This window comes from Enterocloster sp. HCN-30185 (genome assembly GCF_037890305.1).
In the GTDB taxonomy this organism is placed as follows: Bacteria; Bacillota; Clostridia; order Lachnospirales; family Lachnospiraceae; genus Enterocloster.
Window position 1 is genome coordinate 112,248 of record NZ_JBBKBT010000003.1, and the last position, 57,671, is coordinate 169,918.

The window sequence follows — 57,671 nt, forward strand, 5'->3', positions numbered from 1 at the left end:
ATATTGTTATTAGCTACGGCGCTCTTTCTTTTTATCAAAGGAGGACTACCATATGATAAAACGTAAATTAAAAGCTGTTCTATTGGCAGCTGCTCTTTCCATATCGTCAGCTATTACTGCCTTTGCAGCGAACACTACAACGATGGAAAATTGCGGTGCTTATCTGTTTGAATGGCGTCCGGTAGACTGTGGTGATGGACATTCTTTCGCGATAATCGTAGGAGATAATACAATCGTTGAGAGAAATGTTATTTTACGAAGGGGGTATGACTATGCATACACCTTTAATCCAATGAAATATCCCCGTCCCTGGGGACAGGTTCCGGATCTGGTAAATATCGACGGCGTATGGGGAATCCCGGAAAACTGGTCTTCTCTTCCCGAAGGAGCACAGCCTGTCACACGCATTACCCTCGTAACGAATAACAAAAACCTTAATACCAATGAACGCTATGTAGATGTAGTCCATCTTCCGGGAAATGTGGATTCTTCCACCCTTCCAGCAGAAGTTCGTAAATATCTGATCAATGTAGATGGAACCGATGCAGGAGCCTATAATGGAACTATTACCGGTGGCTGGTTTATCGATGAAACAGGAAAGAAAAAATACCGTAAGCCAGACGGTACCTTTATTACCAATACATGGCTGAATGCAGATGATGAAACCTATTACATGGATGAAAACGGTTATATGCTGACAGACACGATTACGCCGGACGGAAAGTATGTAAATGTAAATGGCGAAAAAACTAACTACATTCCCGGATGGTATCAGGATGCAGGCGGGTGGCACTATATCATGAAAAATGGCCGCTATGCAGGGGCTACATGGATTCAGGACACGGATGGTAAATGGTATTACATCAATATCGGAACCTACATGGAAACGGATGATGTTACTCCTGACGGCTACTATGTAGATGCCAACGGCGTTTGGGATGGAAATGCAAGCACTGTAAATAATAAAGTAAATCTTGGACCGGGCGTGACAGACGGCTGGGAGCCTGTTGATACAGGCTGGAAATTCAAGCAGGAGGACGGAACCTACCTTACCAATTCATGGAAGCAGGATCCGGACAGCAAGTGGTATTACTTAAATGAGGATGGCTGGATGTTAAAGGACACTACAACTCCAGACGGCTACTATGTAGATGCCAACGGTATCTGGAATGGCTCTGCATCTTCGGAAGAACCTGTACAGTAAATCTTATTACAGCAGTTAATATAAAACAGGGTAAAGTTCTATTTCTTTTATAACAGAAATAGTCTTTACCCTGTTTTTTATATGCCGTTATTTACTGTCAATTGGCTGCATTTTCATCCCAGACACCATCTGCGTCTACATAGAATCCATCCGGTGTAGTTGTATCCTTCAGCATCCATCCGTCTTCATTGAGGTAGTACCACTTTCCGTCCTGCCCCTGCTTCCAGCTGTTAGTAAGATAAGTGCCATCTGCCTGTTTGTATTTCCAACCAATATCGACAGGTTCCCATCCAATTGCAACACCGGGGCCAAGATTTACTGTTTCCTGCGTTTTAGTGGAAACATTTGCGTCCCAGACACCGTTCTCATCTACATGATAGCCATCTGGCGTATCATCATTTACTGCCATCAGAGCCGCCATGTTGAAGTAATAATATTTTCCATCGGTATCCTGATACCATGTGTTAGCCATATAGTACCCATTCTTCTGGATGTAGCGCCATCCCTCCGTATCCTGAAACCAGCCGGGCATATAGGATACGCGCTTGCCCTCAGCAGTTACATAATATCCATCTGGTGTAATGGTATCCTTCAGCATGACTCCGTTTTCATCCATGTAATACTGATCCTCATCCAAAGTGAGCCATCCGGTTATGTAGGTTCCGTCTGGTTTTAAATACTTCTGGGAACCATCTGCTTCTGTCTGCCATCCGGGAGTAACGGTGCCATTGTAGGCGCCGGCATCAGAGGTATCTACATTGATCAGATACTTGCGGACTTCTGGCGGGAGAGAAGAGGGGTCAACATTTCCCGGAAGATGAACCACATTTACATAGCGTTTATCTGTATCAAGGTTTTTATTATTGGTTTTAAGGACAATCTGGAGTACGGGCTGAGTTCCCTCCGGCAGAGTTCCCCAATTTTCAGGGATCGCCCAGACTCCGTCGACGTTTACCAGATCCGGTACCGTTCCCCAGGGCCTTGTATAGGTCATGGGATCGAACGTATAGGCATAATCATAGCCTCTGTTTAAGATTACATCGCTCTCTGTTAAGGTATTTCCACCCACCAGAATCGCAAAGTAATTCCCGTTTCCGCAGTCAATGGGACGCCATTCAAAGAGATACGCGCCGCAGTTTTCCATAGAAGTGCTGGAAAGGGATGTATTTACAGCAGCAAAAGCCGGAAGAGAAGGGGACGTAGCTATCACAGCGGCTAGCCCAAAGCATAATAAACGTTTTCTAATCATGAAAAGCCTCCTTTTGGTATAGTTATGAAGGGTATATTGAAATATAAAAAGAAGCGTTACAGCCAACATATTTCTATATCAGCTATAACGCTCCCCCTTATATTAGATTAGTCGATATGAGAAAGAACTTTAAATTAGTCCTCTACATATACACCAACAATGTGGCTTACGCCGTCCTTTTCAGACTTGGTTGTTACATAAACGTAATCGTTGCCATCCTTGCTCTTGCTGTTGCCATCGATAACCTTACCAGATGTATTTACAAGGATATACTCTTTTTCAATAACATCTGTTTCTGTTGGAAGCTGTGTATAATCGAAGGTATATGCCTCAGACAGATCCTCGAACTTCTTATCGCTGCCATTTCCAAGATTGATATTGTCATTTGCCTCATGATCACCTGCAAGAGAATCTACTTTAGCATTACCAACGACCTCTAAGAATTCCTTAGCATCTTCTAACTTAGCATAAGAAGTATATTCATCATGATCAGCAGTTTGAGCATATGTCTTCTTTTCGATAACAATGTACTTATCATCGGAATCAGCTCTTAACAGCATACCGGACTGATACAGCTTATCATCCTCTTCTCCGGTCTTTCCAGCACCCTTGCTGCCGCCGGACTTCTCGAAGTAGAAGTTATGATTCTCGCCATCAATCTCAACAGTTGTCTTGTTGGTTCTCATAGCACCGTCTTCTCCATCGCCGAAGTAGAAGCACTTATAGCCTTCCGGCTCATAGAACTCAACTGCATTCTTGAGGAAGTCATCTTCATTATCAAAGTTGTAGGCGTCATCATCGTCAGCATATACGCTCAGACTCTGTGTATCTTCATCTTCTTTGATGAACTTCAGGCCACTCAGCATACGTCCATCGTTACGGAAAGCATACTTCTTACCTTTGATGGTCTTGAATTCGCCAGCGTACAGATTGCCGCTGCCATCTGCATAATACCATGCATCTTCATCATCATCATACTTGCCGGAATTCAGCATCTCAGCAGGAACAACCTTGAACCAGCCCTTGCTTACACGAGCACCATCCTCAACGCTGTTGAAGTATTTCCATGCCTCAGTGTACTTAGCGTAGTTTCCATCACCAGCCTGTGCATTGCTGAAGGATGCAACCTTGCCATCATCAATTGCAGCCTTAGATGCAGTATCTTCATCGTCCTTATCCAGAGACCATTCAGCTACCATTGCACCATGTTCATCAAATGCATATTTCTTTCCGTTGATAGTCTTATCTTTAGTTCTGTCACCGGGATCGGCAGCAACCTTCTTACCATTAGATTTGAAGTAGAACCAACGGGTCTGATCCTCATCATCGTTGAATGCAGCAGCAACATACTTATAGCTGTCCTCTGTTGCCTCATCGTATGTGATATCCAGCTGTAACCAGCCAGTAGTCATTGCACCATCGTCCTCGCTACCGAAGTAGTAATCGCCATCCTTAAAGCCATCACCATCTACATTGTCAACGCGCTCTGCATTGTCCTCGTCAACCCAGCCGTACAGCATCTTGCCTTCGTCATCGAAAGCATACTTCTTGCCATTGATGGTCTTTAAGGAAACCTTATCGTTGTCACCATTGGTTAAAGCCTTGCCGTTTGCCTGGAAGTAATACCAGTAGTGCTCTGGCTCGTCATCCTCGCCAGCATCCTCATTCTCAATAGCAACCCACTGATTGGAAGCCATTACACCGTTGATATCTACGTAGTAGTAGTTATCGCCATCCTCGATGAGCTGATCGATTGCCATCTCACCGTCGCTGTCTAAGTAATACCAGTTGTTTCCGGATTTCTTCCAGGAATCGGTTGCTCTCTCGCCGTCACGGTTGTAGTATACCCATGTTCCGTCTTCCTCTGCCCAGCCAGTAGCTGCGAAAGAAGTCATGGAAGCGCCGATAGCGAGAAGTGCTGCTGTTGAAAGTACAGCAACTAACTTTGTCTGCTTCTTCATAATGAATGCACTCTCCTTTTTGTTTTTGAAATACTTTTTGAAATTCCTTAATTGCATTACGAGTAGATTATACTTCCGATAAGGAAAATTATCGAAGAGTGGATTTTTTACCATAAATAGTATATACTAATTATATAATTACTAATTGTTTAATTAGCAAAAAGGAGTGGGTAAAATGTTTGTAGGACGATCAAAGGAACTGAAAAAGCTACAGAAGCTTTATGAAAGCGATTCATTTGAATTTGCGGTATTTTATGGCAGACGGCGGGTAGGAAAAACCACGCTGATTAACGAATTTATCAAGGACAAGAAAGCAGTCTACTACATGTCTGTGGAAGGCACCAGAAAGGAAAATCTGGCTGGACTTTCAAGGGCACTTTTGTCAGACCGACATGGGGCTGCACCTCAGTTTCCCGATTTTGAAAGCTTATTGGGATATATTGACCAGCTGGCTGTGACCGGGGAGAGAATGATTATAGCCATTGATGAATTCCCATATCTGGCAGCTTCCTATCCGGCGATTTCTTCCATGCTTCAAAGCCATATTGATCTGCACTGGAAAAACAGCCATCTTTTTTTGATCCTCTGCGGCTCATCCATGAGCTTTATGGAGGAGCAGGTATTAGGCTATAAAAGCCCTCTTTACGGCCGCAGAACCGCTCAGTTTAAGCTACACCCGTTTACATTTTTTGAAGCCCGTAAAATGCTTACCGGATTTTCACCAGAGGAGCAGGCGGTTCTTTATGGTATGACAGGAGGAATCCCGGAGTATCTTTCAAGAATTTCACAGACCCAGACCATGGATGAAAATATTCTGGAGTTATTTTTTGATGAAAGCGGAAGATTATTTGAGGAACCTGTAAATCTGCTAAAGCAGGAGCTGCGTGAGCCTGCTTCCTATCATTCAATCATTTCCGCGATTGCCGGAGGCGCCAGCCGTATCAATGAAATTGCGACGAAAACGGGGATGGAAACCAGCGGCTGCAGCAATCAGATTACTTCATTGACAGCTCTGGGCATTATCCGAAGGGAAACGCCCATTACGGAGGGAGCTTCCAGCAGAAAGACCATTTACCGCCTGGAGGACAGTATGTTTCTGTTCTGGTACCGTTTTGTGCGTCCAAATATGAGCGGAATTATCCAAAATGCGGGAGAAACGATTTATGAGCATATGGTGAAGCCAAATATGAGCGATTATATGGGAAGAGTATTTGAAGATATATGCCGGCAATATTTATATCATCCCCAGATTTACGCCACGCTGCCTTTTCTGCCGGGAAATATCGGAAAATGGTGGGGAACAGATCCTGTGAAAAAGCGGCAAGAGGAAATTGATCTCATGGCCATTCAGGAGGATCAGGCTCTTTTGGGCGAGTGTAAATGGAGGAATGCGCCTGTTAATCGGGAGATTCTAGAACAGCTGCTGGATAGAGGACGCTTATTCCATTATGATAAAATCAGGTATTTTCTGTTTTCAAAAACAGGATTTACGGAGGATGTTTTGGAATATAAAGAAACAGATCCATCGCTGTATCTGGTGTCTTTTGGGGATATCTGTGATCTGGAATAGATTAAAGTGATTTTGAAAGGATTTAGAACAAAAATATTGTTTTAATCTGTTTTTGGATTGTAATAATATATGGATTCTGGAGAAGGAGGGTATGTTTCATGAAATTATTAAGGGTTTGTGCATCCAACTAAAAAACTGCTGTGACGAATTTACAATTGATCTTGTGGCTAAGTCTAAGAAAACAAGTGAAGATAAGGAATATGAGCTGCAGGAGGTTTCAGAGAATCTATATGTGTTTAATACAGCTGCATTTGTTGGAAAAAATTCTTCCGGTAAAACGTCTGCAATAGAACTGCTGGAGTGCTGTTATTCAATCCTCAGCGAATTTTGTCTGGAAGATAAGCATTATAATTATGATAATGTGAAATTGGAAATTGTATTCTATCAGAACGATTATATTTTCAAATATAATACTATCTTGAAAACTGATCCAAACCTGGGAAGTAAAGCGAATTTCACAGAACAGCATATTTACAGAAAAAAATACTATAAGTCTAAGGTTAAGGAAATTTATACGGATGATGGATTTGAAGAACTTATTGATTTAGGTGAACTTCCGGAAGATACATCTATTGTATTTTTTGTTTTGAAAAGGAAACTCCCCGCGCTGTTTATTTTAATTGTGAGGGTGAAGGAATAGACACTTATCGTCTGATATTCAGGGTAATGAATACTTATAAAATATCAAAAAATGTTCTGACAAAAGTTATTAAGATTTTTGACGATAACATCAAGAGTTTGGAGATGGTCGATGAAAAACATTATAAGATTGCATTTCAGGATGATGTAAAGGAGCTTTCTGATTCTGAATTGATTTATATGCTTTCCAGTGGCACAACAAAAGGAGTTCTTCTCTATATTCATTTAGACAATATGTATGAAAGCTATAACATCCGACCGGAGCTTTTAAAGAGCCGCCAGTTTTATAATAATGCTTTTGATACTTCTGTAAATTATGAAGACCTCATGGCATTGAAAAAGGAGCTGATGAGATGAAGTATCTGGTTATATGTGAAAGCCCAAATGAACTTGATAATACAAAATTATAATTGTATAAAAATCGGGTGAAAATTCCTGCTTTAACAACGGAATTTTACCCGATTTCTACTACATTTTTTAAAAATTATTCAGCTGATGAAGCAGTAACCGGCTGTCCATTCCAGATACCATTTCCATCCACATAATATCCATCCGGAGTGGTAGTATCTTTTAACATCCATCCATCTTCATTCAAATAATACCATTTTCCATCCGGATCCTGCTTCCAGGAGTTGGTAAGGTAGGTACCATCTTCCTGCTTAAACTTCCAGCCAGTGTCAATCGGTTCCCAGCCGTCAGCAACACCAGGGCCAAGGCTTGTAGTATCTTTTACAGTACTTGGATTGCCATCCCATACGCCATTTGCGTCTACATAGTAACCATCTGGTGTAATGTCATCGGTTTCCATGTAGGTTCCGATGTTGATATAGTACCATTTTCCGTCGGTATCCTGAATCCAGGTGGCGCCTGCATAATATCCGTTTTTCATAATATAATGCCAGCCGCCTGCATCCTGATACCAGCCTGGGATGTAGTTGGTCTTTTCGCCATTTGCATTTACATACTTTCCGTCCGGTGTAATCGTATCGGTCAGCATATAGCCGTTTTCATCCATGTAATATGTCTCATCATCTGCATTCAGCCATGTATTGGTAATAAAGGTACCGTCTGGCTTCCGGTATTTTTTCTTTCCTGTTTCATCAATAAACCATCCACCGGTAATGGTTCCCTCATATGCCCCGGCATCTGAACCGTCTACATTGATCAGATATTTGCGTACTTCAGCAGGAAGAGAGGAGGAATCCACATCACCCGGAAGATGGACTACATCCACATAGCGTTCATTCGTATCAAGGTTTTTATTATTCGTTACGAGAGTGATACGTGTGACCGGCTGTGCTCCTTCAGGAAGGGATGACCAGTTTTCGGGAATACCCCATACACCGTTAATATTTACCAGATCCGGAACCTGTCCCCAGGGACGGGAATATGTCATTGGATTAAAGGTATAGGCATAGTCATACCCTCTTCTGAGAATTACATCGCTTTCATTGATGGTGTTTCCTCCTACTAAGATAGCAAAGGAATGACCGTCTCCGCAGTCTACCGGACGCCACTCAAAGAGATAGGCTCCGCTGTTTTCCATAGTTGTTGAAGTAGCTGCAAACGCAGTAAATACAGTTGAAACGGAAAGTGCTGCCGCTAACAGAATAGCTTTCAGTTTTCGTTTGATCATTCGGTTATCCCTCCTTCTGGAATATAAAAGAAGAGCGCCGTGACTAATAAACATCAGCCACAACGCTCTCCCCCTTAATTTTTAATTGTCAGCTTCTGATCTAAGATCAGTCCTCAACGTAGTATCCAAGGATAGAACCACCCTTAGCAACTACGAAGTTGTAATCATTGCCGTCCTTGTTCTTGGACTTGCTGTCGATTACCTTACCGGAGGTATTTACTAAGAAGAAGTCTGCTACCTTAGTACCTACCTTGCCGTCTGCCTTTCTGGTAAATACAGCCAGCTCCTGGATATCCTCAAGCTTCTTGTTTACGCCAAGAGCATCAAGGTTAGCCTGGCTAACAGTTGTATCTACATCGTAATCAGCATGAGCTGTGAGTGCTGCAACAACTTCAGCTGCATCATCTAACTTATCGTAACCAACCTTATCGTTAGCTACATCATCGATGTGCTGAACAACCTGGTACTTCTCATCAGAACCAGCTCTTACAAGCTTACCATTCTGGTAGTACTTGTCATCCTTCTCGCCAGTCACACCAGCACCCTTGTTGCCGCCGGACTTCTCGAAGTAGAAGTTGTAGTTATCTCCATCGATAGCTACGCTGGTCTTGTTGGTTCTCATAGCACCGTCATCGCCATCACCGAAGTAGTAGCAATCGTAATCATTAGCCTCATACCACAGAGCGCTCTCATCGAAACGATCCTCATCATCAAATGGATGGTTATCATCATCATCAGCTTTTACAGACAGACCGGTAACTCTATTCTGAGCATCCTTATTGATCTTGATGAACTTCAGGCCGTTAACCATACGACCGTCATCACGGAATGCATACTTCTTGCCCTTGATGGTCTTGAACTCGCCTGCGTACAGGTTGCCGCTTCCATCTGCATAGTACCATGCATCCTCATCATCATTGTACTTGTCGTAGTTCAGGTACTCAGCTGCTACTACCTTGAACCAGCCCTTGCTTACGCGGGCGCCATCTTCAACGCTGCTGAAGTATCTCCACTCCTTAGCGTACTTAGCTGCTACACTATTGGTAGAAGATGTGCTGTTGCCATCCTTTACGCCATCGTTAGAAGCCTTCTCAACATCCAGAGACCACTCTGCTGTCATAGCACCGTTAACGTCGAACTCATACTTCTTGCCGTTGATGGTCTTGCTCTTCTGAACATCTCCATCTTTAGCCTTTACTTTCTTACCATTAGACTGGAAGTAGAACCAACGTGTCTGATCCTCGTCCTCATTGAATACAGGAGCGATTTCGTAGTCATTGGTTGCCTCGTCATATGTAATATCCATCTGCAGCCAGCCAACAGTCATAGCACCATCGTCCTCGCCGCCGAAGTAGTAATCGCCTTCCTTGAAGCCGTCACCATCTGTATTGTCAATGCGCTCTGCGTTGTCTTCTGCAACCCATCCGTACAGCATCTTGCCTTCCTCGTCGAAAGCGTACTTCTTGCCGTTGATGGTCTTCAGAGCGATGTTTGTGTTATCGCCATTGGTAAGAGCCTTACCATTAGCCTGGAAGTAATACCAGTAGTGCTCTGGCTCGTTGTCGTCGCCAGCATCCTCATTCTCAATAGCAACCCACTGATTGGAAGCCATAACGCCGTTGATATCTACATAGTAGTAGTTATCGCCGTCCTCGATGAGCTGATCAATTGCCATCTCACCGTCGCTGTCCAGGTAATACCAGTTGTTTCCGGACTTCTTCCAGGAATCGGTTGCTCTCTCGCCGTCACGGTTGTAGTATACCCATGTTCCGTCTTCCTCTGCCCAGCCTGTAGCTGCGAAAGAAGTCATGGAAGCGCCGATAGCGAGAAGTGCTGCTGTTGAAAGTACAGCAACTAACTTTGTCTGCTTCTTCATAATGAATGCACTCTCCTTTTTGTTTTTGAAATACTTTTTGAAATTCCTTAATTGCATTACGAGTAGATTATACTTCCGATAAGGAAAATTATCAATACTTTTTTTGCATTTTTTGCAAAAACTGCTTATTTTTAGGAATATTGATATTTCCCGGATGAATAACCAGCTCCATCACATGACATAGTATATTATAAATTCCGAAAAAAAGCCATAACTTTTACCTGTGCATTTTCTTACGTAATTATTACAAAAGTATTGAATAAGTGTATTATTGTATTTATCTGTGTACATGGATGTAAATTTAATGAAAAGAAAACGGTTTCCGTTGCTCTTGCGTCTTAAATAGCCGGATGCTATAATCAAAACAGGAGTGCGTGGGAAAGGACGGAATGAATTTACAAAACACATATACGGCTAATACAATTCTTTCGGCGGGTCCTGACGCCCAGAAAACAGATCATGTATGCAAGGCAGTTCTAAAGTCGCGGTGGGTTCTGGCAAATATACTGAAAGGTGTTATCCCTGAATACGCGGATACACCGATCCATGAAATTGCCGAAGCCTATATCGAACCAGATCAGATAGAACTTTATCTGCCGGTAAATGGTTTCCCGGAACAGATCCAGGGACTCGATAAGGAAGATACTGCTTATTTACAAACCACGGTATATTATGATGTCCGGCTGCGGGCGCTGCTGCCAAACCGTACGAAAACTCAGGTGTATTTGTATATTGATGTGGAAGCCCAGAATGCTGCGCGTGAAAGCCGTCTTGGATATCCGCTTGAAAAATGGGCCATTTATTATATGTCCCGTATGATTTCAAATCAACTTCAAACGGTTTCAAGAGATACGAATTATAATGTGATTCAAAAGGTCTACAGCATATGGATCTGTATGGGAGATGATATCCCTAAAAATATGCAGCAGTCTATTACAGGGTTTACCATAGCCAAAAAGGATATTTATAGGAAAATAGATATCCCTAAGAAAAACTATGATCTGATGAGCGCTGTTTTCATACGGCTGGGGCATGGCGAAACAGAGGAACATCTGCTTGGAATGCTGCAGACCATTTTCACAGATAATGCACCGCCGGAGGAGCGGCTGAAAAAGCTTGAAACCGGTAAATACAAAACCTACTACGATCTCATTTCTGATGGGACTTTGACCTTAAAACAGGCAGCTGAAAAGTGCAGTCTATCCCCGGATGAATTTCAGAAGAAGCTGATTGAGTTAAAAATCACAGAAGCATGATACATTGACACGTATATTTGGAGAGGTTTTAAAACAGGTCCGGCGCATGCGGCAGGATGTATTTTCTGCTGCGTCTGCCGGGCTTTTTTACTGCATTTTTTAATTGACAGAATTTGACAACGGATATACTATATCATTATGAAACGTTAGTTTTCAGACGATTATCAGAAAGGAGAAGAGTTATGAAACGTTTTACAAAAACAATGGCTGCTTTGGGGTTGGCAGCAGTGATGGGAACCGGATCTGCTTTTATAAGTCTGGCAGATGTAACAACTTCTGTAAATCCGGTGGCTACTTCCAGAAAATCAGGATGGGTGGACGTACAGAATCGCTGGTATTATTTTGATGCAAACGGAAATCCCGTGAAAAACCAGTGGATTCAGGACGGAAATAACCGCTACTGGATGCAGGAAGACGGAGAGATGGCAAAACAGAAATGGATCTATACCGAAGGACAGTGGTACTGGGTGAATGCCCAGGGAGCTCAGGCCAGCAACATCTGGGTAGAGAGCGGAGAGTCCTGGTACTATATGGGCGGAGACGGACGGATGATGACCAACACCTGGCTGGATTATGCAGGAAAATGGTATTATCTCACAGAAACCGGCGCTGCTGCCAGAGGATGGAAAGAACTGGGAGGAAAATGGTATTTCTTTAATGATTCCGACTGCAGTATGGCAAAGGATACCATGGTCGGCCAGTACCGTGTAGATGTAAACGGTGTATATATTCCTTAGTATAAAAAAGAACCGCAGGATCCATTTTCACAGATCTGCGGTTCTTATTATATCCGTTGATACAGAAATGATATCTCAGGACGTTATCAGCGAAAAGCCTGATTACTTCAGAGTAACCTTTGCTCCCTCTGCCTCTAACTTTGTTTTGATATCCTCTGCCTCTTCCTTGGAAGCGCCCTGCTTTAATACCTTTGGTGCGCCGTCAACTACGTCCTTAGCTTCCTTCAGGCCAAGACCGGTAGCTTCACGAACAACCTTGATAACCTTAACCTTGTTAGGACCAACCTCAGTCAGCTCTACGTCGAACTCAGTCTTCTCCTCAGCTGCTGCTGCGCCAGCACCTGCTGCTGCAACTACAACGCCTGCTGCTGCAGATACGCCAAACTCTTCCTCACATGCCTTTACTAACTCGTTCAGTTCTAATACGGATAATTCCTTGATAGCTTCGATAAACTCAGCGGTTGTTAACTTTGCCATTTTAATTTCCTCCTGTTTATTATTTACTTTCGATAATATGGTCTTTCATCTTATGCGGCCCATGCCGGTCTAAGCGGCTGCGGGCGGCCAAATTTTGCATTGAAGCTTATGCTTCTGCTGCGCCACCGTTCTTTTCTGCGATCTGGTTGAGAACGCGTGCCAGATTGGTGATTGGGGACTGGATGCTTCCAAGCAGCTTGCCAAGAAGTACCTCTCTGGATGGGATTGTAGCGATCACCTGAGTACCAGCCTGATCGTAGTAGGTTCCTTCTACTACGGAGCCCTTCAGTTCCAGATTTGGAGCTGTCTTTGCGAACTCAGCAAGGATTCTTGCAGGTGCAGTAGCATCATCTTTGGATACTGCAAGAGCAGTAGGTCCTTCCAGATGTGGATCCAGAGCTGCGAACTCTGTTCCTTCTGCGGCACGCTTGATCAGGGTATTCTTGTATACCTTGTAAGACACGCCAGCTTCTCTTAACTGCTTACGCAGTCTTGTATCCTGCTCAACTGTCAGGCCGCGGTAGTCAACAACAACTGCGCCGCATGCGCCGTCCAGCATAGCCTTGATCTCGTCAACGATTGGCTGCTTTAATTCAACTTTTGCCATGAATGGTTTACCTCCTTATAGTATTTGTGCATTGAAAACCATAGCATGGGAACGGATATAAAAAACCTCCCTGCCGCATGGACAGAGAGGACGCAAAATCTCGATCAGAGTTTTGTATGTTCCTCGGCAGGCGTTAAACTTACACCTTACGGTACCTGCTGTCTTCGGGCATTCAACACTTGTACTAAGATAGCACATTTATTTTAAAATGTCAACTTATTTTTCAAGAAAATATAAAACAGCGGACCCGCAAAAATGCGCTGTCCGCTGTGATTCTATATTCTGGACTCCAAATTAGTTGGAAAGCTTTGCTACGTTCAGCTTTACGCCAGGACCCATAGTAGAGGTAAGAGCTACGCTCTTTAAGTATGCGCCCTTTACAGTGCTTGGCTTTGCCTTTAAGATAGCGTCCATAAGCGTCTGGAAGTTGTCCGCTAACTGCTCCTCGGTGAAGGAAGCTTTTCCTACTGGCACATGGATAATGTTTGTCTTGTCAAGTCTGTATTCGATCTTACCAGCTTTGATATCGTTGATAGCCTTGGTTACGTCCATGGTTACGGTACCAGCCTTTGGGTTTGGCATTAAGCCCTTGGGTCCAAGTACACGGCCCAGACGACCAACAACGCCCATCATGTCAGGAGTTGCTACTACAACGTCGAAATCCAGCCATCCTTCGTTCTGGATCTTCGGGATCAGCTCCTCAGCTCCTACAAAGTCAGCTCCTGCTGCCTGTGCCTCGTCAGCCTTTGGTCCCTTTGCGAATACCAGAATACGAACGGTCTTACCGGTTCCGTGAGGAAGTACAACAGCACCGCGGATCTGCTGATCAGCGTGACGTCCGTCACATCCTGTTCTGATATGAAGCTCTACAGTCTCGTCAAATTTTGCAGAAGCGTTCTTCTTAACGATAGAGATAGCGTCTGCTACGTCATAAAGTGCAGCGCGGTCTACGTTCTTCATAGCCTCTGCATATCTTTTTCCTGATTTCATTTAAAATAACCTCCTAGTGGTATTGACGGGGAATCTCCCTCCCACGTTCTCTGTTGCAAATACAACGGGTATTCCTATTACTCCTCGATGGTAACGCCCATACTTCTTGCAGTACCGGCTACCATGCTCATAGCTGCTTCCAGGCTTGCTGCGTTTAAGTCTGGCATCTTTGTCTCTGCGATCTTCTGCAGATCAGCCTTCTTTAATACGGCAACCTTGGTCTTGTTAGGAACGCCGGAACCGCTCTTAATGCTGCAGGCCTTCTTGATCAGAACTGCTGCAGGCGGAGTCTTTGTGATGAAGCTGAAGCTTCTGTCAGCGTATACGGTAATAACTACAGGGATGATCATGTCGCCCTGATCTGCTGTTCTAGCATTGAACTCCTTGGTGAACTGTACGATGTTTACACCGTGCTGACCAAGAGCCGGACCAACTGGCGGAGCTGGTGTAGCCTTGCCTGCTGGAATCTGTAATTTGATATATCCTGTTACTTTCTTTGCCATCTTAGGCACCTCCTAAAATCATGTGGTATTGTCGGGAATGTCCCTCCCACCAGCCTTCGCACCCGCAAAAGCTGATCTTTTTGTCTGTTCCACAGATCTGCTTACATCTTCTTGACTTCAGCAAATCCCAGCTCGACCGGTGTCTCGCGGCCGAACATTTCTACATTGATGGTGATGGTCTGTTTACTGTCATTGACAGCCTTAATGGCGCCTACAGTATCCTTCCATGCACCGGAGATAACGGTTATCATATCTCCCACTTCAAAATCGACTAAGACATCTGTCTTTACGAAGCCCAGACTTGCCATCTCTTCTTCTGTCAGAGGAACCGGTTTGGAGCCCGGACCAACAAAGCCTGTAACGCCTCGGGTATTGCGTACTACGTACCATGTGTCATCATTCATGACCATGTTGATCAGTACATAACCCGGGAACATCTTTTTGTCGGCTTTCTTCTCCACGCCGTTTTTCAGCTCTACTACAGGGAGCATGGGCACAGACACTTCAAGGATCTGATCCTGAAGATTTCTGTTTTCAATGGTCTTCTCGATATCGACTTTGACTTTGTTCTCATAACCTGAGTAGGTATGGACTACATACCAATGTGCTTCTGACATACAATCACCCTCGCCTTTGAATTAAAGAATAAAACTTAAACCGAATTTCATAACCATGTCCAGTACGCCGATCAGTACACCGATGAAAATGGACATGATCACCACTGCAACTGTCTGCTTGGCTACGGTTTCCTTATCAGCAAAGACGATCTTTTTGTACTCTTTTTTCAGGCCCTTGAAAAAGCTTGGCTTTTTCTCGTGCTTAGCCGTTTTCTTGTCAGCCCTGGCCGCTTTTTCGGTGGTTTCTACAGCAGTATTCACTGTATTTTCTTCCATAATTTCACGTCCTTTACTGAACAGGATTACTTTGTTTCCTTGTGTAACGTATGTCTCTTGCAGAATCTGCAGTACTTCTTGGTCTCCATGCGGTCCGGATGAGTCTTCTTATCCTTCGTCATGTTGTAGTTACGCTGCTTGCATTCTGTACATGCCAGTGTGATCTTTGTGCGCACGACTTCCACCTCCATTTAATTTATCGTAAATCATTGAGTTGCTTCAGGTCTTAATTTTGAGCATAAAAAAAAGACCTGTCTTCCATTCGCCCGTATAATATAACACAAAAATCCGGCGTTCGTCAAGAGGAAGGACGGTCTTTTTTATGAAGAGTTTTTAACGGCCTGAGCCGATACAGATGACCGCAGGGATAATCCGCTCTGCCCCGGCATTCTTTAAGGCTCTGGAGCAGGCTTCCATGGTGCTTCCGGTGGTGTAGATATCATCCACCAGAAGTACGGTGCGTATTCCGGACGGGAGCCTGCCGCATACAAAGGCCTGTTCCAGATTTTTGAGGCGTGCTCCCGCATCCAGTTCCTTTTGGGGCAGAGTCTTTTTTGTACGTTTCAGAAATTCAGTTCTCATGGGAATCCCGGTCTTTGCTGAAAGGCGGATCCCCAGCTCCTGAGCCTGATTAAATCCCCGCTTTTTCAGGCGGCTTTTATGGACGGGCACAGGGATAATGCAGTCAGGAGAAAGGCGGCAGATCGCCGGGCCAAAGCGCCGGAACATGGCCTCGGAATAAAAATCCAGATATTCCCTGCATCCGTGGTATTTGATCAGGGCCATGGAACGGCTGGCTGTATCATTGTAATTGATCAACGCCATCCCTGAATCAAAGGAATGGGGATGTCTGGTACAGTCAAAGCAGTATTCGGCCTCAGGGTTTACAATCTCTTTGCCGCAGCATTTGCACACAGGACAGCGGACAAAGGCCAGCTTTTCCATACAGTCTGGGCAGATCAGATTTCCTTTCGGCATGACAATTTCAGAGCACACAGGGCACCGGCGGGGGTAGAGAAGATCCAGAAAGCCGGCATACAGACGGGACAGGGGCATTATTGGGGGCATGATTCCTCCTTATAGATTTCTTCGATTCGCGCCTTTAAGCCGGAACAGCGTTCCTGTTCCATTGCATTTGAGGCCATGGTATAAAATGCATCGGGCCGTCCTACCAGACAGACACAGGAACGGGCTCTGGTGACGGCGGTATAGAGGAGATTTCGGGTCATAAGCATCCGAGGGCCAGAATACATGGGGATAATGACAGCCGGATACTCGCTTCCCTGGGATTTGTGGATGGTAATGGCGTAGGCTAATTCCAGCTCCTCCAGCTGCTTAAAGCTGTATTCCACCAGTTTCCCTTCGTCAAATTCCACGGTAAGGAGCTCTGCATACTCGTTGATTTCCCGTATCATCCCCATATCGCCGTTGAAAACGCCGGAGCCCTTGTCAATAGGGATACCGTAACGGTTGCGGACTTCCCACTCCAGCTGATAGTTGTTGCGGATCTGCATGACCTTGTCTCCGGTGCGGTAAATAATCCCTCCGGCCTCTTTTTCCTTTTTCTCCGGCGAAGGGGGATTCAAATGGTTCTGCAGGATCTGGTTCAGCCGTTCTACCCCCAGAGCGCCTTTCCGCATAGGCGTCATGACCTGAATTTCATTTTCCTGTGCCTGGACGTAGCCGGGAAGCTTTTTCTGAATCAGAGTAATGGCGGCACTTATGACAGCATCAGGATTGTCGCGGCGGATGAAAAGAAAATCCCGGCTTCGCTTGGACAGATCTACCGTCTCGCCTTCGTTGATGCGGTGAGCATTTACAATGATATCGCTCTGAGCTGCCTGACGGAAGATACGCGTCAGCTTTACTACATTAAAACAGCCGGAGCCTATGATATCTTTTAAAACATTTCCGGGGCCTACGCTGGGGAGCTGATCCACATCACCTACCAGAATCAGCCGGGTTCCCACGTTGACAGCTCTCAAAAGAGAGTGCATCAGGCTGATATCCACCATAGACATTTCATCAATAATGATCACGTCTGCATCCAGGGGATTCTCTTCATTCCGGTCAAAACGCATACCCGCTGTGGAATTGCCGGAGGATGCGTTATTTCCAGAACCGGTTATCCCGATGGGAACCAGCTCCAGCATGCGGTGAATGGTTCTGGCCTCCCAGCCGGTAGCTTCGGTCATGCGCTTGGCTGCACGGCCGGTAGGCGCTCCCAGAAGGATTTCCATGCCCTCAGCCTCAAAATAACGGATGATCGCGTTGATCGTAGTAGTTTTTCCCGTACCTGGACCGCCGGTGATGACTAAAAGCCCGCTGTTCACTGCCTCGTAAACCGCCTGCTCCTGAAGCTCGTCCAGGTGGATCTTTTCCTGCTTCTGGATTTTCAAAAGGTTGGTTTTAATCTCTGTTTCCGGGATATCGCCCCGGATGTTTAAGTCGTGAAGCATACGGGCAGTATTTAATTCCAGATAGTAATAATGGGAGGAGTAGATCAGCGGATCAGCGATCTGGCCTTCTTCGCAAAAGGGCATTTTTACTACCAGTTTCCGGTCGATCTGCATATCCATCAGGTGCTTGTCCATGGTTTCGGGCGCCACCTTTAAAAGCTCCGACGCCTGTTCAAACAGCCGGCTCTTTGGCAGATAGGTATGACCATTTGCAGACGCCTGCAGGAGCACATACAGGATACCTGCTTTTATCCGGTAATCGGAATCTGTGAAAATTCCCACTTTCCGGGCGATTTCGTCTGCCATTTTAAAGCCAACGCCGGGAATATCGTCCGCCAGACGATAGGGATTTTCCTTGATAATGCTGTACAGCTTCGGGCCATATTCCTGATAAATTTTAGCAGCCAGATTCAGGGTGATGCCGTAGTTTTGAAGAAACATCATGGCCTGACGCATATCCCGCTTTTCCTGAACCTGTTCTCCGATAGCCATAGCCATTTTTTCGCTGATGCCCTTAATCTCTGACAGGCGTTCGGGTTCTTCCTCCATGATCCGGAAGGTATCTGCCTTAAAACGGCGCACGATCCGGGCTGCCAGAGCTGCGCCTACCCCCTTGATGGCTCCGGAACCCAGATAGCGCTCCATAGAAGCGGCATCTTCGGGGTTTTTCAGCTCATAACTTTCAATCTGAAGCTGTTCACCGTAAACAGGGTGCTCTGTCATACGGCCTGTGGCCTGGATCATATCGCCTTCTGCGGCATAGGAAACCGTTCCCACCATCACAACTTCGTCTCCGTCGCTCTGATCGATGACAGTCATAATGGTGTAACCGTTTTCTTCATTCCGAAATTTTATTTTTTCAATAAATCCTGTGATGGTTGCCATAGTAAGGATACCGCCTTTTGCTTCTGTATGGATTCTGCCCTCTGATGGGGACCGGTGATAAAAAGAACCCGGCTGAAATCCGGGTTCTTCTGTGGTTTATAAAGCTTTAATAATCATCCCGCTCTTTGCCGCCGCCGATTCCCATGGAAGCCTCCAGAGCAGAAGTCATACCATGAGCAAATTCGATGAATTTACCGGTTCCGATGGCTACGGCTGTCAAAGGATCCTCAGCGATCACAGTGGTAATGCCTGTCTTTTCTTCAATCAGCGCATCCAGACCGCTTAAAAGGGAGCCGCCGCCTGTCATAACAATACCGCGGTCGAAAATATCCGCTGCCAGCTCCGGCGGAGTACGCTCTAATACATTGTGTACCGCGTCTACAATCTGAAGAGCCGGCTCTCTGAGCGCTTCCAGTGTCTCCTCAGAGGAAACTACAATGGTTTTTGGAAGGCCTGTCACCAGGTTCCGGCCTCTGACCTCCATGGTCAGAACCTCCGGACGGCGGGAGGCCGCACCAATATTGATCTTGATCTCCTCAGCAGTACGCTCACCGATCAGAAGATTGTGTTTCTTTCTCATATAACGAACCAGAGCCTCGTCAAAGTCATCACCGGCAATTTTGATGGAGGTGCTTACAACCGGGCCTCCCAGAGAAATCACAGCGATATCTGCGGTACCGCCTCCGATGTCAACGATCATATTTCCGCAGGCCTTTCCAATGTCAATGCCTGCTCCGATAGCTGCGGCTACGGGTTCCTCAATGATGGCAACCTCACGGGCGCCTGCCTGGTAGGTTGCATCCTCTACTGCCTTTTTCTCTACCTCAGTCGCGCCGCTGGGAATACATACGCTGATGCGGGGCTTCCTTAAGGTACGCTTGCCAACTGCCTTGTTAATGAAATACTTCATCATCTTTTCCGTAATCGTGTAATCGGAAATAACGCCCTGACGCAGAGGACGGACTGCTACAATATTGCCGGGAGTACGTCCGATCATAAGACGGGCTTCCTCGCCGATCGCCATGATCTTATTGGTATCCCGGTCAATGGCAACTACTGACGGCTCTTTTAATACAACGCCCTTACCCTTGATATATACAAGGATACTGGCGGTTCCTAAGTCGATTCCAATGTCATTTGACATCATTGAAAACATATGAATATTTCCTCCTCATTATCTCCAGGTGCAGTGCGGAAGCATTCCGCAGGGCAGGCAAAAACAGCCCGGCTCAGTTTTCATCTGTGCAAAAGGCTGTGGATAGTTACGTTTTAATTGATAGTACCTATTATATACAATATTGTCCAGTTTTCAAAGACTTTTTTTCTTTATTTATTTTATTTATGATTTTTTAATAGTGTGTACATCTTTTAGACATAATTATTGTTTATGATGAACACTGTTCACCGAGAGGTGGACAGGCCTTTGTTTCAAGTGATTACTTGAAATCACAAAGCTTTTTCATACTCATACCGGACGGAGTGATCCGTCCGGCCCCCCTAAAATAACATCCCCCTATTTATGAATGTATCCCGTCCGGCAAGTCCGGACGGGATTTTTATATTGTGCTTCACTGCAGTTTTGCGTTGTAATTTTCCCGTAATAATTTTATAAGGAATTTCATCTTTTTTTTATAGAACGTCCATATTTTTATCACATTTTTAGGGCATACTATAGAAGAATTAGTTACAAGCTTTTTCATACTCATACCCGGACGGAGCGATCCGTCCGGTTCCCCCTTTTTTAACATTTTCTTTTTTATTATACCTACCATTCCATTGCATGACATTTGTCAGGCAGAACCGCCCTCCGGTACGCCAACACCGGAGGGCGGTTTTTTGGTGCACTCCCTATATTTTTCCTTATCGGAAGTATAATCTACTCGTAATGCAATTAAGGAATTTCAAAAAGTATTTCAAAAACAAAAAGGAGAGTGCATTCATTATGAAGAAGCAGACAAAGTTAGTTGCTGTACTTTCAACAGCAGCACTTCTCGCTATCGGCGCTTCCATGACTTCTTTCGCAGCTACTGGCTGGGCAGAGGAAGACGGAACATGGGTATACTACAACCGTGACGGCGAGAGAGCAACCGATTCCTGGAAGAAGTCCGGAAACAACTGGTATTACCTGGACAGCGACGGTGAGATGGCAATCGATCAGCTCATCGAGGACGGCGATAACTACTACTATGTAGATATCAACGGTGTAATGGCTTCCAACCAGTGGGTTGCTATTGAGAATGAGGATGCTGGCGAGGATGACGAGCCAGAGCACTACTGGTATTACTTCCAGGCAAACGGCAAGGCTTTAACCAATGGTGACAACGATAAGGTTTCCTTAAAGACCATCAATGGCAAGAAGTACGCTTTCGATGACGAAGGCAAGATGCTGTACGGCTGGGTTGACGAGGACAGCGCAGAGCGCGTTGACGATACAGACAGTGACGGCTTCAAGGAAGGCGTTTACTACTTCGGCGGCGAAGATGACGGTGCAATGACCACTGGCTGGTTACAGCTGGATATCACATACGATGAAGCAACCAACGATGACTACAAGTACACCGCTGCTGCATTCAACGATGATGAGGATCAGACACGTTGGTTCTACTTCAAATCCAATGGTAAGAAGATCTTCGCTGAGGACGGCGACAGAACCAAGGATAAGACTATCAATGGTAAGAAGTACGCTTTCGACCAGTACGGCGCAATGGTAGCTGAGTGGTCTCTGGATGAGGATGATCTGGGTACCAATCCTAACGCATTCACTTCCAATGTAGCTTCTTCTGCAGAGGTAATTACCGGTAAGGCATTCGATTCCAAGTATACCGAGTCCTGGAAGTACTTCAATAGTGTTGAAGATGGTGCCCGCGTAAGCAAGGGCTGGTTCAAGGTAGTTCCTGCTGAGTACCTGAACGAAGATAAGTACAATGATGACGAGGACTTCTGGTACTATGCAGATGGCAGCGGCAATCTGTACGCAGGCGAGTTCAAGACCATCAAGGGCAAGAAGTATGCATTCCGTGATGACGGCCGTATGCTGAACGGTCTGAAGTTCATCAAGGAAGATGAAGCTAATCAGAGCCTGAGCGTATACGCTGATGATCATGATACCTACAACTTCGATAACGAGGATGACTTCCTTGATCATGCAGCTGAGTTCTACGAGCCAAACGGCTACAAGTGCTTCTACTTCGGTGACGGAGACGACGGCGCTATGAGAACCAACAAGACCAACGTTGAGATTGACGGTGAGAACCACAACTTCTACTTCGAGAAGTCCGGCGGCCACAAGGGTGCTGGTGTAACCGGTGAGGAAGATGACAAGCTGTACCAGTCTGGTATGCTGTTAAAGGCTGATTCCGATGACAAGTACATCGTTGTTGAGAAGACCAGTCACTATGAGGGTGATAAGGTTAAGTATACTACCTACCGCAAGCTGGATGACGCTAAAGAATTTATGAACGCTGACGGCGTACAGGTTAAGGATGAGTTAGACGGCAAGAATGGTAACGACGCTGTAAATATCGGAAATGGCAATACCAAGAAGGCTGAGGATCTGTCTGAGGCTTACTCCATCACATACAAGGATAAGGACGCTAAGGGCGACAAGAAAGAGTACATCCTTGTAAATACCTCTGGTAAGATCGTTGATGGCAAGGGCAAGAACAAGGACGGCAGCGATTACTACTATGTAACCGAGAAGAAGGCTAACGGCGAGAACAGCATTGTTGCTATCTACGTTGAGGACTAATCTTCGGATCAACATTCAGTCAGATTTAATATGACATAAGGGGGAAGCGTTATAGCTGATATAGAGATATGTTAGCTGTAGCGCTTCTTTTTATATTTCAATATACCCTTCAAAATGATACAAAAAGGAGGCTCGTCATGATCAGAAAACGTTTATTATGCTTTGGACTGGCCGCTGTGATGGCTGCGTCCTCTTCTCTTCCGGCTTTTGCTGCCGTAAATACATCCCTTTCCAGTACATCTATGGAAAACTGCGGCGCTTATCTCTTTGAATGGCGTCCCATTGACTGCGGAAATGGAAATTATTTTGCAATTCTTGTAGGCGGAAATACCATTACTGAAAGCAATGTGATCTTAAACAGAGGCTATGATTATGCCTATACCTTTGACCCCATGACCTATGCAAGACCATGGGGTACTGTGCCGGATCTGGTAAATACCGATGGAGTCTGGGCGATTCCTGAAAACTGGGGAAGTCTGCCGGAAGGCACTCAGCCGGTGCTCCAGATCATCCTTAAAACTAATAATAAAAATCTGGATACGGATAAACGCTATATCAATATAGTCCATCTTCCCAACGGCACTGACACCTCTTCTCTCCCGCCGGAGGTACGCAAATACCTCATCAATGTAGATGGTTCCGATGCCGGCGCTTACAATGGTACGGTTACTCCCGGATGGCAGACAGAAGCAGACGGCTCGAAAAAATACTTAAAGCCCGATGGAACCTATATTACAAATGGCTGGCTTACTCTGGAAGATGAGCAGTATTACATGGATGAACGCGGAGTAATGCTTAAGGATACCGTTACGCCGGACGGCCATTATGTAACGCCGGAAGGCAAGCGCGTGTCCTATATGCCAGGTTGGTTCCAGGATACGGACGGCTGGCGCTACATCCAGAAGAACGGCTATTATCTGGCAAACTCCTGGTTCCAGGATACAGACGGAAAATACTATTACTTCAATATGGCGGCCCTGATGGCTGTAAATACAGATACTCCGGACGGATATCATGTAGATGAAAACGGCGTATGGGACGGGAATGCTTCTACGGTTGTAAAAGAAACCGTAAACCTGGGGCCCGGCGTCGCAACCGGCTGGGAGCCTGTCGATATCGGCTGGAAATTCAGGCAGTCTGACGGCTCTTATCTCACCAACAGCTGGAAACAGGATCCGGACGGAAAATGGTATTATCTCAACGAGGACGGCTGGATGTTAAAGGATACTACTACGCCGGACGGCTTCTATGTAGATGAAAACGGTGTATGGCAGCAGGATGCAGCTGCTCCTGAGACAGCTGAATAAAACAAAATCAAATACCGACAAAATAGAAAGGCATGGGCGAATCGTTCTCATGCCTTTTTTCAGGCACATAAGATGACAGTTTTATTTATTTCTGTCTATCTTTGTTAAATTTTCATAAAACAGATGACAAATATACTATTTTTATATATTTTTTGTACTTTATTAACAATTTGACTATTTCATTTTCAATTGTATCTGTGATATTATCATTTTCAAAATTTATTTTAAGGAGGCACAGCATGAAACAGCTGCCATCTAATGTCACAGGGAAAGACGCCATGGCGGAAACGCTGACCGCCTTTCAAATCTTTCTTCAAAACCGTGATATGTCCCCAAATACAATTTCCTCTTACATGTTCGGAGCCAGGGATTTTCTTGAACGGTACGGCGAGATCACCCCGGAACATATCAGCCTTTACAAAGCCTATCTTATCGATCACTACCGTCCGCAGACTGTAAATGCCAGAATACGTGCTCTGAATTCATTTCTCAGATTCCAGCAAAAAGAAAATATGAATACGCGGCTTTTAAAAATTCAACAAAAAAAATATACCGAATATGTGATCAGCCAGGGAGACTATGAGTATCTGAAGCAACGGCTTCTGGAGGATGAACAATTGACCTTTTACTATATCGTGCGTCTGATCGCAGCCACAGGCGTACGGGTCAGCGAACTGGTGGAATTTAACTGCGAAGACGTCGCCCACGGATACCGGAACATCATTTCAAAAGGCAATAAAATAAGGCGTGTATATATTCCGTCAGGACTGCAAATCAGGCTGAAGGACTGGCTTTCCAATGAAGGCCGAAAAAAGGGGCCTCTTTTTTTGAATCACAGCGGATGCCGTATGTCTGTCTCAGGAGTACGCAAACAGTTAAAGGTACTTGGATGCCGCTATGGACTTGACCCAAGAGTTGTATATCCCCATTCACTGCGCCACAGGTTTGCCAAAAATTTTATTGAAAGCGGCGGAGATATTTCTTTTTTATCCGATCTTCTTGGACATGAAAGCATTGAAACTACCCGAATTTATCTGCGGCGGACCAGCACTGAGCAGGCGCGGATTTTCAATCAGGTCGTAAACTGGTAGGAGGCGGGATGTATCATGGGACAACGAAAAAAGCCGAAGGAACCGGAGGAGGAATTTATCCTGTATCTGAAGGAGCATGGGGCATCAGAACACACCGTTGACAGCTGTCTGGCTGCTCTCCGGCTCTTTTTCAGGCTCTATGGAGAAATCAGCGCAGAGAATCTGGATGCATTCAGACGGTATCTGATGGAGCACTATAAAATTTCTACCGTAAACAGCCGGATCTATGGTATAAACCGCTTTCTGGCTTACTGTTCTGAGTGTAAAAACTCTTATGAAACAAGTGGGAAATGGGCACTTCCGGAAAAAAATTTCCGCCTTGGCGTAATCCGCAGCCAGAATCCTCCATTTCTGGATAATATTATTTCAGAAAAGGATTATGAAAAGCTTAGAGACAATCTGAAAAAAGATCGGGATATGAAATGGTATTTTGCAGTGCGGTTCCTGGCCTGTACTGGAGCCAGAGTCAGTGAACTGATCCAGATCAAACGGGAGCATATACAGCTTGGATATATGGATCTGTATACAAAAGGCGGAAAGGTGCGCAGGATTTATTTCCCCGACTATCTCTGTTCAGAAGCTTCCGGGTGGATGGACTCGCAGAACATGGGATCCGGTTTTCTGTTCCGCAACCGAAAAGGCGGAGCCGTTTCTCCCCGCTGGATCAACAGCCAGCTTAAGCTCCGTGCCAGACAGTATGGTATTCCGGAGGAAACAGTATATCCACACTCCTTCCGCCACCGGTTCGCTAAAAATTTCCTGGCCCGCTGCAATGATATTGCTCTGCTTGCGGATCTGATGGGACATGAAAGTATTGAAACCACGCGGATCTATCTGACAAAATCTTCCCAGGAACAGCGTGAGATCATTGATTCTATCGTAACCTGGTAGCTATCCAGCCCCCACACTTACATTTTCTAAAAAATCGGTCTAGGATGGATGAAAAAAGGAGGATTCATTATGAATGCGATTACAAAATCATCATCTGTCCGGGGATTGGAGGTTTTCCTGGAGCACCTTCAGGAGAAAAATATGTCCGATAACACCATCTGCGTTTACCGCTATGCTGTGGAGCAGTTTTACAGGCTCTATCCCCAGCTTACTTCCAGAAATCTACAGCTTTACAAGGTTTATCTGCTTGAGCATTATAAGCCCCAGACTGTAAACTTAAGACTCAGGGCAATAAACTGTTTTATAGAAGATAAAAAGCTCCGGTCTTCTCCTGCCCCCATGATACGGATCCAGCAGAAAACCTGGCTGGATAAGATTATCAGTCAGGCCGATTATGAATATCTGAAACAGAGGCTTTTAGAGGATGAGGAAATGGTCTATTATTTCCTCGTTCGTCTTATGGCGGCTACCGGAGTCAGGGTCAGCGAGCTTGTAACCTTTCAGGTAGGGGATGTACACTGCGGTTTTAAGGATCTGTATTCCAAAGGGGATAAGATGAGGAGGATTTATATTCCTTCAAATCTTCGAAAAGCCTTTTTTAAATGGGATGACTTTACAGCCCGTACAGATGGAGCCCTGTTTTTAAACCGCTTTGGAGCTCCTATTACTCCCTCCGGCATACGCTCGCGGTTGAAAACCTTTGCCGCACGGTATGGATTGGATCCGGAGGTAATGTACCCCCACTCTTTCCGCCACCGGTTCGCCAAAAACTTTATTGAAGCCTGCGGGGATATTTCTCTGCTGGCAGATCTTTTGGGACATGAGAGCATTGAAACTACGCGGATTTATCTGCGCAGAAGCAGCGCGGAGCAATACAGGATCGTAAATAAGGTAGTAGACTGGTGAAAGGAGACATATGGGATGAATGTGAACAATGGAAACTCCCTGCTCCCGGAGGATCGGATCGAGGAATTTAAAAGCATGCTTTCAGAAAATGGAGCGTCGGAAAATACGGTAAGGGTATATGCGGCGTCTGTGCGGGAATTTTATAAAAATCATCAGGAGCTGACCGTAGACGAATTACAGGACTATAAAAGAGAGCTTTTGAAAAAATACCGGCCTACAACAGTAAATACACGGATCTATGGGATCAACCAATATGTGAAGTACCAAAAAAACAGTGGAATTCCGGAGGATTTCCGGCTTCCTCCTGTGCGGTGCCAGCAGAAACCATTTCTCAACAATATAATCTCAAAACGGGATTATGAAAAACTGAAAAAGGGACTTTTGAAGGATCAGGATCTGTTCTGGTACTTTGTAGTGCGGTTTCTGGGCGCTACAGGAGCCAGAGTAAGCGAATTGGTTCAGATCAAGGCAGAACACATTGCCGTAGGCTGTATGGATCTGTACACGAAAGGGGGAAAAATGCGCCGTATTTATTTTCCCAAACAGCTTTGCAGGGAAATGGCTGTGTGGCTAAAACAGAGAGAACTGTCATCCGGATATATATTTACCAGCCGCTGTGGAAAGCCCATTACTCCCAGAGGGATCGGCTTACAGCTTAAAGTGCTTGCAAAACGATACCGGATCCGGCCTGAAACGGTATATCCCCATTCCTTCCGCCATCGGTATGCAAAAAATTTTCTTGAAAAATTCAATGATATTTCCCTGCTGGCAGACCTTATGGGACATGACAGCATCGAAACCACGCGCATCTATCTGACCCGTTCCTCACAGGAACAGCAAAAGGTGATTGACCGGGTAGTAACCTGGTAATATAATACAACCATTAATGGAGGATAATTATATGTATCAATACACCTGGTATCAATGGCTGTTTATTTTCTATCTATACTGTTTTTTAGGGTGGATCTTTGAATCATCCTATGTTTCTCTAAAAGAAAGGCGTCCTGTAAACCGGGGATTTCTGCGGCTGCCTCTGCTCCCTCTGTATGGTACGGGAGCTGTGATGATGCTGTGGGTATCCCTCCCTCTGAGAGAACATCTCCTTTTGGTCTTTCTGGCCGGCATGACCGCTTCTACTGCTCTTGAATATATAACCGGCTGGTGCATGGAACAGCTGTTCCGGGTACGCTACTGGGACTACAGCAGCCAGGCTTTTAATTTACACGGATATATCTGCCTTTCTTCTTCTATTGCCTGGGGGGTTCTTACCCTGCTTCTGACAGAGGTAATCCATAAGCCGGTGGAATTCTGGATCGTAAACACCTCACAAGCTCTGCTTTTGCTCTGGGTTCTGTTTATATCCGTATTTTTCATCCTTGATACCGTACAATCAGTACAGGCTGCCCTCAATCTGGCAAAGGTACTGGATTCCATGACCCATATGCTGGCAGAACTGGAAGATATACAGGTGCAGTTAGCCCTGCTCAAAGCAGAAACAAACCAGAAACTTGCCAATATCCAGGAAGAGGCTTCCCATAAGCTGGCTGCCGCAAAAGCCGAGGCTGCACTTTACAGGACTTCCAAAGAAGAGCAGATCCGCTCTCTTACCAGGAGGATGTCTGAGCTGGCGCATCAGAGACAGCATATGGCCCTCCACATAGATTTATACCAGAGAGGGATCCTGAAACGTAATCCGGGAGCCCGTTCCACACGGTTCGAAACCGCATTTAAAGAACTGCGGGAGATTGCAGAAAAACAGCTTCACAAATAAACGTCGATCAGCCGCCGGACAGTACGCACTGCCCGGCGGCTGATCTTTATACTGCTTTTATATTACATCATCTTATCTACCATAGCCATAACAGCTGCTCCAAGGTCTGCTTCCTTCTGGTCTGCATCCTCTAAGGAGGTTCCCTTTACGCCAAAGTAGAACTTGATCTTCGGCTCTGTACCGGAAGGTCTTACGCAGATCCATGCGCCGTCCTCCAGGTCATAGTACAGTACATTGGAGGCCGGAAGTCCGGTTGGCTTTACCGCTCCTGTCTCCATGTCCCTGATCGTATCCAGCTTGTAGTCTCTTGCTGATACTACCTTGTAACCGCCTACCTCTGCAGGGGTATTATTTCTCAGAGTTTCCATGATGGACTGGATCTTTGCCAGACCTTCGATGCCGGATAAACCGATAGACTTGACAGAATCCTTGTAATAGCCGTATTTCTCATACATGGCTACCATGGCATCCCACAGGGTCATTCCCTTCTGCTTATAGTAGGCAGCTGCCTCGCAGAGAGCGGCCGTAGCGGAAATAGCGTCCTTATCACGGGCATAGGTGCCGATCAGGCAGCCATAGCTCTCTTCCATGCCAAAGAGATAGGTTCCTGTTCCTGTGGTTTCATTTTTAAGGATCTGCTTTCCGATCCACTTAAAGCCTGTAAGCACCTCGATCAGCTCTGCACCGTAGGCTTTGGCTACCGCGTCGATCAGATTGGTGGATACGATGGACTTTACAACCTGTCCGTCTGCCGGGATTTTGCCCTCAGCCTGCTTCTGGCTTAATACATATTCGCACAGCAGGGAACCGGACATATTTCCGGTCAGAGGAATGTATTCGCCGGACTTTGCATCCTTTACATATACGCCCAGGCGGTCGGCATCCGGGTCTGTGGCAAGTACAAGGTCGGCGTCCTTTTCCTTAGCCAGCTTTAAGCCCAGTTCAAAGGCTTCTTTGGCCTCAGGGTTTGGGTAGCTTACAGTAGGGAAATTTCCGTCCGGAAGCTCCTGCTCGGGAACTACATATACGTGAGTAAAGCCGATCTCCTTCATCACTCTTCTGGCAGGAATATTTCCAGTGCCGTGAAGAGGGGTATATACAATGCGGATCTGATCCTGCATCTCATCAATGGCCTTCTGGTTTACAACCTGAGCCTTTACCTGAGCGATGTACTTGTCATCGATCTCTTTTCCGATAACCTCATACTTGCCCGCTGCGATGGCAGAAGCCTCGTCTGTGGTCTTTACGCTGGACAGATCCTCGATGGCAAGAACCTCCTCTGTCACGCCCTTGTCGTGAGGCGGTGTAAACTGTGCGCCGTCCTCCCAGTATACCTTGTAGCCGTTGTACTCCGGCGGATTATGGCTGGCAGTGATGTTGATGCCTGCCACGCAGCCCAGCTCGCGGACAGCAAAGGACAGCTCCGGTGTGGGGCGCAGGGATTCAAACTTGTATGCCTTGATTCCGTTGGCTGCCAGAGTCATAGCCGCCTCCATGGCAAATTCAGGAGACATATTGCGGGAGTCATAGGCAATGGCTACGCCCTTGTCTGCAGCGCCCTGCTTGATAATGTAGTTTGCCAGTCCCTGTGTGGCCCGTCTTACTACATAAATATTCATACGGTTGATTCCTGCTCCGATGATCCCCCTAAGGCCTGCGGTTCCGAACTCCAGATCCATATAAAAACGCTCTTTGATCTCGTTCTCATCGCCTTCAATGGCCTTTAACTCGGCTTTGGTGGCTTCATCAAAATACGGATTGGACAGCCATTCCTGATAGATCTTCATGTAATCTTTCATTTCTATACTCCCTCCTGATTTCCCATGCATCGTAATACCTGCATTTTTATGCTTTTGATTATACTACACCAGGAAAAAAAAGGGAAGTAGATGCCAAGTAAAACTTCCCTTACAGCAGGCGTATCTTCTTTACCATTTCGCAGAATTCATAGTTATTTCTTGTCTTGGAGAAAAGATCCAGGATACGCTCTACGGCTTCATCGGGCTTCAGGGAATTGGTGGCTTTCCGCACTATGTCTACGGCCTCTGCTTCCTGCCGGTTAAGAAGAAGGTCATCCCTCCGGGTACCGGATTTTAAAATGTCAATGGCCGGGAAAATCCGCTTTTCTGACAGGCGGCGGTCTAAAACCAGCTCCATGTTTCCGGTTCCCTTAAATTCCTCATATACTACATCATCCATACGGCTTCCTGTATCTACCAGAGCCGTAGCCAGAATGGTAAGGCTGCCGCCCTCCCGCATATTTCTGGCGGCTCCGAAGAAACGCTTCGGCATATAAAGAGCAGCCGGGTCAAGGCCTCCTGATAAGGTACGGCCGCTGGGAGCTACGGTAAGGTTATAAGCCCTTGCAAGACGGGTAATACTGTCTAAAAGGATAATCACATCTCTCCCGTGTTCTACCAGGCGCTTTGCCCTTTCGATCACCATTTCTGATACACGCTTATGACGGTCCGGCTGCTCGTCAAAGGTGGAATAGATAACCTCTACGTTTGGCCCTACGATCGCCTCTCGGATGTCCGTTACCTCCTCTGGCCGTTCATCAATCAAAAGGATCATCAGGTGCATATCCGGATGATTTACAGTAATTGCTCTGGCGACCTGCTTTAAAAGGGTGGTTTTTCCTGCCTTGGGCGGAGAAACGATCATGCCTCTCTGGCCCTTTCCAATGGGCGATAAAAGATCCAGCACACGCATTGCTACAGAGTTACGCTCTCCCCGTGTTTCCATATGAAGACGCTCATTTGGGAAAATGGGAGTAAGATCTTCAAAATTCGGGCGGCGTTCTGTGGCGCTTAAGGGATATCCGTTCACTGTTTTGATATAAAGAAGGGCGGCGAATTTCTCCGTTACTGCTTTGATCCTTCTGTTTCCTACAATGATATCACCTGTTTTTAAATTGAACCGGCGGATCTGTGAAGGAGCCACATAAACGTCATTTTCTCCCGGAAGGAAATTTTCGCAGCGGATAAAGCCAAAGCCATCCGGCATAACTTCCAGAATACCGTTTGCCTCAATTCCGCTGTCAAGCTCTGCCATATCCTGACCGGCAATGCCGGAAGCGTCACTGCGAGGCTCTGGACGGGATTCGCGGACGTCTGCCCGTGTCTCTCTGGTGTCACGAATGTCTCCTGTTTCCCTGGATTCCCGGCTCTCTCTTGACTCCCTGTTGTCTCTGGATTCCCGGCTCTCCTTTGGCTCCCTGCTTTCTGCTGAATCCCTGGAAGCTTCTCTGGAATTTTGCTGCCCGTATGAAGTCCGGGGCTGTCTGACAAAACGGGTTTGACGTGAGGAGTCACGCTGTGGGCGTCCATCGCGCGGCTTTCCGCTGTCCCGTGACTTTTCGCTGTCCCGCGGCTCACCGTTTTCTTTGCTGCTTTGGGGTTCACGGCTGCTTTGTGCCTCACGGCCTTCACTGGAACCGGAATCCGGCTGCAAAACAGCTTCAGACTGTGCGGCCGCCTCATTTTCCCGGCACAAAAGTTCTATGATCTCAGCTTTTCTGAGGGTGCTGATGCCTTTAAGCCCCTGAGATTTCGCCAATTCCTTGAGCTCCGCTAAAGGAAGGGTCTGTAATTTTTCTCGCATATGATTCTCCTTAATTTTACGAACAGTTGTATTGATCCTGAATTATCTAAATGTAATCAAAAGTGGGAATGGTACAAAACCGGAACGGTTCTGACCGTGAATGAGTCCGGGCGCTGATATCTCAGACAGAAAGCCCCTGGAATATGCGGGGAAAGCGCCCTGATTGCTTATACAGACATTATAAACGCTCTCCCCTGTGATTGTAAAGTTTAATTTTTAAGCCATTCCATATGGGCTTTCATCTGTGTTTCATATCCATTGTCCGACGGCCTGTAAAAGATACGGCCCTCCATGCCATCAGGCAGATACTGCTGGCGTACATAATGCTTGGGATAATCATGGGCGTAGAGATAGCCGTCTCCATGTCCTAAGGCTCCTGCGCCCTTATAATGCCTGTCCTGAAGATGCACGGGAACAGGCATGGCACGCTCCGTCTTTACCGCCTCCATGGCATCCTGAATAGCGCAGCAGGCCGCATTGCTCTTGGGTGCACAGGCCACATAGGTCACTGCCTGCGAAAGGATGATCTGAGCCTCCGGCAGACCGATGCGCTCTGCGGCCTGAGCGGCGCTTACCGCTACTGTCAATGCCTGGGGATCCGCATTTCCCACATCTTCTGCAGCGCAGATCATAATCCGGCGGGAAATAAACTTAATATCTTCACCTGCATAAATCATCCGCGCCAGATAGTACACAGCTGCATCCGGATCAGAGCCCCTCATACTTTTTATAAAAGCGGAAATGGTATCATAATGGCTGTCTCCGTCCTTATCGTAGCGCACAGCCCGCTTTTGGATGCATTCCTGAGCCGCTGCCAGATCAATGTGGATCTTCCCGTCCGGGCTTCGGTCTGTAGTAAGTACACCCAGCTCGACTGCATTTAAGGCAGCTCTGGCATCTCCATTGGCCGCATCTGCCAGGAACCGGGCTGCATCCGGCTCGATCACTGCATCATATGTACCCATCCCCCGTTCCACATCCGTAATGGCCCTTTGGATCAGTTCCAGAATATCCTGCGTTTCCAGAGGCTTCAGCTCAAAAATGCGGGATCTGGAGATAAGAGCGCTGTTGACCTCGAAATAAGGATTTTCCGTCGTAGCGCCGATAAGGATCAAGGTGCCGTCCTCTACAAAGGGAAGAAGATAATCCTGCTGTCCCTTGTTAAAGCGGTGGATCTCGTCTACAAACAAAATGGTTCTTTTGCCGTACATTCCCCTGCTGTCCTTTGCGGCGGCCACAATCTCCTCCATATCCTTTTTTCCGGCCACTGTGGCGTTGATCTGCTTAAATTCAGCGCTGGTGGTGTTGGCAATAACCTTTGCCAGCGTGGTTTTTCCGGTTCCTGGCGGGCCGTAGAAAATAAGAGATCCAAGTTTGTCCGCTTTGATGGCGCGGTAAAGGAGCTTGTCCTTTCCAATGATATGCTGCTGCCCCACCACCTCATCCAACGTCCTTGGGCGGAGACGGGAAGCGAGAGGCGCTTCCTTTTCCATTGTATTTTCTCTCATATAATCAAACAGATTCATCTTTATCTCTCTTTCAGTCAATCATCAGTTCATCGGCTGTAACAAAGGTATATCCTTCTCTCTGGAGGATATCGATCAGCTCCAGAGCCGCTGACACAGATGTATCAAATATATCATGCATCAATATAATATCCCCATCCTCAGCTTCTTTCAAGACCTTCTTTACGATACGCTTCTGGTTTCTGAGCTTCCAGTCCAGGGAATCCACAGACCAGAGGACTGTCGTCATGCCGGACTGACACTCCAGCTCCTCGTTCCAGTCTCCGTAGGGCGGACGCATATATTGAGGTCGGGAGCCCGTAATGTCCTCGATCATCCCGCTGGTGCGGTCTACCGCCTCACAGACAGCCGCAGGACCCGCTTTTGTAAGGCGCACATGATTATAGCTGTGATTTCCGATCAGGTGGCCTTCTTCCTGCATCCGTTTTACCAGAGCCTCGTTTCCCGGTATACAGCTTCCCATGAGAAAAAAGGTAGCAGGTACTCCCCGTTCCTTTAAACCATCTAAAAGAACCGGCGTATGGACGGGATGGGGGCCGTCATCAAAAGTAAGAGCGAGATATTTTTCCGGCTCAAACGTACCCTCAGGTGCTGATGCCTCCCTGACCGTAACCGGAGCAGCCAAAAGGCAGATCAGATATGCCAGAAGGATAAAATCGGCGGACAGAACAGCCGACAACAGATGGACCCTGTGTTTCCACTTCACATTCAGGCCTCCGGGCAGATTGGTAGATTGATTTATTTATATGAGGGAGAATGTAGAAATAGACGGATCGCTTCAAATAATTTGAGGCCCTGTTTTTTCATAAAAATGAAGCTGCTGCTCCAGTAGATTATTTATCTGCTTTTGCAACAGCCCCGTTCCATATAACACCAGACAGCTGACACTGCCGGGACAAGATTAACGTTTGCTGAACTGAGAACGCTTGGCTTCTCATTACTCCTCAGAACACCTCGAAACTACATGTGTTCAATATAAAATTCATCCTGACAACTTCTCCCTTCATTTTTTAATAGTAATTTATGCTCGTCATAGGAACGCATTCCATTCACCCGAAGTATTTCTCCTATATTCTGTCTGCTACTTGGAATAATTCTACTCTGTACCCAACGCATACTCCAGTCTGAATTCATGGTCCGGATACCTTTTTTTAAAAATAGCGACATCATAAACGGAGTTTCCTTAGGAGTAACATTTTCTGGAATATCTATTGTGTATTTCTTTGTTCTTTCATCATAATTTAATATTCCGACGATTTTATTTCTATTATTTCTCTTGATTGCGTACCTGTTCAAAAAAACACCACCTTTTCCAAATCATTTCCCAGATTTTATTCCTATGAACCTCTGATAAAACATGATCTATACCATTGAAAATATAATCCTGATCTTCTATTTTCAGTTTCCAAATCTGTAAATCGTATTCTTTTGGTATCAATAACAGATTATACTCTAGAGATTTTGAGCCGATATAATTATTAACTGGAAAATCTCTCATCACGTCTATTTCTTTCAGAAGTTTTTCATCACCATATGTTGAAAACAATAACGATACTCCCTGATCAAACAAAGGTGCCATTCTCACACTGTCTTCTTCATCATTTCTTAACACTTCCAGATTGCTTCCGTGCCGATCTCTATTAGCAATCAAATAATCAATACAGAACATCTGGTACATATATAATCCCCAACCGTTTCTTATTGCAAACTCTAACGGAGATTCATTACCTTCTTTTTGCAAATCATAATACAAATCATACGCCAGCTTTTCTTCATTGTCCTTACGAAAATTTTCTGAAACAGAAACCCATGTTTCTTGTTCTTTACCATCAATAACAATCCTTGCATGTATCAGTTTATACTTTACATGCGGAATTCTCAAAACATCCATCACCCGGCTTACAATCAATTCATTGACACACTCATGACCAAATACCCCACGATAACTATCATAATTCGATAATTTATAATATAATCTTTTCCCATTCACTTCTTCATACGCCTTCAAAAAGCACCCTGGAGTTCCCGGTGACATTTTTTTTGCCGCCCAGTCCAGATGTTTCATATCCTGTAATTCACAAATAATATCCTGCACTATGTCACCTCATCTCAAAGATTTTATTGTTCATCTGGCTCAAATTGATCTGGATAACTGTCACTTCCCCCATATCCGCACACCCCCATCCTGGGAGAATTACAAACAGGCAGCAAAAATTCCGGTTTATAATATTCTCCCTCTTCATCACTTTCCGCCTTTAAACACTCATCACACCAAAAAGGCTCTCCTTCATAATATCCTTCTGGATTAACCCATTTCGCCTCATTTTGTTCGCAGTTACTGCAAAGAATTTTAGGAGGATTATTTCTTGATAAAATTACAATTTCATTATTCTTTTTTTCTCCATCGCGGCAGCTATGTATACTTAATACCAATTCTGTGGTTGAACCAAAATCATATTCATATAAAAAGTTATCGCCGACATCCACAACGTCTTTTAATCGATAATTCATATTTCTGGAAGGTTTTCCCCAAAAAGAATCCGTATCCGGATTGCTTTCATACTGTTCTCCATGAATCGTGAATGCGCTCAGATGTTCGCAGCATTCTACCCATATGTCGCGAATAAACCAATCCAACTCTTTTAGCGTAGTATTCTCACTTGCTTCTACGATTAACCAATAATCTTTTTGATATTTTCCAGTAATAACAACCTGAAAATATTGACATATTCTTTTCCTTTTTTCTTCAGTAAGCTTTGCGCTTCTCTTTTTGCACGCCTGCAAATGGCGCAGCATACCGCTTTTTGTATACTCTTTTCCACAATACTTACAAAGTCCTTTTGTTTGAACCGCCATTCTTCTATCTCCAATCCATCTGCTTTTTCGTGTATATTAGCATCTAATACACATCCACCATTTTTCCTATAAGAAAGTATAACATTATCTTATTAAAAAATACATAGAAAAAGGGGCTGTCTGCTGCAAAAGCAGATAAATAATCTACTGGAGTAGCAGCTCCATTTTTATGTCCTAAAAACAGAAAACGGACTCCGAAGAGTCCGCAATCCATAGTATAATAAGATCGGTCGAGTAAATTTTTTGCATATGCCCCTTCTACACTCCCGGCTTCTCCCCCGCCGCTACCTGCCCCTGGGAGGGAGCAGAGCTGACACCGGGGCCGCCGTTGATTCCTGTAACAGGAGCTGAGGGCTCTGGAACGTTTTGGGAGGAAGAGCTGTTTCCGCTTCCGTTTGACGGGATAATAATGGGGTTAGAGGATGTGCCGGAGCTGCCGGAAGCCGTTCCTGCACTGTCGGACGCGCTCTCCTGGTTTGTGGAACCGCTTTCCTCCTGCCCCTGAGGAATCAGATGGCCGTCTGCTGCTGCCTCATAAACAGCGCCGCCGATCTCCAGCGTCTGTCCTGCAGCCATGCGTCCTGTGGAGGGATCCATATAATAATGGAGACCGTTTACCTCGATCATGCCCGTGGTCATCGCTCCGCTTCCGTCAAAATAATACCAGGCTCCATCCATCTCACGCCAGCCGGTCGCCATCACGCCGGAGCCCTTCAGATAATACCGCTTTCCGCCTTCACTCAGCCAGCCGGTCTGCATCACGCCGTTTGTATCTGAGCAATACCAGGAGCCATTATCCTGGATCCAGCCCTTTGCCAGGGCACCTGATGCGTCCAGATAGTACCATTTGCCGTTTTGGTTTGTCCATCCAACCGCCATTTTTCCGGAAGACTCCATATAATACCGCTTTCCGTCTGCATCCAGCCAGCCGGTCTGCATGATACCGTTGGAGTCTGTATAATACCAGGCTCCATTGTCCTCTATCCAGCCTTTTTTAACAGCTCCTGAGCTTCCCAGATAGTACCATTTTCCCTGATCCTGACGCCAGCCAGTCTGCATCTTTCCCGTGGTCTCGTCCAGATAATAACGGCTGCCGGATACCGTGATCCAGCCCGTGGACGCAAGGCCTTCGCTGTCCATATAATACCAGTCTGAACTATCCTGAGCCCAGGCGTTTTTCTGTTTGGCATAGTTGCTGTAATAATACCGTTTCCCGTTAATGGTACGCCAGGTATTGGCCGGAATCTGGCCGGAGAAATCCTTAAACTGGAAATCAATATCCACATTTCCATTGATTCCCTTTACAGAACCGGTGCTGGTCGCCTGCCACATAACAGGGTTCTGGTAGCTGGGACGGGCAGAATAACGGGCTACCCATACGGGATAATCCATCAGGCTCATATCCAGCTTATTTTTCAGCCAGTTTTCATTTGCATAGATAATCGGATAATATCCGGAATCGGATATCTTTTTGCAGAACGCATTTGCGATCGCTGCCAGCTCCTCTTTTGAAAGGTTTCCCTGAGTAGAATCCTCCATATCGAAAGCTACAGGATAGGAAACAGGATAATCATGGATCAGATCCAGCACAAAATCGGCCTCTGCCTCTGCCATTTCCACCGTTACCGCCAATGAGTAAATATACACGCCCACCTTCACGCCGGCGGCGCTGGCCTGCTGGATATTCCGGTGAAAATAGGGATCTACCGCTCCCTTGGAACGGGTTCCCAGCATCACGAAGGACACGTCATCTGCTGCGACCTGGCTCCAGTTGATCTCCCCCTGCCATCTGGATACGTCAATTCCTCTGGCAAGCACATTTTGAATGGCGCTTCCGTCCGGCATCTGATAGACGCCGTTTACCTTTTTCCATGCATTTGGATTGGTCTGGTCTGCTCCTTTTGCATTCTCAGAAGTGCTGGAGGCAGAAGGCACATTGCCGGTTCCTCCGGATCCTCCTGTTTCTCCCGGGCCTCCTGCAGCAGACGCTCCAACAGACGCCGGCATTTCTCCCGGCCCTGCAGCGTAGGCCGTATACGCAGACCCAAGGGTTCCTGCGCCCAGAATTCCAGCCAGGACAAGTGCCTGGCAGCGCTTTCTCATCTCCTGTCTCTTTTTCATTTTCCTCTCCTTATATCGTACTGATAGCAAAAACGGAGGATGCTGTCAGCCAGTCCCGCCGCAGCATCCCCCTTTATCAACTTGTCCTTGTCACATGTTTCCATATCGGATTTCTCTTATCAGCCTGGTCCATCTGTGCGTCCGGCTTCCAGAGAGCCGCTGCTGGAAGGACCGCTGGAGCTGGTGGTTCCGGAGCTGCTGGAACCTGGACCAGATGAGCTGGAACTGCCAGAAGTTTTTGATACGCCGGGGCCGCCGTTTTCACCGGTTACGCCGCCTCCGGAAGACTGGTTTCCTGCAGCCGGCGTTTGTGCAGATACGCCGTTTGCATTCTGGCATACGCCGGATGCGTCAAAATTGTAGGAGGTACCGTTGATATTTAAGGTAGTTCCTGCTGTCATCACGCCGCCGTCTGCCGGATTTAAGTAATAATACTTGCTGTCGATCAGGATCCAGCCTGTCATCAGGTGACCGTTGCTGTTGAAGTAGTACCACTTGCCGTCGATCTGCTTCCAGCCTACAGACATCTTTCCGTTTGTCATATCCATATAATACTTGCTGCCCTCGCTGTCGCTGAGCCAGCCGATGAGCATACGTCCGTCTGTATTCAGATAGAAGTAATCCTGGTCTACCTTTGCCCAGCCGGTCATCATCTTTCCGTCTGTGCCGAACAGATACCAGTTGTCCTGAATCTGAGCCCATGCGTTCACAACACACTTGCCGTTTTCCTGGAAATAATACCAGGCTCCGTCCATCTCACGCCAGCCGGTTCCCATGCTGCCGTCGCCGCGCATAAAATAGTAATCATCGCCAATACGCAGCCAACCCGTAACCATGGTGCCGTCCTCCAGCATATAGTACCATTTGCCGTATTCCGGATTGATCCAGCCCTTTGCCATCAGGCCGCCCGGACGGAAGAAATACCATTTTCCATCAATCTGCTTAAAACCAGTGGTCATATAGCCGGTAGAAAGATCCATATAGTAATAACCCTCGCTGGTCTGAAGCCAGCCTGTGTGGGTCTTTCCCTGGTTAATATAGGTCCAGTGATCGTTTGTCTTGGTCCAGCCGTCTGCCGCATAGGATGTAACCGCCATTCCCAGGGCCATGGCGCTGATCACGCCGGCTGCGGTCAAAGCCGCCAGACATTTCTTACGTTTCATGCCTTTTCCTCCTCATTCTTCTGTATATAAGCCCCTTTGTCTGTTTCGGGTTTTCATCCTTTTAATTATAGCACAGATTATCTGTAAGGAAGGTAACAATTTTATTACAATTTCCGTAAATTTTCATACCTGCTACAGAGCCTTTAATTTTTTATAATAGCCCTTTGCATACCGGTACATGATGATAGTATATTCTCCAAATTCCTCTCCTAAAGCTGCCTTGTATACAGCCCACAGGCACCAGAGGAAACCGCCCAGGGCCGCATTTGCAAATACGGAATAATATTCTTCCTTTGAAGGCTTTCTCTTTAAATAAATCTCTAAAAGCTTTTCCGTCTGCTCTGCATCATAGTAAGAATAAATCGCCGACATGGAAATATCCATAACAGGGTCGCACATTCCTGCATATTCCCAATCCAGCAGTTTTGCACTGCCGCCCTCAAACATCAGGAAGTTATCCACATTTGCGTCAATATGGCAGAGACATTGTGGACGATCCATCTGATCCAAACGATCCATCAGCTCATTCATCCAGCCTCTGACCTTCTCATAATCTTCAAAAGGGATTCCTCCATGCTGCAGGCAGAGCCTTTCATAAAAATCTATCCGTTCCCGAATATCAAAGGAATGATCTACTGTAAGACCAGACTGGTGAAGCTTTCTTACAATACCCATACAGATTTCCATATCTTTCCAGTTATCTGCCGCTGCATTCCGGGCGTTTTCATAGTACCGTGCAATCTTATAGCCGGTATCCGGGTTCATGTACAGCACTTCTTCCGTAATCCCCAGAGAGGCTACGGTATCATAAACCTCTTTTTCCTCCCTGCGGTTGATTAAAAGCTCTGTCCCCGGCCCCGGAATCCTGCAGATGCAGTGAGCGCCATCCACCCGGAACAAGAATGATTTATTTGTCATTCCGGCTTTCAGGCAGCGGATATCTGTAATATGGGACTCAGGCACCTTAAATACCCTGGATACCAGATCCATTGCCGCATTATCCGAATGGTTCTGATAGCGTTCATCAAACAGGCGCAGCTCCTCCAGATTTTCAAATTCATACACCTGGTTTTCAGGCTGACGGTTTACATCCATCTCGATCTGATCCCACTGAGACGCCTTCCAGCCGGAAGTCTCTTCTGCGCGGGCAAGAAGCGTTCCCCCTTCTGCCTCCAGACGGCGCTTTGCCTCTCCCTTGAGCATATCTACAAAGGGCTGCTCCCAGTAAAACTGTTCCGTTCCCGGAGTTTCATAGTAGGCTTCTAATACCGGAAGGAACCGGGCTGAAAATTCTCTGGACAGATAGACCGGGCCGTACATCACCCACTGATCCCTTCCGCCTACATTTACATCTGTAATCCTTCCCTTTTTAGTAAAGGTAAAGCACCACTCCTTGGTATCCCCTTTCTGGAAGGAGGCGCTGTACCAGGCTCCGCACTCATAGGCGTGGTACATATTGTCCCGCAGCCAGTTATCAGAGGATAAAATGTACATATTGCGGCCCTTTAACAGATGTCTGGCTCTGTAAACCGTAGCCAGGGTATTTTTGCAGGAATACTCCGGATTGTAGAGAAGCTTTACATCATATTTGTCGATCAGATATTCAAATTTCTCTTTCAGATACCCGACTGCAATGGTAATATCATATACTCCGGCCTCATGGAGCTGGCGGATCTGGCGTTCGATCATACGCTCTCCAAATACCTCTAAAAGCCCCTTGGGCGTTTCAAAGGTAAGAGGGACAAAACGGGAGCCAAAGCCTGCGGCAATGATCAGAGCTCCGTCTACCTTATAGGGCGCTAAAACAGCCTGTCCCGTTTCTGTAAGAGCAAGCCGTTTTCCTCTCTGATCCTCATCTTCTCTGATATAGCCTTTTTCCGTACATTCTTTGATCAGCCCGTTAATGGTCCCTAAAGACAGCTCCATTCTCTTTGCCAGCTCCCGCTGAGTAATATATGGCTCCTCCAAAATGTTTCTGCATATCAACCCCAATCTGTCCATATGATCCTCCATTCTTCATCCTGTATATGCACTGTCAGCGGACAGAGAAATCTTTGCTCCCCTGTCCACTGACATTTTTGTTCATTTATATTATATTTTTATTTTATATGAACATTATAGCACGGACGCAGGGAAATGCAAGAGCTAATCCTCTGTATTTCCCAAAACAATGGTATTTACTGCCTCGATGAGATCCACTGCCTGAGATCTGGGAATCAGAGAGACTGTCTTTCCATCTGCCTCTGCCAGACAGCTGCTTCCGTCATAACGGTAAAGGACGATCGTTACCTGGGGAGAAACTTCATTATCCAGATGGAGGGTCAGGCGGATTTCCTCCTTTTGTCCCGATTCCTCTTCTGTAAAGCAATCTGCTTTTAAGCCTTTCAGAGCAGAGAACAGTTCATCTGTCTCTATTTCCTCCTCCTGATACGTCCAGGTGCGGTCATCCTTTTTGCCTTTGGAAGTAAGGCTGTAGTCAGCTCCCTCTAAGGAAATGTCAATTCCTGTGATCTCCTCTGTATCGCCCCAGAATACTTCTTTATGGCGCAGGTCATCATATTTCATGGCCATCAGGCCTTTATAGTCCTCCGCAGTCAGCTTATAGGCGATCTGGGAATTATTTACTCTTGCGTATGCGGTAATTTCTTCCTCTTCCCCGTTGTTTTCCTCAGAGTTCTCCTTCTTCTCTGCCTTTTCTTTTTCCTTCGGATCACGGCTTACGCTTACGGTAAACGTACCGGATACGTTCTCTTTGTCCTCATTTTCAAAGGTATAATCGGCCTCTAAGGACAGCTCCGGCGCATCCAGTCCATAGGTGCTCCACTCTTCCTCTGAAACATAGTAGGAAGCGTAGTCAGACAGATCCAAATTCTGGAGGGTTCTGATATATTCATCCACCTGCACCGGATCTAAGGGAAGCAGGTTTTCCTCATCCTTCTTAAAATAAACATCCTCGCTGCTGTAGGAAGCCCCGCTGTCCTCTATGCGGACTGCTTCATAGGTCTCCGGTCCTGTAAACCGCAGGCTGCTTACTGTCTCAAGCTCAGGGATCTCATCCTGCTTCAGCATATCCTTTAACACCGCGTCAAAATAATTCAGAGGATCGTCTTTTACCAGATAAGCTTTTCCGTCTCCGATGGACACATAGCGCTGGGAATCCATATTGCTGAAATTGCCCAGCTTTATTTCAAGCTCCTGCTCCCCATTTTCCAGATGAATCGTGCAGACAGGATCATTCAGACCGTACTGACTGTAATCCTCTACCTCTTCGATCACAAAGGCTGCTGCAAATTCCTCAAAGGGCTCTAAGAGTTCTTTTATCTTTTCTTCGCTCACAGGAAATTTTTCATCCTCATCATAGGTCCAGACTCCGTCCTCTCCCTTATGGAACGAAAGGCTTTCCGACTCATTTTCCCACGAAAGGGCCGTGACACCCTCATAGGGAATCTGAAGGATGGTTTCACCGCTGTCTTTGATCTTTTCCTTATGCTCCTCCCTCTGGATCACCGCAATGGCCGCCACGGACAGCACCGCCAGAACTCCCAGAAGGATATATAACCGTTTAGCCCGCTTCATTCTGCATTCTCCTCCTTCTCATTACCACACAAATGCCAATTCCCAGGTATGCAAGCGGGAAAACACCGATCATTACCGCCTGAAGCATGGCAGAAGCAGATTCGCTGATGGTAAGATAATTATAGTTTAGGGATTTGCTCCGAATCGCCATGGCCTCGCTCTCTCCGATCATGGAAGAAAGGGCATTCATTCCCAGATCCCCGTTTGCACCAGAGGAAAGGGCATTATACATATCCTCTAAAAAGTCTGAGGAGCCAAACCACAGGATCCGTCCTTCATTTTCACAGGAAATAGACACGGCTGCCGCAAATGGGCCATCAACGTCTCCTTCCTCCCGTTCATAGGTGGAAAGCTCATAGCCTGCCATCTTGCTGAAGGCCTGGTCTGTAGTTGACAGAAGGGTTGTCACCCGGCCTGCGGCTTTCGTTTCATCTACCTTTAATCCCTGGACAATGGGAAGAATGGGATAATAGTGCTCTTCAATGAGAGCATCTGTAATATCGCTGCTCTCCATCTGAGGAAGAAGGGCGTAAGGCGTCTGAAGAGCATAGCGCTCTCTGTCTCCCTCTACTACGATCCCGTCCTGGGCGGTAACGCCGTATTCCTCTAAAAGGCCGTGAAGGTTGTCAAGACTGCCTTCCTTTACAGGCCCTGCCGCCGCAAAAAGCTTTCCTCCCTTTTTGGTGTAATCTGCAAGCATGGTCTGTTCTTCTCTAGAAATGTCGCTGGAGGGCGCATAGATCATAATTCCGGCTGCATCCTCAAGAATGGAATCTACATTCAGAAGAGACAGCTGCTCTAACTGGATATTTTCCTTTTCAATCTGCTCCTTGAAGGAGGCAGGAAGTTCTCTTTCCCCATGTCCCTCTAAAAGATATACTTTGGGCTGCTCTTCATTTACCACATAGTCAATGGCAGAAGTAATGGCTCCCTCTCCGTCAAAGGAGGTATTGTAGGAATAGGAGTAGATATCTGCCTCCTGAACATAAATATCATCATAACCGATAAAACGGCTGCGTTCGCCGCATTCTACAACCAGGCTGTTGTTGGCGGCCTCTTCATCTGTGTACTGCTCTGCAAAGGTAGGATATACATCCGGATTTTTCTTTACGATCTGGATATGGTCTGAAAGGCTGTCGTATTTATTTAACAGGTTTTCAATAACCGCATCCTCTTTGTCTGCCTGCACGATCCAGTAAATGGTTACATCCTCATCCAGCCCGTTTACCACCGCCTTTGTATTGCTGGTAATGGAATAGAGCTTTGCCGCGCTGATATCGTATTTTGTCAGATTCTCCGGAAGGGCGTTTACCAGTATATTGACTACAATAAGGATTGTAAGAACCACTGCGGAAAGAATCAGGGAATAGGCTCCGCCGCAAAAGGCATTACGGTTCTGTTTCATCAGTTATACCTCCTTTTTTCCAGTGACTGCACCGATAAAAACAGGAAAAATGCGGCAAAGGTCACAAAATATACGATCGCAGTGAGATCAAACACCCCGTTTACAAACACATAAAAACGTTCAAACAGGGAAAGCGTTTTCATAACTGAGGGCAGAAGTCCGGAAAAAGCTTCCGGGTCTGCCAGATATAAAATAAGCACTGCGCCGCCGGCCAGGAAATAAAATCCATAAGCCAGATGTTCATTTTTTGTTAAATGGCGTATTACCACTCCCAGGACGATCACCAGGGCAAAGGCTGCGATCAGGGCGCCTGCCGGAGTAGAAGATACATACTCGGACAGACTGGCGCTGTAGTAGTTGAGTAGGATCACCGCAATGCCGATTCCTGCCGCAAAGCCCTGATTGTCTGTCAGGGAGGAAATGAATACTCCCAGAGCGATCAAGGCTGCGCCCAAAACAAAAAAGGCAAAGATAGAGCCGTAGGAGGTCAAAAGGTATACATCTCCATAGCGGGCAAATATCAGCGGATATACGGAAACAACCGCCAAGGGGATCAGATATACAACAAGAAGCGCCAGATATTTTCCCAGTACAACCTCTGTGGTGGTAATGGGAAGGGAGTATAACAGCTGGTCTGTTCTCTGCTTCTTCTCCTCTGCAATGACGCGCATGGTTAAAATAGGTACAATTACTACAAATACCAGGCTGCCGAAGCTTAATACAAACTCAAAATTGCTTACTGCTGCCTGAAGATTATATAAGGTGGCTCCCAGACCGATAAAGGCCAGCAAAAATGCGCCGAATACATAGGCGGTCAGGGTATGGAAATAATTGCGGAGCTCATGCTTTAATACGGCGGTCATGCCATTTCCTCCTCTCCTGCTTCGGATTCCTCGGTTTTAATATCTTCTGTTTGGGCGCTCTCTGTCAGCTCAATAAATATTTCCTCCAGATCCGCCTTTTTCACATTCATTTCAAGAAGGGGTTTGCCGGCGGCTGAAAAACGCTTAAACAGGGCTTTTGACACCTCATAGATATCCTCGCAGTCCGAATGGAGGGTAGCTGCGGTCCGTTCTATCTCCTTTTCTTCTATGGTCTGTTCTGTAATGTGCTCCATACCGGAGAGAAGTTCTTCTGTTTCCCTGGCGTCCGCCTCTGCTACCAGAGTAATCTCTCCCGGTGAAAGGAGGCGTTTTTCAAGGTTTTCCGGCTCGTCAAAGGCGATGAGCTTTCCTCTGGCAATAATAAGGATTTTCTCACAGATAGTCTGAACCTCGGAAAGAATGTGGGAGCTGAAAATGACCGTATGCTCTCTTCCCAGATCTTTGATCAAATCGCGGATTTCTATGATCTGTAAGGGATCCAGTCCTACTGTCGGCTCATCCAGTATGACCACTTTCGGATCCCCCAGAAGGGCCTGAGCGATCCCGACTCTCTGTTTATATCCTTTAGACAGGGCGCTGATCCTGCGGTTTCGCACATGGTCTAGACCTGTCCTCCCGATCACACTGTCAATCTGGCTGTGCAGCTCTTTTCTCTTAAGCCCCTTTGCTTCTCCTACAAAGCGCAGATACTCTGCCGGTGTCTCGTTCATATAAAGGGGCGGCTGCTCCGGAAGATAGCCGATCCGTTTCTTTGCCTGGGCCGGTTCTTCAAAAATGTCGAAGCCGTCAATCTTTACGCTTCCCTTTGTGGCTGACAGACATCCTGTCATGATGTTCATGGTGGTGGATTTTCCTGCGCCGTTTGGACCCAAAAAGCCGTATACATGGCCGCCTTCTATCTCAAAGGACAGATCATCTACCGCTGTCACATCCCCATAGCATTTTGTTAAATGCTCTACCTGTATCATGGTTGACCTCCTGATTGGATTTTTGTTTTTCTGGCATTATAACAATTTATGCTGAAATGGGGCTGAAAATTTATGGAATACGCCGCCTCCCGTCTGCTCCCTGAGGATTTTCCATGTGGACTGGGTTTCTTTTGCCTCTTCATAAATGGTTTGTTTTTCCTTTACCGGGGTGATGTCCTTTATAAAAAGAAGGATCAAAATGGTGAACGACAGGGTCGTGAGCCCGTCAATGGCGTAAGCAAGGCCCAGATGGTTCTCAAACAGGATTCCTCCTATGGTTGGGGACAGAATAATCCCCAGATTGAGTCCCAGATACATAAGGCTGTAGGCCTTTTCCCTGTTTTCGGCGGTGCTCAGATCTGCTACCAGCGCGTCATAGGACGGATTTTCCATTGTCTGAAAGATTCCTGCTGAAAAAAACAGCAGGATCTGTGCCATGGATACAGGAAGAACCGCTGCTGTCAGGTAACAGATGACCGTTACCAAATCGCAGATAATGATGAGCTTTTTCTTATTGCAGCAGTCTGCCAGCTTTCCTCCCAGCAGGTTTGCAGGAAACTGTACCACTCCCATAGCTATGGTGATCTTGGCGATCTCCTGTGCATTCATTCCCAGTTTATTGCTCAAAATCAGCGTCAGCATGGGCCATATCATAGCTCCCATATTTGTTGCTGCCTTTCCCCAGAAAAGAATATATAATTCTCTTCTCATACCTCTGTACTGGCCGAACATTTTCTCAAATATTGTTTTCATTTCTAATTATCCTCTTAAAATATATGCTGCTATATGCTTTTCCACCTGTGTCAGACCGCACTTTCCTGTGAAATAAAAAAACAGAGACCCTCTGCTGCCAAAGGATCTCTGCATAGTATCTTCTCTTTTAGATAGGGCCGGGCCCAGCAGCCAACCGCCCATTGAAAGCTGGGCGACCGGCGTATGCGGTTAATATACAGCATAAAAAAGAGAGAACCTGGTGTACTGATCCATTTTGGCAGCATGAAATAACAGGACGCTTTCATGGTACTGCGCCTGCATTCACAAATCTTCATGCGTCAAAATAAATGGATCAAATTAACATCTGGCCTCTCCTTTAAAAATCTGAAGTATGGCTTCAGTATAGCACTGGAAATATATGGATGCAAGAGGGAATCATCCGACTTTATAGCCGGAAACCGTAGCCCTGCACACCAGGCCCCAGAACACAGGGCAGCTCCACCCAAAATCGATTGATCCCATCCCTGCTTTCAGCGTGTATTTTTCCGTGATGAAGCTGTACGGTCTTTTCCGCAATGGAAAGGCCCAGGCCGTAGCTTCCGGAGGTATTGCGGGCGGGATCGGCGCAGTAAAAGCGTTTGAAGATCTGGCTTAAGTCTTCGGGATCAATCGAAGGACCCTGATTTTCTACAGTGAGTATGCAGTGGCTTTTTCCCTGTTTTTTAAGCTTTACCCAGGTGGTTCCGCCCTGGCTCGAATATTTGCAGGCATTGTCTAAAAGAATATCCAGAAGCTGGCTCAGTCTGTCCTTTAAGCCCCAGATCAGAATACCTTCTTCTATTTCTGCATAAAGCGTTAATCCCTGTTCAAAATAAAGGGGTTCAAAAAGAAGAAGCGAATCCTCTGCTGTCCGGCTTAAATCCACCTGTTCAAAAGCTGCTTCTGCCTGTCCGCTGTCAGCACGGGCCAGATCCAGCATCTGTTCGATCAGCCCCCTCATCTGCCGTGACATGGCAAGGATGGCTTCGGAAAAACGTCTCTGCTCTTCTTCCCCACAGCCGGAGGACTGCAGAAGCTCCGCATTGGTCATAATTACAGTCAAAGGCGTTTTTAACTCGTGGGAGGCGTCGGCCACAAACTGGCGCTGCTGTTTCCAGGCCTTTTCCACCGGCCGCACCGCCCAGCCGGAAAGCCAGATGCTGATGGCTAAAAATAGGATAAAACTCAGACCCGCGATCAGGGCGCAGGTTCTCACCAGCCCCTTTAGCGCCGCCGTTTCACTGGAAATATCCGCAAATACCAGGCTATACCTGTAGGGCGTATTGGTCTTATAGTACCGAAAGCCGTATTCCTTTATCACTCCTACCTTTTGATGGGAGGAACGTGCCCTTACAATGAGATCCATGAGAAATTCCTGATCAGACAGATCAAAATAGCCGCCGCTGCTGGCGATCAGTTCTCCCCCGGTTCCCAGATGCAGGATAAAAAAAGGAAGACGGATCTGCTCGCTCTGTTCTCCGGGCATCTCAATCTGAAAGGGTCGGTTTGCAATCTTTTCCATCATGCGGATGCTCTTTTCTTCCAGATCTGCTCTTGTAAAATGGTACACCAGGCCGAATACCACACTCATCATCAGAACCACTATCGTCATGTTGATAACTACAAACTTCACTCTCAGCCTATAAATCATGTTCTGCCACCTCCAGATGATATCCCATTCGCCGGATGGACTCAATACGTACATCTGACCCAATGCTTAACAGCTTTTTCCTCAAAAAACCAATATAAACCTCTACATGGTTTTCCACTGCATCTGAATCATAGCCCCACACCTTTTCCAGGATCATTTCCTTAGAAAGATTTCCTGCCCCGGACTGAAATAAAAGGCGCATAATATCAAACTCTTTCGCAGAAAGCCGGATCTGTCTGTCCCCGCAGCTTAAAACAGCCGTCGAAAGATCCAAACAGGTCTTTCCCATCCCTACCTCATCCACCTGTCCTCCCTGGCGGCGAAGCAGGGCGCGGACGCAGGCAGTAAGCTCTCTGGTGTCAAAGGGCTTTGTCAGATAATAATCTGCCCCGGCATCCAGCCCTGCGATCCGATCCTCCAGAGCAGAACGGGCCGTAAGCATTAGAATGGGCGTTCCCAGACGGCTGGCCCGAAGCTCCCTTGCCACCTCATAGCCGCTTTTTCCCGGCATCATCACATCCAGTATGATCAGATCATAAATCCCGGTGCCTGCATATGTAAAACCGGTTTCTCCGTCATATACAGCCTCGGCCTCAAAACCCTGGATCTCTAAAAGATCTTTTATAGAACCGGCCAGCAGCCGCTCATCCTCTATGATCAGAATTTTCATATACATCCCCTTACTTACTGATAATATCCCTATTATACAGCAAAGCGGCCAAAGAAAACAGCCTGCAGCTATCCCCTTCCGGGCAGCCGCAGGCTCTGTCTTCTAAAATGACCAGTTAAACAATTGTCGTATTACACTTCAAAAATCAGATCGCCGTAGCTTGGCATGGGCCACAGATCCTTGTCCACCAGCATCTCCAGACGGTCTACAGGAGTCCTTAAGGCCTCCATGGCAGGAACGACCTCACTGTGGTATGCCAGTGCCTGATCCTTTCCGCTTTCCATGGCTGCGCAGCGGGCCGTTGCATCTTCCAAGGCAGACAGGGCTGTTTTTGTCTCAGCCAGAAGGTCTGAGGATTCCAGCAAAAGCTCTGTCTGTGTGCTCACGTCTGCCTCCGGGCAGGCATTTCTAACCGCGGAAATGGAACCTGCCAGCTGGGTGGTGTAGCGGATCACTGCAGGAATGATCTGCTTTCCTGCCATATCGATCATGGTCTTTGCCTCAATGTTAATGCTCTTTGCATAGCTTTCGTATTCTACCTCGGCTCTGGACTCCAGCTCGGCTCTAGTGAATACGCCGAACTCCTCAAACAGCTTTACCGCCTTGTCTGTCACAAGAGCCGGGATCGCGTCTACCATAGAGCGAAGGTTGGGAAGCCCTCTCTGTTCGGCTTCCTTTACCCACTCCTCAGAATAGCCGTTTCCATTGAAGATAACTCTTCTGTGAGCTGCCAGAAGCTCTTTAATGAGGTCATGGACTGCCATATCAAAGTCCTCGGCCTGCTCCAGCTGATCAGCCGCTTCCTTAAAGGCTTCTGCCACAATGGTATTTAACACCGTATTGGCAGATGCTACGGAATCAGAGGAACCTACCATACGGAACTCAAATTTATTGCCTGTAAAAGCAAAGGGTGAGGTGCGGTTCCGGTCGGTAGCATCCTTGTCCAGATCCGGCAGGATATTTACGCCGGTGCGCAGAGTTCCGCCCTTCTTGGAATGGGTCGCTTCTCCGGTGTCGCAAAGCTGGTCGATCACATCCTCCAGCTGCTCGCCCAGGAAAATGGAAATAATTGCCGGCGGAGCCTCGTCTGCTCCCAGTCTGTGATCATTTCCCACATCAGAGGCAGATTCACGGAGCAGATCTGCATGGCGGTCTACAGCCTTGATGATGCAGGCTAAAACCAGAAGGAACTGGATATTCTCATGGGGCGTATCGCCGGGGTTCATCAGGTTGGTGCCGTCGTCGGCAGTCAGGGACCAGTTGTTGTGCTTACCGGAGCCATTTACCCCATAGAAAGGCTTTTCGTGGAGAAGGCAGGCCATGCCGTGGCGTCCGGCTACCTTTTTTAATGTCTCCATCACCAGCTGATTGTGGTCTACGGCCTGGTTCACGCCCTCATAGATGGGAGCCAGCTCATGCTGGGCCGGGGCTGCCTCGTTGTGCTGGGTCTTGGCAGGCACTCCCAGCTTCCACAGTTCCTTATTTACATCGTTCATATAGGCGCCAATCCGCTCTCTGATGATGCCGAAATAGTGGTCGTCCATCTCCTGCCCCTTTGGCGGCATAGCGCCGAATAAGGTGCGGCCGGTATAAATTAAATCCTTTCTCTGCAGATACTTCTGGCGGTCAACCAGGAAATACTCCTGCTCTGGTCCCACGGAAGGATTGACCCGTTTTGCAGTGGTGTTTCCAAACAAGCGCAAGATCCGCAGGGACTGCTCATTGATGGCCTGCATGGAGCGCAGCAGAGGGGTCTTTTTATCCAGAGCCTCACCCTTATAGGAACAGAAGGAGGTAGGAATACAGAGGGTCACGCCGATAGCGTCCTCTTTTAAGAAAGCCGGAGAGGTACAGTCCCATACCGTATAGCCTCTGGCCTCAAAGGTTGCGCGCAGGCCGCCGGAGGGGAAGGAGGAAGCATCCGGTTCACCCTTTATGAGTTCTTTTCCAGAAAACTCCATGATCACACGGCCTTCAACGGGAGCGGAAACAAAGGAATCGTGCTTCTCAGCCGTAACGCCTGTAAGAGGCTGGAACCAGTGAGTAAAATGGGTTGCACCATGGTCAATCGCCCAGTCTTTCATAGCATGAGCTACCACATCTGCAATACTGGGATCCAGCTCTGCGCCATCCTCAATGGTCTTTTTCAGCTTCTTATATACGCTTTTAGGCAGACGGTCTCTCATCACGGCATCATTAAACACATCCTTGCCAAACATCTCTGTAACACTTATTACTTTGCTCATAGATTCTCCATCCTCTCTTTTCATGGTGTCCCCTTTCCCCAATGCACCCCAAAAGGCGGTTTTGTACAGCAAAAGGCGTTCTCTCCTTTTTCAAAAAGAGAACGCCCTCGTTCTTTTGTTATAAAATAAACCATTTCCCGTGAAAATGCAAGCGGTTTTTCCAAAAACAGAATCAGTTTATTCTAATAAGTTTTAATTCACAGAGCTTATGCATTTGCCTTTCCAACAGAACCAAACAGCTCCATCTTCTCTTTTACAGTTGCGCGGATTGCCTCTGCGCCAGGAGCTAACAGCTTTCTTGGGTCAAAGCCCTTGCCCTGCTGATCCTTTCCTGCCTCGATGTACTTTCTGGTAGCCTCTGCGAAGGAAAGCTGGCATTCTGTATTTACGTTGATCTTTGCAACGCCCAGGCTGATAGCCTTCTTGATCATATCCTCGGGAATACCTGTACCGCCGTGAAGAACTAACGGCATATCGCCGGTTGCTTCCTTAACCTTCTCCAGTACGTCGAAGTTTAAGCCCTGCCAGTTCTCCGGATACTTGCCGTGGATATTTCCGATACCTGCTGCAAGGAAGTCAACACCCAGATCAGCGATAGCCTTGCACTCTGCAGGATCTGCACACTCGCCTGCGCCTACCACGCCGTCTTCCTCGCCGCCGATAGAGCCTACCTCAGCCTCTAAGGACAGGCCCATTGTATGAGCGATCTTAACCAGCTCTTTTGTCTTCTCCACATTCTCTTCGATCGGATAATGAGAGCCGTCAAACATAATAGAGGAGAATCCGGCCTTAATGCACTTGTAGCAGCCCTCGTAGGAGCCGTGGTCTAAGTGAAGTGCCACCGGTACGGTAATATTTAATTCCTCAAGCATAGCAGAAACCATAGCTGCTACGGTCTTAAATCCGGTCATGTACTTGCCTGCGCCCTCGGATACACCCAGGATAACCGGGGACTGAAGCTCTTCTGCAGTCAGAAGAACTGCTTTTGCCCACTCCAGATTATTGATATTGAAGTGACCTACTGCATATTTGCCTGCTCTTGCTTTTTCAAGCATATCTTTTGCTGATACTAACATAATATTTCCTCCTTATACTTGGGCGCTCCCCCAGCTGCATGAACCCGGAACCCGGATAACAGCCCTGGAACGCAGTTCTACTTTGTTATGTTTTTAACAGTTTCGAATTCATTATAAACCATACCATCCAAAAATGGAAGAACTTTTATGAAATCCCAAGGATATTCTTAACGGTTTCCTCCATCTCATCCACAGCGCACTCTCTGTCATGGCGGATGGGCGCAGTACGTATCTCCTCTACCGCTTTTGGAAGCACAAGGCCGGCAGCTGCAGCCAGCTCATCGGCCACATCAAACTCATCCTTTCCCTCTGTGGCCGCTTTACCCTTTACAGCATCCATTACACTGCGTGAGAACTTAAAGGGACTGGCCGTGGACGCAATAACCGTCTTTGTCTGATCGCCTGTTTCCTTTTTATACTGTCCGTATACGGCCGCTGCCACGCCTGTATGTGTGTCGATGAGATAGCCTGTATCCTGGAAAATGGTCCGTATCGCAGCTTCATTTTCCTCCTCTGTGGCAAAACCGCCCTTAAAATCAGCCATAAAGGCCCGCATCTCATCCGTAATAGTATAATGGCCATCCTCTGCCAGCTCCTTCATCAGAGCGGCGTTTGCTTTCGGATCCGGGCCTGTACTTAAATAGATCAGGCGCTCCAGATTGCTGGAGATCAAAATATCCATGGACGGAGAATTGGTAAGAATAAACTCCCTTCTGCGGTCATAAGTGCCTGTGGTGAAGAAATCGTACAGCACCTTATTATCATTAGAGGCACAGATCAGAGTACGGATGGGAAGCCCCATTTTCTTGGCAAAATAGGCTGCGAGAATGTTGCCGAAATTGCCTGTGGGAACCACCACATTGATCTCCTCCCCGGCAGCGATCTCCTCATTTGCCAGAAGCTTTGCATAGGCGTATACATAGTACACAACCTGAGGCACCAGACGGCCAATGTTAATGGAATTGGCGGAGGAAAACTGGAATCCCTTCTCTGCCAGCTCCTTTGCCAGCTCCTTGTTATTGAAAAGATTCTTTACTCCGGTCTGGGCGTCGTCAAAATTGCCGTGGATGGCGACAACTGCCGTGTTCTCCCCCTTCTGGGTGCGCATCTGGCGCTCCTGCACCGGACTTACGCCGCCTTTGGGATAAAATACGATGATACGGGTGCCGGGTACATCCGCAAAGCCTGCCATAGCTGCCTTTCCGGTATCGCCGGAAGTAGCCGTTAAGATCACGATTTCCTTATCTGCATGGTTCTTCTTTGCCGCAGTGGTCATCAGATGAGGCAGAATAGATAATGCCATATCCTTAAACGCAATGGTGCTCCCATGGTAAAGTTCCAGATAATAAGCGCCATCGGCCTTTGCTAACGGAGCGATCTCCTCTGTGTCAAATTTGCTGTCATAGGCTTTCGCAATACAGGACTTCAATTCCTCTTCCGTATAATCTGTGAGGAAAAGCTTCATCACCTCATATGCGGTCTCCTGATAGGTCATTCCGGCCAGCTTTTCAATAGAAACATCCAGCTTCGGAATTTCAGTGGGCATAAACAGGCCGCCGTCGGCAGCCAGACCCTGAAGGACGGCCTGGGATGCTGTGACCCCGGCCTGTCCGCCTCTGGTACTCTGGTAAGATAATGCCATAATCAATTTCCTTTCTTTATGCGATGTATACTTTGAGGGACTGCCAGTCTGAACGCACAGCCCCGGACCCTTATTTGCAGAAAGTTTAGCATATTTTAATGAGAGGTGCAACTGTTAAGGGGCAGGAACGGGAATTTTTCTTGAAATTACTGTTGTAAAAGAAGAAAACGGCCGCAGGAAACACTTGCGTGAACCCAAAATTTGCCTTATTATGATAGCCGAAACAAAAACCGGATTTTTCCGGAAAAATGAGGTTGACATGAGATATGAACATACAGTGAAGGGACGTTTTCTGGAACGTCCCAATCGCTTTATCGCCTATGTGGAGGTAAACGGCCAGCGTGTTATCTGCCATGTAAAAAATACAGGACGCTGCAGAGAACTGCTTACCTCCGGCTGTACCGTGGTGCTGGAATTTCACCCCCACGCCAGGGAAATGGGAAGGAAAACAGAATTTGACCTAATCGCGGTCTATAAGGGAAACCTTCTGATCAATATGGATTCCCAGGCGCCCAACCGGGCTGCCCTGGAATGGATGGAGAACCTCTCCCAAAAGGAGCCAAACGACAACGCGCTCCGGATGCTCCAGCCCTTTGATCCATCTGGGAGCATCTGGCTGCCCCGTAAGATCCGGCGGGAGGTAGTCCACAAAGATTCCCGGTTCGATCTGGCATTTATGCTGGAAAACCAGCAGACCGGAGCCTTAAAACCTGCCTTCATGGAGATAAAGGGCGTAACCCTGGAAGAAAATGGAATCGTCCGCTTTCCCGATGCTCCCACAGAGCGGGGTGTAAAGCACCTTCAGGGCCTGTCCGAAGCTGTTGCCGAAGGCTTTGAGGCCTTTGTGCTCTTTGTCATACAGATGGAAGGAGTAAGGGAATTTCGTCCCAATGATGAAACACACAAAGCCTTTGGGGACGCCCTGCGGGCAGGAGCCAGAGCCGGACTGCATATTCTGGCCTATGACTGTGAGGTAGAGGAAGCTTCCATGAAAATCCGCAGAGAGGTAAAAATCAGTCTCTCTTAAGTCCTGTTATCATATACTATGGTATCAGGGTCAAAAGGATGGATAAAACATGGTATTTCCCTTATGCGATCTGAAAGCCGGCGAAACAGCCCAGGTGGTCTGGATCATATCCGAACCTGCCATGGAGCGCCGTCTGAGCCGCCTGGGCTTTCGCTTCGGAGAGCCGGTAACCTGTATTTTTAAAAGCAGAACGGCAGGCTTGTCGGCATATCGTCTTCATAAACGGGTCGTTGGGATCCGCCAGCGGATCACCCGTGAAATTCTGGTACGGAAAAACACTTAAAACACGAAAGGATTTATATATGAAGGATCTTACAAAAGGCACACCGGCCCGGATCATGATCAGCTTTGCTGTTCCCGTAGCCCTTGGAAATATGTTTCAGCTGTGCTACAGTCTGGCTGATACCCGCGTAGTAGGAAGCGCCCTGGGAGAAACTGCTCTGGCAGCTGTGGGGGCCACCGCCTCCATCAGTACTCTTTTTATCGGCTTTCTGTCCGGCCTTACAAACGGATTTTCTCTGCTGATCGCCAGAGAATTCGGCGCAGGAAACGAAGAAGGAGTAAAACGCTTTGCCGCAGGCAGCCTGCTCCTTGGAGCTTTAACTGCCCTGTCCCTCACACTGGCCTGTCTCGCAGGCCTCCCATGGATCCTCGGACTTTTAAACGTGCCCCAGGAGCTTCTTATCCAATCAGACAGCTATATCCGCGTCATTCTGTCCGGACTGTTTGTCACCATGCTGTACAATGCCTGCGCCTCTGTCCTGCGGGCTGTAGGCGATACAACAGCCCCTCTGCTGTTTCTGATTTTTGCAGCTGTATTAAATGTGGTTTTAGATCTGGTTTTTATCATGTACTTTGGCTGGGGCATAGAAGGAGCCGCCTTTGCTACGGTTCTGTCCCAGGGGGTGGCGGCCTGCTTAAGCCTGATCTATATGTTCTGCAGATACCGGATCTTCCGCTTCTGCCCGGCTGATTTTAAAATATCCGGAGAACAGGTCAAAAAACTCTACGCCTCCGGCCTCTCTATGGCTGCCATGATGTCCCTTGTATTTTTCGGCACCCTGTCGCTCCAGTGCGCCATCAATACCTTTGGCCAGGATATCATCGTAGCCCATACAGCCGCCCGGAAAATTACAGAATTTTGTATGCTTCCCTTCAGCGTCATGGGCGTAACCATGGCAAATTACTGCGGACAGAATACGGGAGCCGGCCGCATGGACCGCATCCGGACGGGAATCCGCCAATCCCTTCTTCTGACCTGGATCTGGGCCGTAGGAATGATCCTTTTAAGCTGGACCATTTCTCCCAGACTGGCTTCTATGGTTACAGGCTCCCAAAACGAAACGGTTCTCAATACCGCAGCTCTGTATCTGAAGGTCAACACCCTGTTTTATTTTGCTCCGGCTGCTATTTCTATCTTGAGAAACAGCCTTCAGGGCATGGGCGATCATGTGACTCCCATATGCTCCAGCATGATCGAACTGGCTGGAAAAATCATTGCCGCCTTCCTTCTGGCGGATATTTTTAAGTACTGGGGAATCATCGTGGCAGAGCCCGTTGTATGGGTTTTAATGGTTATACCGCTGATCGTGAAAACGAGAGCGCTTCTGCAATGAACGGCCCCGCTCAAAACAGCGCTCACAGATGGAAAATGGATGATCCCAGGAAAGCTCTCTGCCGCAGATGGAACATTTCCGGGTATAGCTGCCGCATTCTGTGCGCAGGATACGGCTGATCTCCTCCTCTGTGCTCCGCCTTTCATGGAACAGGTTTTCTTCCTGGACAGGAAGTCCTGTCTTCCGTGAAAACTGAAAATAAAGATCCAGCATTTTATAATAGCTTTCCATA

The 57,671-nt window shown here is 46.9% G+C and carries 51 protein-coding genes and 1 other annotated feature (1 of these 52 only partly in view); of the genes, 16 read left to right on the plus strand and 35 right to left on the minus strand.

The genetic code is table 11. The features are described 5' to 3' along the window. The first annotated feature begins 52 nt into the window (after positions 1–52). Positions 53–1,204, plus strand: coding sequence for a choline-binding protein (locus WKT10_RS04585; RefSeq protein WP_340275782.1), 1,152 nt, complete (start codon positions 53–55; stop codon positions 1,202–1,204). A 97-nt stretch (positions 1,205–1,301) separates the two neighbouring features. Here WKT10_RS04585 and WKT10_RS04590 read toward each other — a convergent pair whose 3' ends face one another. Both WKT10_RS04590 and WKT10_RS04595 read right to left on the minus strand, forming a co-directional pair. Beyond that, on the minus strand, positions 1,302–2,453 hold the full coding sequence (locus WKT10_RS04590; RefSeq protein ID WP_340275784.1) for a choline-binding protein: 1,152 nt from the start codon (positions 2,451–2,453) through the stop codon (positions 1,302–1,304). A gap of 134 nt (positions 2,454–2,587) precedes the next feature. Then, complete coding sequence (locus tag WKT10_RS04595) at positions 2,588–4,414, minus strand: argininosuccinate lyase (protein WP_340275786.1); 1,827 nt, start codon at positions 4,412–4,414, stop codon at positions 2,588–2,590. 175 nt (positions 4,415–4,589) lie between these two features. Here WKT10_RS04595 and WKT10_RS04600 point away from each other — a divergent pair, with 175 nt between their 5' ends. The 3 genes from WKT10_RS04600 (at position 4,590) to WKT10_RS04610 (ending at position 6,980) form a co-directional block, all read left to right on the plus strand. Continuing rightward, the gene (locus WKT10_RS04600; RefSeq protein ID WP_340275788.1) at positions 4,590–5,984 is read left to right on the plus strand and encodes an ATP-binding protein; all 1,395 of its coding nucleotides are present in this window, start codon (positions 4,590–4,592) and stop codon (positions 5,982–5,984) included. 91 nt (positions 5,985–6,075) lie between these two features. Beyond that, positions 6,076–6,624, plus strand: coding sequence for a hypothetical protein (locus tag WKT10_RS04605; protein ID WP_340275790.1), 549 nt, complete (start codon positions 6,076–6,078; stop codon positions 6,622–6,624). A 104-nt stretch (positions 6,625–6,728) separates the two neighbouring features. Next, positions 6,729–6,980, plus strand: coding sequence for a hypothetical protein (locus WKT10_RS04610; RefSeq protein ID WP_340275793.1), 252 nt, complete (start codon positions 6,729–6,731; stop codon positions 6,978–6,980). A gap of 127 nt (positions 6,981–7,107) precedes the next feature. Here the strand turns inward: WKT10_RS04610 and WKT10_RS04615 are convergent, their stop codons facing one another. Together WKT10_RS04615 and WKT10_RS04620 are read right to left on the minus strand one after the other, a co-directional pair. Then, positions 7,108–8,259, minus strand: coding sequence for a choline-binding protein (locus WKT10_RS04615; protein WP_340275795.1), 1,152 nt, complete (start codon positions 8,257–8,259; stop codon positions 7,108–7,110). A gap of 106 nt (positions 8,260–8,365) precedes the next feature. Then, positions 8,366–10,135, minus strand: coding sequence for an argininosuccinate lyase (locus WKT10_RS04620; protein WP_340275797.1), 1,770 nt, complete (start codon positions 10,133–10,135; stop codon positions 8,366–8,368). A gap of 389 nt (positions 10,136–10,524) precedes the next feature. On the opposite strand from WKT10_RS04620, the gene WKT10_RS04625 reads away from it, so the two are divergent. Then, positions 10,525–11,391, plus strand: coding sequence for a hypothetical protein (locus WKT10_RS04625; protein WP_340275799.1), 867 nt, complete (start codon positions 10,525–10,527; stop codon positions 11,389–11,391). Between the two features lie 182 nt (positions 11,392–11,573). Further along, positions 11,574–12,128: a hypothetical protein gene (locus WKT10_RS04630; RefSeq protein WP_337434499.1), complete on the plus strand. Its 555-nt coding sequence runs from the start codon at positions 11,574–11,576 to the stop codon at positions 12,126–12,128. A gap of 102 nt (positions 12,129–12,230) precedes the next feature. Here the strand turns inward: WKT10_RS04630 and rplL are convergent, their stop codons facing one another. The 10 genes from rplL to WKT10_RS04680 all read right to left on the minus strand — a co-directional run bounded on the left by rplL (position 12,231) and on the right by WKT10_RS04680 (position 20,098). Continuing rightward, positions 12,231–12,605 (minus strand): 50S ribosomal protein L7/L12, encoded by a 375-nt coding sequence (rplL, locus tag WKT10_RS04635; RefSeq protein WP_066550292.1) that lies wholly within the window; start codon positions 12,603–12,605, stop codon positions 12,231–12,233. 106 nt (positions 12,606–12,711) lie between these two features. Continuing rightward, positions 12,712–13,212 carry a 50S ribosomal protein L10 gene (gene rplJ / locus WKT10_RS04640; RefSeq protein WP_066550294.1) on the minus strand — a complete coding sequence of 167 codons (501 nt, stop codon included), beginning with the start codon at positions 13,210–13,212 and terminating at the stop codon, positions 12,712–12,714. Positions 13,213–13,261: 49 nt separating this feature from the next. Further along, positions 13,262–13,398: a sequence feature (ribosomal protein L10 leader region), on the minus strand. Between the two features lie 108 nt (positions 13,399–13,506). Beyond that, positions 13,507–14,202, minus strand: coding sequence for a 50S ribosomal protein L1 (gene rplA, locus WKT10_RS04645; RefSeq protein ID WP_296039212.1), 696 nt, complete (start codon positions 14,200–14,202; stop codon positions 13,507–13,509). Between the two features lie 77 nt (positions 14,203–14,279). Continuing rightward, complete coding sequence (gene rplK / locus WKT10_RS04650; RefSeq protein WP_066550301.1) at positions 14,280–14,705, minus strand: 50S ribosomal protein L11; 426 nt, start codon at positions 14,703–14,705, stop codon at positions 14,280–14,282. Between the two features lie 101 nt (positions 14,706–14,806). Continuing rightward, a complete protein-coding gene (nusG, locus tag WKT10_RS04655) occupies positions 14,807–15,322 on the minus strand; it encodes a transcription termination/antitermination protein NusG (RefSeq protein WP_066550304.1) in 516 nt (171 codons plus the stop codon). Between the two features lie 21 nt (positions 15,323–15,343). Then, a complete protein-coding gene (gene secE / locus WKT10_RS04660; RefSeq protein ID WP_066550307.1) occupies positions 15,344–15,598 on the minus strand; it encodes a preprotein translocase subunit SecE in 255 nt (84 codons plus the stop codon). Positions 15,599–15,624: 26 nt separating this feature from the next. After that, positions 15,625–15,789, minus strand: coding sequence for a 50S ribosomal protein L33 (rpmG, locus tag WKT10_RS04665; protein WP_278284752.1), 165 nt, complete (start codon positions 15,787–15,789; stop codon positions 15,625–15,627). 142 nt (positions 15,790–15,931) lie between these two features. Further along, entirely contained in the window at positions 15,932–16,666 is a 735-nt protein-coding gene (locus tag WKT10_RS04670; RefSeq protein WP_340275808.1) for a ComF family protein, read from the minus strand. Further along, positions 16,654–18,942, minus strand: coding sequence for an SF1B family DNA helicase RecD2 (gene recD2, locus WKT10_RS04675; protein ID WP_340275810.1), 2,289 nt, complete (start codon positions 18,940–18,942; stop codon positions 16,654–16,656). The genes WKT10_RS04670 and recD2 overlap by 13 nt, the downstream gene beginning before the upstream one ends. A 106-nt stretch (positions 18,943–19,048) precedes the next feature. After that, entirely contained in the window at positions 19,049–20,098 is a 1,050-nt protein-coding gene (locus WKT10_RS04680) for a rod shape-determining protein (protein WP_066550321.1), read from the minus strand. A 786-nt stretch (positions 20,099–20,884) separates the two neighbouring features. Here WKT10_RS04680 and WKT10_RS04685 point away from each other — a divergent pair. From WKT10_RS04685 to WKT10_RS04715, 7 genes are all read left to right on the plus strand, one after another. Further along, the gene (locus WKT10_RS04685; protein ID WP_340275812.1) at positions 20,885–22,690 is read left to right on the plus strand and encodes an argininosuccinate lyase; all 1,806 of its coding nucleotides are present in this window, start codon (positions 20,885–20,887) and stop codon (positions 22,688–22,690) included. A gap of 137 nt (positions 22,691–22,827) precedes the next feature. After that, entirely contained in the window at positions 22,828–23,997 is a 1,170-nt protein-coding gene (locus WKT10_RS04690) for an N-acetylmuramoyl-L-alanine amidase family protein (protein WP_340275814.1), read from the plus strand. 239 nt (positions 23,998–24,236) lie between these two features. After that, positions 24,237–25,088 carry a tyrosine-type recombinase/integrase gene (locus tag WKT10_RS04695; RefSeq protein ID WP_331467826.1) on the plus strand — a complete coding sequence of 284 codons (852 nt, stop codon included), beginning with the start codon at positions 24,237–24,239 and terminating at the stop codon, positions 25,086–25,088. A 15-nt stretch (positions 25,089–25,103) separates the two neighbouring features. Next, positions 25,104–25,979 (plus strand): tyrosine-type recombinase/integrase, encoded by an 876-nt coding sequence (locus WKT10_RS04700; RefSeq protein WP_340275816.1) that lies wholly within the window; start codon positions 25,104–25,106, stop codon positions 25,977–25,979. 69 nt (positions 25,980–26,048) lie between these two features. Further along, positions 26,049–26,885 carry a tyrosine-type recombinase/integrase gene (locus WKT10_RS04705; RefSeq protein ID WP_066550341.1) on the plus strand — a complete coding sequence of 279 codons (837 nt, stop codon included), beginning with the start codon at positions 26,049–26,051 and terminating at the stop codon, positions 26,883–26,885. Positions 26,886–26,900: 15 nt separating this feature from the next. Beyond that, positions 26,901–27,755, plus strand: a complete 855-nt coding sequence (locus WKT10_RS04710; RefSeq protein WP_337434495.1) for a tyrosine-type recombinase/integrase — start codon at positions 26,901–26,903, stop codon at positions 27,753–27,755. Between the two features lie 31 nt (positions 27,756–27,786). Continuing rightward, a complete protein-coding gene (locus WKT10_RS04715; RefSeq protein WP_296034527.1) occupies positions 27,787–28,656 on the plus strand; it encodes a putative ABC transporter permease in 870 nt (289 codons plus the stop codon). A gap of 62 nt (positions 28,657–28,718) precedes the next feature. On the opposite strand, the gene WKT10_RS04720 is transcribed toward WKT10_RS04715, so the two are convergent. The 20 genes from WKT10_RS04720 to thrC all read right to left on the minus strand — a co-directional run bounded on the left by WKT10_RS04720 (position 28,719) and on the right by thrC (position 54,796). After that, positions 28,719–30,455 (minus strand): phospho-sugar mutase, encoded by a 1,737-nt coding sequence (locus tag WKT10_RS04720; RefSeq protein WP_337434494.1) that lies wholly within the window; start codon positions 30,453–30,455, stop codon positions 28,719–28,721. 109 nt (positions 30,456–30,564) lie between these two features. Further along, complete coding sequence (rho, locus tag WKT10_RS04725; RefSeq protein ID WP_066550349.1) at positions 30,565–32,259, minus strand: transcription termination factor Rho; 1,695 nt, start codon at positions 32,257–32,259, stop codon at positions 30,565–30,567. A gap of 209 nt (positions 32,260–32,468) precedes the next feature. Further along, positions 32,469–33,785, minus strand: coding sequence for a replication-associated recombination protein A (locus WKT10_RS04730; protein WP_066550351.1), 1,317 nt, complete (start codon positions 33,783–33,785; stop codon positions 32,469–32,471). A gap of 13 nt (positions 33,786–33,798) precedes the next feature. After that, a complete protein-coding gene (locus WKT10_RS04735) occupies positions 33,799–34,497 on the minus strand; it encodes a polysaccharide deacetylase family protein (RefSeq protein ID WP_417302208.1) in 699 nt (232 codons plus the stop codon). Between the two features lie 248 nt (positions 34,498–34,745). Then, complete coding sequence (locus tag WKT10_RS04740) at positions 34,746–35,081, minus strand: hypothetical protein (RefSeq protein ID WP_066550355.1); 336 nt, start codon at positions 35,079–35,081, stop codon at positions 34,746–34,748. Continuing rightward, positions 35,053–35,880, minus strand: a complete 828-nt coding sequence (locus tag WKT10_RS04745) for a hypothetical protein (RefSeq protein ID WP_066550357.1) — start codon at positions 35,878–35,880, stop codon at positions 35,053–35,055. Before WKT10_RS04745 ends, WKT10_RS04740 begins: the two co-directional genes overlap by 29 nt. A 23-nt stretch (positions 35,881–35,903) precedes the next feature. Next, positions 35,904–36,641: an IS1096 element passenger TnpR family protein gene (locus tag WKT10_RS04750; protein WP_337434492.1), complete on the minus strand. Its 738-nt coding sequence runs from the start codon at positions 36,639–36,641 to the stop codon at positions 35,904–35,906. Positions 36,642–36,899: 258 nt separating this feature from the next. Next, a complete protein-coding gene (locus tag WKT10_RS04755; RefSeq protein ID WP_340275824.1) occupies positions 36,900–38,762 on the minus strand; it encodes a GH25 family lysozyme in 1,863 nt (620 codons plus the stop codon). A gap of 119 nt (positions 38,763–38,881) precedes the next feature. After that, complete coding sequence (locus WKT10_RS04760) at positions 38,882–39,925, minus strand: cell wall-binding protein (RefSeq protein ID WP_337434490.1); 1,044 nt, start codon at positions 39,923–39,925, stop codon at positions 38,882–38,884. Between the two features lie 132 nt (positions 39,926–40,057). Next, the gene (locus WKT10_RS04765) at positions 40,058–41,926 is read right to left on the minus strand and encodes a phosphotransferase (RefSeq protein ID WP_340275827.1); all 1,869 of its coding nucleotides are present in this window, start codon (positions 41,924–41,926) and stop codon (positions 40,058–40,060) included. A gap of 144 nt (positions 41,927–42,070) precedes the next feature. Then, the gene (locus WKT10_RS04770) at positions 42,071–43,501 is read right to left on the minus strand and encodes a DUF4340 domain-containing protein (RefSeq protein WP_340275829.1); all 1,431 of its coding nucleotides are present in this window, start codon (positions 43,499–43,501) and stop codon (positions 42,071–42,073) included. Beyond that, positions 43,488–44,906, minus strand: coding sequence for a GldG family protein (locus WKT10_RS04775; RefSeq protein ID WP_340275831.1), 1,419 nt, complete (start codon positions 44,904–44,906; stop codon positions 43,488–43,490). Before WKT10_RS04775 ends, WKT10_RS04770 begins: the two co-directional genes overlap by 14 nt. Then, complete coding sequence (locus tag WKT10_RS04780) at positions 44,906–45,769, minus strand: ABC transporter permease (protein WP_337934224.1); 864 nt, start codon at positions 45,767–45,769, stop codon at positions 44,906–44,908. The genes WKT10_RS04775 and WKT10_RS04780 overlap by 1 nt, the downstream gene beginning before the upstream one ends. Continuing rightward, positions 45,766–46,758: an ABC transporter ATP-binding protein gene (locus tag WKT10_RS04785; RefSeq protein WP_340275834.1), complete on the minus strand. Its 993-nt coding sequence runs from the start codon at positions 46,756–46,758 to the stop codon at positions 45,766–45,768. The genes WKT10_RS04780 and WKT10_RS04785 overlap by 4 nt, the downstream gene beginning before the upstream one ends. 36 nt (positions 46,759–46,794) lie before the next feature. Next, positions 46,795–47,511, minus strand: coding sequence for an MFS transporter (locus WKT10_RS04790; protein WP_340275837.1), 717 nt, complete (start codon positions 47,509–47,511; stop codon positions 46,795–46,797). A 406-nt stretch (positions 47,512–47,917) separates the two neighbouring features. Next, entirely contained in the window at positions 47,918–49,162 is a 1,245-nt protein-coding gene (locus WKT10_RS04795; protein WP_340275839.1) for a sensor histidine kinase, read from the minus strand. Beyond that, entirely contained in the window at positions 49,152–49,832 is a 681-nt protein-coding gene (locus WKT10_RS04800; protein ID WP_340275841.1) for a response regulator transcription factor, read from the minus strand. The genes WKT10_RS04795 and WKT10_RS04800 overlap by 11 nt, the downstream gene beginning before the upstream one ends. Before the next feature lie 131 nt (positions 49,833–49,963). After that, entirely contained in the window at positions 49,964–52,078 is a 2,115-nt protein-coding gene (locus tag WKT10_RS04805; protein ID WP_066550989.1) for a glutamine synthetase III family protein, read from the minus strand. 206 nt (positions 52,079–52,284) lie between these two features. Next, on the minus strand, positions 52,285–53,154 hold the full coding sequence (fba, locus tag WKT10_RS04810) for a class II fructose-1,6-bisphosphate aldolase (RefSeq protein WP_066550414.1): 870 nt from the start codon (positions 53,152–53,154) through the stop codon (positions 52,285–52,287). A 145-nt stretch (positions 53,155–53,299) separates the two neighbouring features. Beyond that, positions 53,300–54,796 carry a threonine synthase gene (gene thrC, locus WKT10_RS04815; protein WP_066550416.1) on the minus strand — a complete coding sequence of 499 codons (1,497 nt, stop codon included), beginning with the start codon at positions 54,794–54,796 and terminating at the stop codon, positions 53,300–53,302. A gap of 259 nt (positions 54,797–55,055) precedes the next feature. On the opposite strand from thrC, the gene sfsA reads away from it, so the two are divergent. From sfsA to WKT10_RS04830, 3 genes are read left to right on the plus strand one after another with little or no spacing between them, the layout of a single operon-like run. Next, a complete protein-coding gene (gene sfsA / locus WKT10_RS04820; RefSeq protein WP_337434481.1) occupies positions 55,056–55,823 on the plus strand; it encodes a DNA/RNA nuclease SfsA in 768 nt (255 codons plus the stop codon). A gap of 49 nt (positions 55,824–55,872) precedes the next feature. After that, positions 55,873–56,106: a FeoA family protein gene (locus WKT10_RS04825; RefSeq protein ID WP_337934231.1), complete on the plus strand. Its 234-nt coding sequence runs from the start codon at positions 55,873–55,875 to the stop codon at positions 56,104–56,106. Between the two features lie 19 nt (positions 56,107–56,125). Next, positions 56,126–57,439: an MATE family efflux transporter gene (locus WKT10_RS04830; protein WP_337934232.1), complete on the plus strand. Its 1,314-nt coding sequence runs from the start codon at positions 56,126–56,128 to the stop codon at positions 57,437–57,439. Here WKT10_RS04830 and WKT10_RS04835 read toward each other — a convergent pair. Further along, positions 57,392–57,671, minus strand: the 3' portion of a protein-coding gene (locus WKT10_RS04835) for a helicase-related protein (RefSeq protein WP_340275847.1). Its footprint extends 1,712 nt past the window's final position; 280 of the gene's 1,992 nt are visible here — the last part of the coding sequence; the start codon falls outside the window, past its right edge — the gene reads right to left on this strand; it ends in the stop codon at positions 57,392–57,394. The two genes, WKT10_RS04830 and WKT10_RS04835, sit on opposite strands and share 48 nt — an antisense overlap.

What these genes read in the sequence shown, in the direction of transcription:
- WKT10_RS04585 (WP_340275782.1), top strand. Translation starts at nt 53, where the DNA reads ATGATAAAACGTAAATTAAAAGCTGTTCTATTGGCAGCTGCTCTTTCC.
- WKT10_RS04590 (WP_340275784.1), bottom strand. Translation starts at nt 2,453, where the DNA reads ATGATTAGAAAACGTTTATTATGCTTTGGGCTAGCCGCTGTGATAGCT.
- WKT10_RS04595 (WP_340275786.1), bottom strand. Translation starts at nt 4,414, where the DNA reads ATGAAGAAGCAGACAAAGTTAGTTGCTGTACTTTCAACAGCAGCACTT.
- WKT10_RS04600 (WP_340275788.1), top strand. Translation starts at nt 4,590, where the DNA reads ATGTTTGTAGGACGATCAAAGGAACTGAAAAAGCTACAGAAGCTTTAT.
- WKT10_RS04605 (WP_340275790.1), top strand. Translation starts at nt 6,076, where the DNA reads ATGTTTCATGAAATTATTAAGGGTTTGTGCATCCAACTAAAAAACTGC.
- WKT10_RS04610 (WP_340275793.1), top strand. Translation starts at nt 6,729, where the DNA reads ATGGTCGATGAAAAACATTATAAGATTGCATTTCAGGATGATGTAAAG.
- WKT10_RS04615 (WP_340275795.1), bottom strand. Translation starts at nt 8,259, where the DNA reads ATGATCAAACGAAAACTGAAAGCTATTCTGTTAGCGGCAGCACTTTCC.
- WKT10_RS04620 (WP_340275797.1), bottom strand. Translation starts at nt 10,135, where the DNA reads ATGAAGAAGCAGACAAAGTTAGTTGCTGTACTTTCAACAGCAGCACTT.
- WKT10_RS04625 (WP_340275799.1), top strand. Translation starts at nt 10,525, where the DNA reads ATGAATTTACAAAACACATATACGGCTAATACAATTCTTTCGGCGGGT.
- WKT10_RS04630 (WP_337434499.1), top strand. Translation starts at nt 11,574, where the DNA reads ATGAAACGTTTTACAAAAACAATGGCTGCTTTGGGGTTGGCAGCAGTG.
- rplL (WP_066550292.1), bottom strand. Translation starts at nt 12,605, where the DNA reads ATGGCAAAGTTAACAACCGCTGAGTTTATCGAAGCTATCAAGGAATTA.
- rplJ (WP_066550294.1), bottom strand. Translation starts at nt 13,212, where the DNA reads ATGGCAAAAGTTGAATTAAAGCAGCCAATCGTTGACGAGATCAAGGCT.
- rplA (WP_296039212.1), bottom strand. Translation starts at nt 14,202, where the DNA reads ATGAAATCAGGAAAAAGATATGCAGAGGCTATGAAGAACGTAGACCGC.
- rplK (WP_066550301.1), bottom strand. Translation starts at nt 14,705, where the DNA reads ATGGCAAAGAAAGTAACAGGATATATCAAATTACAGATTCCAGCAGGC.
- nusG (WP_066550304.1), bottom strand. Translation starts at nt 15,322, where the DNA reads ATGTCAGAAGCACATTGGTATGTAGTCCATACCTACTCAGGTTATGAG.
- secE (WP_066550307.1), bottom strand. Translation starts at nt 15,598, where the DNA reads ATGGAAGAAAATACAGTGAATACTGCTGTAGAAACCACCGAAAAAGCG.
- rpmG (WP_278284752.1), bottom strand. Translation starts at nt 15,789, where the DNA reads ATGGAGGTGGAAGTCGTGCGCACAAAGATCACACTGGCATGTACAGAA.
- WKT10_RS04670 (WP_340275808.1), bottom strand. Translation starts at nt 16,666, where the DNA reads ATGCCCCCAATAATGCCCCTGTCCCGTCTGTATGCCGGCTTTCTGGAT.
- recD2 (WP_340275810.1), bottom strand. Translation starts at nt 18,942, where the DNA reads ATGGCAACCATCACAGGATTTATTGAAAAAATAAAATTTCGGAATGAA.
- WKT10_RS04680 (WP_066550321.1), bottom strand. Translation starts at nt 20,098, where the DNA reads ATGTTTTCAATGATGTCAAATGACATTGGAATCGACTTAGGAACCGCC.
- WKT10_RS04685 (WP_340275812.1), top strand. Translation starts at nt 20,885, where the DNA reads ATGAAGAAGCAGACAAAGTTAGTTGCTGTACTTTCAACAGCAGCACTT.
- WKT10_RS04690 (WP_340275814.1), top strand. Translation starts at nt 22,828, where the DNA reads ATGATCAGAAAACGTTTATTATGCTTTGGACTGGCCGCTGTGATGGCT.
- WKT10_RS04695 (WP_331467826.1), top strand. Translation starts at nt 24,237, where the DNA reads ATGAAACAGCTGCCATCTAATGTCACAGGGAAAGACGCCATGGCGGAA.
- WKT10_RS04700 (WP_340275816.1), top strand. Translation starts at nt 25,104, where the DNA reads ATGGGACAACGAAAAAAGCCGAAGGAACCGGAGGAGGAATTTATCCTG.
- WKT10_RS04705 (WP_066550341.1), top strand. Translation starts at nt 26,049, where the DNA reads ATGAATGCGATTACAAAATCATCATCTGTCCGGGGATTGGAGGTTTTC.
- WKT10_RS04710 (WP_337434495.1), top strand. Translation starts at nt 26,901, where the DNA reads ATGAATGTGAACAATGGAAACTCCCTGCTCCCGGAGGATCGGATCGAG.
- WKT10_RS04715 (WP_296034527.1), top strand. Translation starts at nt 27,787, where the DNA reads ATGTATCAATACACCTGGTATCAATGGCTGTTTATTTTCTATCTATAC.
- WKT10_RS04720 (WP_337434494.1), bottom strand. Translation starts at nt 30,455, where the DNA reads ATGAAAGATTACATGAAGATCTATCAGGAATGGCTGTCCAATCCGTAT.
- rho (WP_066550349.1), bottom strand. Translation starts at nt 32,259, where the DNA reads ATGCGAGAAAAATTACAGACCCTTCCTTTAGCGGAGCTCAAGGAATTG.
- WKT10_RS04730 (WP_066550351.1), bottom strand. Translation starts at nt 33,785, where the DNA reads ATGAATCTGTTTGATTATATGAGAGAAAATACAATGGAAAAGGAAGCG.
- WKT10_RS04750 (WP_337434492.1), bottom strand. Translation starts at nt 36,641, where the DNA reads ATGGCGGTTCAAACAAAAGGACTTTGTAAGTATTGTGGAAAAGAGTAT.
- WKT10_RS04755 (WP_340275824.1), bottom strand. Translation starts at nt 38,762, where the DNA reads ATGAAAAAGAGACAGGAGATGAGAAAGCGCTGCCAGGCACTTGTCCTG.
- WKT10_RS04760 (WP_337434490.1), bottom strand. Translation starts at nt 39,925, where the DNA reads ATGAAACGTAAGAAATGTCTGGCGGCTTTGACCGCAGCCGGCGTGATC.
- WKT10_RS04765 (WP_340275827.1), bottom strand. Translation starts at nt 41,926, where the DNA reads ATGGACAGATTGGGGTTGATATGCAGAAACATTTTGGAGGAGCCATAT.
- WKT10_RS04770 (WP_340275829.1), bottom strand. Translation starts at nt 43,501, where the DNA reads ATGAAGCGGGCTAAACGGTTATATATCCTTCTGGGAGTTCTGGCGGTG.
- WKT10_RS04775 (WP_340275831.1), bottom strand. Translation starts at nt 44,906, where the DNA reads ATGAAACAGAACCGTAATGCCTTTTGCGGCGGAGCCTATTCCCTGATT.
- WKT10_RS04780 (WP_337934224.1), bottom strand. Translation starts at nt 45,769, where the DNA reads ATGACCGCCGTATTAAAGCATGAGCTCCGCAATTATTTCCATACCCTG.
- WKT10_RS04785 (WP_340275834.1), bottom strand. Translation starts at nt 46,758, where the DNA reads ATGATACAGGTAGAGCATTTAACAAAATGCTATGGGGATGTGACAGCG.
- WKT10_RS04790 (WP_340275837.1), bottom strand. Translation starts at nt 47,511, where the DNA reads ATGAAAACAATATTTGAGAAAATGTTCGGCCAGTACAGAGGTATGAGA.
- WKT10_RS04795 (WP_340275839.1), bottom strand. Translation starts at nt 49,162, where the DNA reads ATGATTTATAGGCTGAGAGTGAAGTTTGTAGTTATCAACATGACGATA.
- WKT10_RS04800 (WP_340275841.1), bottom strand. Translation starts at nt 49,832, where the DNA reads ATGAAAATTCTGATCATAGAGGATGAGCGGCTGCTGGCCGGTTCTATA.
- WKT10_RS04805 (WP_066550989.1), bottom strand. Translation starts at nt 52,078, where the DNA reads ATGAGCAAAGTAATAAGTGTTACAGAGATGTTTGGCAAGGATGTGTTT.
- fba (WP_066550414.1), bottom strand. Translation starts at nt 53,154, where the DNA reads ATGTTAGTATCAGCAAAAGATATGCTTGAAAAAGCAAGAGCAGGCAAA.
- thrC (WP_066550416.1), bottom strand. Translation starts at nt 54,796, where the DNA reads ATGGCATTATCTTACCAGAGTACCAGAGGCGGACAGGCCGGGGTCACA.
- sfsA (WP_337434481.1), top strand. Translation starts at nt 55,056, where the DNA reads ATGAGATATGAACATACAGTGAAGGGACGTTTTCTGGAACGTCCCAAT.
- WKT10_RS04825 (WP_337934231.1), top strand. Translation starts at nt 55,873, where the DNA reads ATGGTATTTCCCTTATGCGATCTGAAAGCCGGCGAAACAGCCCAGGTG.
- WKT10_RS04830 (WP_337934232.1), top strand. Translation starts at nt 56,126, where the DNA reads ATGAAGGATCTTACAAAAGGCACACCGGCCCGGATCATGATCAGCTTT.